This window comes from Treponema sp. OMZ 857 (assembly GCF_024181085.1).
Classification (GTDB): domain Bacteria; phylum Spirochaetota; class Spirochaetia; order Treponematales; family Treponemataceae; genus Treponema.
Genome location: NZ_CP051147.1, coordinates 2,765,879 through 2,823,549 on the forward strand (window position 1 = coordinate 2,765,879; position 57,671 = coordinate 2,823,549).

The following is a 57,671-nucleotide window of genomic DNA, read 5'->3' on the forward strand; positions in this document are numbered from 1 at the left end:
ATCAGCAAAAAAGAAAGCAGGGTAAAATATAAAAACAGCTTTTTCATGGTTATCTTCCTTTAGTATCGAGATATATACACATACTTATTTGTTGAAGAGGCTTTAATTTTAATCGATATTTCTTCTTTGGTAAAAAATTTTTTACCATCGGCATTTAGCTGTATTTGATAAAAAAAAGACTTTCCATCCTCTGTTTTACATTCCCTGCACTTTTCTTCTTTTCCCGATGCAGATTCCGCTGATGATATAGTAAACTCTTCTCCTAATAAAATAATATCATCGGTATCAAGTTTGTTAAAACATTTTATAGCTTTTTCACCTTTTGATAGCGCAATTTGTTTAACAATAGATCCGTTCTCCGACAATAAAAATTTACGATCAGCTTCGCTAATATCACCATTTTTGTATATTCCATCAAGTATTTTTAAATTATTACATACATCGTTTTTAATGATATAATCATAATTAGGGGCTTTATCTGTTATAACAGCTTTATTGCTGTTTTCTGTACAGCTAATGATATTTTTAGGGCTAACAGTCCAAAAAAGGACATATTGTTTCCAAGGAATAGTTTCAGATACTCCGTTGGCAATGGAGTACTCTTCGATTTTATAGTCTTGTCCGATTTTAAATGTTACCGTATGGCTAGAGTCATTCTGAACGGTGAATACGCCGCTCTCTTTTTTCCCACACCCCGCCAGCGCCAAGACCAGCAGCAATAAAACAGCAATCTTTTTCATAGGGAACTCCTTTCAGTACGATTAGTATACTATAAGCGGTCTGAAAAGACAATACGAGATGATCGGCGGCTTTTATTTTGGGGATAGATGAAAGCCTCTAAGCGAAAAACTCCTAAAAGCAGTGATGAATGAGCAAAAAGTTAGCTTTGCTTTTTTTCTTTTAACAAAGCTATAACATTGATTGGAGGAAAAGAAATAGGCCTTAAACCAGCTCTAACCGTTGTAGTTGTTACTAACTCACGAATATAGGGAAGCATTAATGCAGGTGCATTGATTTCTGCAAATTGTTTAAGATTCATATTTTCTTTTCCCTCAATCGATGAAAATATCCCCATCATAGAACATTCTAATGAAAACTTTTTTTCGTTATCGCTAACTTTACAAACTAATTCATAAGACAGCTGTTTTTGATCATCAGACATGGAGATGTTCGAGGCAAAATCAATATTTATGTCAGAACCTATATTCTTAGGGTTACGTCGAAATTTCATTTCTTTAAGAAAAATAGTATCGAAACTAATTCCGGGCTGTTTTGTTTTATCCATAATTAAGCGACCCTCAAGCCTTTATTATCAAAATAATGATAACGATATAATATATTACTATCTTGATCATTGGTAAAATTGTCCCAATATATAAATTCATTATTATGATTAAATATGCTTATGGTAAAAGATACAGTTGATAAAATCGGATCTGTATCATCAGTAAAAAAATTTAATGCCTTAGATAATATAACCTGATCGATAATTTCTTTTGTATTCATAGAATCAAGAACTTTATCTAATTTATCTAATAATTCTAAGGTATTCTGTTTATTCATGTTAAATCACTCCTTAGCTGCCTATCGGAAATAGCTTTATAATTCTTTACAAGAATTATACCTTCAGTTTTCATAGTCATCGGCGTTCCTTTCAAAAATGCATGTTCTGGTCTATTTTTATTCTCTGCTGTTCCATAAACACAATCAAAAACGCTTAAATCTTTTTCAAAAAAATGAAACAACGCATCTAGCTTTATTCCTAGTTGTATATAATCGTGTTTTACTTGCATCTTTTTTGATAACTCATTGCGTATTTTGCTATACAATCTTTCCAATTTATTTAAAACATCTACATCAGTTACATCCAATACATTTTTTGAATGTACTTTAGCAGAAACAATAAGAGAATCCCCTCCCTCTTTTTTCTTTGTATTCTTCCACCAGATTGCTTGCTTATAATTCATCCAAAAATACATACCACGTCCCAGAAAATCTGTATCTGAAGAAACTATAAGATACTCTTTATCATCTATAAAACGCTCACATTCATTTTTATAGTTTGCATGAAAACCAACGGTGTTTAATTCTTCCATAATTAACTACTGTATCGTTCGTAGCCCCCTTATATCTTTGCCTTACACATAAAAACACCACCACATATATAACGTATTTCATAACTTTTCGGCACATATACCGAAAAATAGCTGTCTTTAGCTTTTTCACTACAATCAACCACTATTAGCATACAATAGCTGCTTTCTCGCTATATAATAAAGATGTGAAATAGTTAGCTTTCTAACCTAACTTACGTGCTAAATAGTTACAATATTTCTATTAACTCATTGGTATTGAGTAAACTCTTCCTATCCAAAAGAGAAGAGTATGCGCAGAAAATATATAAAAATCGGTTGTTGCTTCTCTACTGATAATAATAAAATGCTTATTTCTTATTGTCAATACTTATTTTTAGTTTTTTCACTATGATTTATTAAGAAATCTCTCTATATAATCCCATTTATATGATCTGAACCTAAAGCTATGACTACCATTACAAAACACTCGTTCTATGCGATCTTTAAAGAATCCCTCCCCTGTTGCCGAAAATGGCCATAAGCAGAAATCTTATCAGTTGAGGAGGCATCTTTTTATGAAACGCATAGGACAACCATGGTGTATCTTTCCGCGAAATAAAGCCAATGGGATTCTCTATTTCCAATTAAAAGATAAAGAAACCGGCGAATATATGACCGCAAAAAGTACCGGCACGAAGGATAGAAATGAAGCGATCCGTTTTGCCAGTCGGTGCTGGGCAGAATATGACCGTACCGGTACAGTGCGGTATAGTGCCTACAATAACATTGCAGCAACGGATGAAGGGGCTTATGTTATCGACGCGGACATAAAGGCGTATACTCAAACTGCCATTGATACGATTGTGCAAGGCGTACAGGGTGCTGTTTGTCATAACAATTCCGTACAGCCATACTCTGTATCAGCCGCAGAGTGCGAAGATGCTCCTAATGAGATTAAACCGATTTTAGACCAGCTATCAACGCTCACCTTTTATGAGTATATCCTACTTTACTGGAACTATGATGAAAGCCCGTTTATTAAGGGCAAGATACGAACAGGCGCAACACCGCCGAATCCTGAGCGGTTTTACCATCATACAACTTGTATTAAAAAATATGAAAAGTATTTTCCTTCTTGCTTGCTTACCGAAATAACCGGCACGAAAATTGATACAATGCTCGGTACAATTAAAGGGACAGGTAAGCTGAAAGAAAGCACCATGCACAAATACTACTCTATCTGTATTCAAGCCCTTCGTTTTGCGTATCGCAATAACCTCATTGCGCGCGATATTTCACAGCAGATAACGAAAGAATCAAAGGCTACGCGAAAAAAAGCTAAAAAAGAAGCAGAAAAAGCTACTTTTACAAAAGAGGAAATCCGGCAACTTTTCAATGGTGAGTGTAATCCGTTCGGCTCCCAAATAAATTGGCTTATCAATGAAGTGCTGTTTAAAACCGGTTGCCGCATTGGAGAAGTACAAGCCCTTCAGATGCAAGATTTTATCAAAAATGCAGACGGATACGCACTCAAGGTTGACAAGAACTATTGCAGAACTGGCAAACGGCTTAAATGTACGAAAACAGAACGAAGCGATATTGTTCCTCTTCCCGCCGACCTTGCAGAAAAATTACTCACACACCTTGAAAGCAATCCGTTTCAAGATGATTCTAAGGCGTTTATATTTAGCTCCCCACGCGATGCGCATAAGCCGTTCTGCTATGAAAGTTTTAACGATGATTTTAATAGAACAATGAGACGATTAGGAATGAAGCGAACGAATTTGACAATACACAGCTATAGGCATACGTTTGCTACCTTTTTACGGCTTGCCGGCTTTTCAGAAGAAGAGCTCAAGTTTTTAACACGACACGACTGCATAGCAGAGGTACGGCACTATGCCGATCACTACACGCCTGAAATGGAGCAACTCAAATACAGGGCAGTCGGTGCGCTCGATAAAATCATAGCGTAAGCGACTACGAGACAGCGATCTTAAAACCATATTTTTCGCATTTTGAACGGCACTTTATACGCCTAACAGGAAAGCTGTATACAAATGACCCGCAAAAACATGCTAAAAATCCTAAAAATCAAAAAAAATCATCGAAAACAAACAAAAAAAATAAGAACGTGCTTGACAAGAATACGTTCATAGCTTACTATAAAAATAGTTAGAGCTACACAGTTTTTTTGACAGATAAAGTGTAAGATAACTAATTAAAAATATGTACTAAGAACGCCATAAAATGAGCGTTTTACCCTATCTTTTAGTGTTTTTTCCTGATACAGAGTTATTTTTGAGCTGCAAGTTTGCATGGCAAACTTGTTTCTGCATGGAACCACCGCCATCCATAGCGGTTCTGATTGTGAGGTTTTCTTCTCTAAAATCATCATACGGAATACCAGCGATAATCGACTGCATCCGCTCCATAAAGCTATTCACATCACCCTTGCGGATGTCTTGCACAAACCGCCCTATCCATACCCCTGTTTGACCGAACGGCACGTCAGAGTATGCGGGTAAAAGATTATGTAAAAAACCATAGCGAACCTCATCGTTCGGGAAGCCCAGCTGATAGAGTCTTAAATCGCTGATATATTTCTTTATCGTTAAGTACCCTGCTTGAAATAGAATCGGCAGGGTATCTTGCGCTATTGCCCGATACGTTTGCAGCCCATCTTCATCAAGTTGCACATTGCCGTCCAAGTCGGGGATATAATAATGCGCTTCTTTTAAGTAATTGACCAAAAAAGTCGGTGTCCCCGTGCTAAACCAATAGCTTTTGAGCTCTTTATCGTCAAAGGCGTTGAGAAGACTATAAGGATTATACATTCCCTCCCCGGCAGGATGGAACAGGTAGCCGTCGTACCACTGTTTTAAGGCAGCAAGCGTCTGCGGATAGTTAAGCGTTTGTTTTTCCGCAAGCGCTTTTATTTCAGGTTGAAAATTTGCTTCAAGCTCTTTTTGACTAATGCCACAAATACCGGCGTAGGTTTCATTGAGGCTGATATCTTTGAGATTATTCAAATCGCTGAAAATGCTGATTTTGCTAAACTTTGTTACTCCGGTTAAAAAGGCAAACCGGATATATTCATCACAGGTTTTTATCACCGAATAAAATGCTTTGAGCGTATTGCGGTAGTGTTCATTCAGCGCTTCATTTATTCCCATCGTTTGCAGAAGCGGCTTATCGTATTCGTCTACAAGAATAACGACCTGCTTGCCGGTTTGCTGATATGCAGCTTGTATCAGAGATGTAAACCGCTTAGCATGAGTGCGACCGTTCTTTTGTAGATTGTATTTCGGCTCTTCGGTATCTAAAAAATAACTAAGAGTTTCATCTAAAGCTCCGCTCAGTTCATATTGTCCGGTATTAAAATCCAGATACAGCACCGGATATGCTTGCCATGGGGTTCGGTTTTCTTGTGCCACTTGCTCCTCTTCCGATTTTTCAAGATACAAACCCTTGAACAACTCTTTTTGTCCAAGGAAATATGCTGCTACTGTTGAAAGGAAAAGGCTCTTACCAATTATTTTTTTAAGCAGGTAAAAAGTACGAAAAGAAAGAGTGCGGCGGTGGGGAAGATGAGGAACATCATAGGATGTAAAAAGGTTGCAGTTTTACATACCCATTACTCCGCACGAATAAAAAATATGCTACAATCGTTTTATAATATGTCAACTCTTTCTCATTCTGACGCTAATAGTTATAATGGAGCATCTTCGATCAATATCCTTGAGTTTTTATGGGTGCCCAAAGTGAGGTTTTCAATGAAAAAGATTATATTTGTAGATATTCCTATGAAAAAAATGAATGACACTACAGATACCCAATGTTATGCAGGAACAGGAAATGCCGATTGCCGCTACACCGGTAAGGTGGTTTTTCCTGTCAATGCCGTACTTGCGGAAAAATTGCAGAAAGGAGATCAGGTAAAAGCGGTACTCCTCACAACCATTACCGGTAAAGATCATTCAATAGAAAACGCTGAACTTTTTCAGCAGGAACTAAATTCGATTAATGCTGCTATCGGTGCGCATATCGAATATGAGCGGCTTGCAACGGATTTTGTTGAATCAAAAGCAAGCCATGAAGCACGGCTCCGTAAAATGCTGCCGCTTATGGAAGAAGGCGCTGAACTCTATGCGGATATTACATTCGGACAAAAAACAATCCCCATGGTTTTAATGTGTGCCTTTCATTTTGCGGAAAAGTTTTTTGATGCAGATGTAAAAAAAATCATATACGGCAAAGTTGAGTTTATCAAACATGCCGACGGAATAGCCTATCCTGAAAATCCTGAACTGTATGATGTTACGCCGCTCTATTATTTAAATAATCTCATGGGGACAATGGAAGCTCCAAACGGAACGGAAGCATTAAAAGCCTTGGATGCCTTTTTTGCGCTGTAATTGTTGCAGTGTTTTGCAGGGCAAAGAGGAAGACCGGAGATGGACATGGAAAAACAACAGCAGGAAGCAAAGATTATCAGAATCGCAGCGGAACTGTTTCCGTTTGTTCAACAGAAGAATACTGCCTGTATGGAGTTTCTTACTTTGCGGGCTAAGCTGACAGATGCCGTATGGCGTTGGGCTTTGCTGACATTCAATCCGGAAAAAATTGAAAATGCCACGCTTGAAATAATGGAATGTGTAAACCGCAGTGTGCTCAGCTATGAAGGATCTGCCGAACACTATATTCACTATCTTGCACGCTCTTTAAAACAAGAAATAAACCGCGCAAATATAAAATTGCATACTTTTCACTCTGAAATCATTCCGCTGCCGGAGAACAAACGGCGAAAATGGAATCGGCTGTGCGCTGCTGCTGCACATTATGGGAAAGATATAGAACGTGTTGAAACGCAAGTATGGCTTGCAAAGCAAACCGGTTATACAGTGAATGAAATAGCTCCGCTCATAGAGTGGAAGGCTCAGACTACTATGCAATCGGAACATATCGATTCCGAGAACGGCAATGGATATTCTTTGTTTGATTCTGCGACAGTATGTATTCAAAACGGTTACAAAACAGCAGATGCCTTTTTAATAGAACAGGACCATATTGAGCACTGCCTCCGGCTCATTGATGCAGCCTTTACAGCATCGCAAGACCGCACAAAGCCGTATCTTTCCGCATTGCTGACCCATCGGGTATTATGCGAACTTGATGCGGCAAAAACAGACAGCGCTGTAATAGCTGAAGTCCTGCACAATACACGTTTTGCAGATACGGAACACGGACGCACGCTCATCCGGCTGTTTTTTGAAGCGGAAAACCTCCCCACGCAAGAAGATATTGCCGCACAGTTCGGCAAAGATAAAACCGATGCAAGCAGAACAATAAGCAGTTTTATTAAAAAACTGCAAAAAATCTGTCAACTGGCAGAATAAATGACTATAGTAACCATAGGAGGCTGAAAACACAATGAGTTGTACAAAAGACGAAGTAATAGCAAAAATTATTGCCGTAGTAAAAAACTTTGACGGTAAAAGGAATCCCTCTGTAATTATGCAAAAATTAGGCTGGAATAAAGACACCGTCAATGATATGTGTAGTTTATTCAATGTCAGTAAATTCAGCGACATTTTATCTCAGATACCGCAGATAAAAATGGAAAAAACGAATACGGTACTACATATGTACAGCTTGTACAGAATACCGAACACACACAATTAAATGCCAAGCAGGAGGAACCACAGATGGCAGAAACAATAAAACATCACGATAGGATATCAGTGCTTAAAAATGCGCTCAGCGAAGGTCTATACGAAAAAGACGAAGCGCTGCGCCTTGCACTTTTAGCAGCAATTGCAGAGGAAAGTATTTTCTTTTTGGGTGCTCCCGGGTGTGCCAAGAGTATGCTTGCACGGCGTATTGCCAAGGCATTTAAAACAGACGGCGATGGAAGTGTTCAGTATTTTGAAACACTCTTAAATCAATTTTCTACACCGGAAGATGTGTTCGGCAATATTTCTCTGAAAGGCTTGAACGGCGAAGGTGAAAGCGGCAAAGAAGAATACCGCCGTCTCACAGAGAACATGCTGCCGGAGGCGGATGTTGCCTTTATCGATGAAATTTGGAAGGCAAGCCCTGCAATTCTCAACACACTTCTTACCATCATAAACGAGCGGAAATTTCATAACGGCAGTAAAGTACAGGACGTACCTCTAAAAGCCTTACTTGCTGCGTCAAACGAACTGCCTGCAAAAAACCGCGGACTTGAAGCGCTGTATGACCGGTTTATCCTCCGTTTACCCATAGGGTTTATTCAAAACGAAGATAGCTTTTTTGATATGGTAGAAAGTTCGTCCTCTGAATTTGAACTTTCCGATGAGATTAAAAAATTGCAGATTTCCAACAAGGACTTAGAGAGCTGGAAAACACAGATCGACGCAGTGCAGCTTTCAGAAGAAGCACGATCGGTTATTTCCGCAATCCGTAAAGAACTGACGGCGCAAAATGAGACATTGAGCGAAGAAGAAAAAGCTGCCGGTGAAGCGTTTACAATCGGCGACCGCCGCTGGAAAAAAATAGTGCGCATCTTAAAAACCTCCGCATTCTTAAACGACCGTACAGAAGTAGATTTAATGGACTGTCAGCTGATTGAATACTGCATCTGGGGTACCGAAAAACAGCAGAAAAAAGCACGCCAAATCGTAGAGACGTGCATTCAACAAAACGGACTGGATTGCAACACGGCAATAGATGACATTAAGGATGGGATTAAAGAGTTTGAAAAAATTATAATGGAACGCTTTTATACTCACCAAGAAAGTAAACCTGTTGAATATAAAATGAAAGATGGTTTTATGGCATATAAGATTGTAAAACCTTGTAGGATACATAGCTATAATGATATTATGCCGCACTATCTTTGTGCAGAATATGAGCACTCAGGCCATAACCGCTCTGGGGCATATTATGATCAGAATTGCAATTTTTTAGGTGATTATGATTTTTATTTTCGAGCTAGTAGTTTTAAGATAGATGGTAATACTGCACATTGGATAGATGGCTGTAGGGGCAACTCTTATTCGGCCGAAATAGAGTGCACATCTGATGAAATAATTAAAAATCCTACTGTCTTTAAGACCCCTGATTTATTGGAGCTTCGCCGTACGAAAACAGATTCTGAGAATTATCTACCGATTAAAAATACTATCGATTCTGAAATCAAAAAACTCGATGCGTTTATACAATCAAAATCAGAAATCTACAAGGCGAATGTATTTGCAGATACGGTATACTTTGACATTATTATGGCTGCAGTTATAGAGGCTAAAAAAGAATTACAAGATGCTCAAGTAAATCTTGACAAGCAACGTGCTCGTTATCAGTAATACCGATATATGTTGCAAGATATGTTATTACACACATCCCGTGAAGCCCTTACCGCATTGCAGCAAAAGTATTCCGGCGGCATGCCCGATGTCTACCGGCTTTCCGATGAACAGAAAGCATGGCTTGAGCTGAAAATACAGACGCTTGCAGAAGGGCTTCGACTGCCGCAGCCGGTTATGGAATTGCACAAAATCCGCAACCGGCTTGCGCATGCAACGGCAGATATTCCCGATAAGGAATTGCAAAAGATGGTTTCATTTGTATTTGACAATATGGAAGAGATTAGAGCTTTAATAGAAACAGGATGCACTGATGACGAGAAAAGATAGAAACTCAAGGAAATATAGCAGGAAAGCATTGCGCCCTATTGAAGAAATGAGTGAAAAATACCCTTCCGGTATTTCCGATGTTACAGCAATCAATGAAGAAGCGCGTGCATGGCTGCAAATAAAAATGCAGCAGCTACGGGAATGCTTAACAAAAGTATGGTTTTCTTCAAAGCCTTATTGGTGGGAACCGCTCCGTCTAACACGGAATAGAACCGCACACCAAACGGAAGATTTAAGCGATAATGCATTTTCCAACCTGTGTAGTACACTATTTTCCAACATCGGTAACATAAAACAAAATTTAAACGCAAATATTCAACGCTATAAGCAGCAATCAAAGAAAAAGCGAAAGTTTGAAAATAATGCTGCCCCTGAATCTGCATTTGGTTCAACTCGGGAACGGAAACAGTTGGTTGATGCGATCGAAGATGCCATACAGCCTGTTGAGCCGGAAGACATCCCCATTGCTTTTCCGCAGAATACATTTGCGCAGGTTGCACAGCATACGCTTTCCGAAATTCTGAATACGCAAGATGTACAAAAGTATATGCAAAGTCATGCAGGACTTTCCGAAAATATTCAGACCGACCTTTTGGAATGGCTGCAAAAGACACACGGCACATTGGAAAAAGAAAATCCGTTTTTCGATGAAGCAATCTTTGTTGCACAGCAGAAAAAGCAGTCTGCAGAAGAAATTGCAGCCGATCTTTCTGCGGAAAAGTCAAAAATACAGTATCACTATAAACGCCTTCCGTCAGTTAGCGATTCAAAACGCGGAACTATTCAGGAAAGTACGCTGGACTTTGATTTTTACCGCAAAGCATTTGCCGAGCAAAAACACATCACCGATAGTGCAGCAGACGATACCGCGAAAACAGTCCCAGCAGAGGAAGCACAAACGTCTCCGGAAGCAAGTATACGGGTAGACGATATGCAAGCAGAAAACACTCCCGGAAAAAATGAGCAAGTAAATACTACCCATGCAAAAACCGTAATACAGAAAACGAAAAATAATGAAAAAAATACGCTTCAATGGGAATCGCCGGAAAAACTTGAAGCGCTGCGCAGAAACTTTATTGCCGATATGGAAAAAAATCTCATCGAACGCAAAACAAAGTGGGAGCAGGAGCGGATCGATACTATGCGAAAGCAGTTTTTGGAAGAGCTGTATAAAAAAATACAAAACTTTATGCGGCTTGAAAAACTACTTACGCCGTTCACTAAAAATTTCGGAAGGCTCTGGGATTTATCCAAGCATCCCTTTGAAACAAGCGGGTTTGAAATTCTTGATACCTTTGCCAAGCTTCTGGAACAAGATGAATCGCTGCAGGAACTTGCCGACCTGCTCGGCAGGCAAAGCCGCACACAAGCGGTGTTTGAAAAAGAACTGCGGGATAAAATCGTTATAACAACGGAGTGGCACCCGCAACCTGCATACCGCGGAGAGATAAACGGACTTAAGTATTCAAACGATATTGCAGCGGCTCTTCCTTGTGAACTTGCTCTATTGAAAAATCCTGCGGCAAAAAAACTCTTTCAGCTGAAATTTGCGCAAAAACAACTTCTGTCATTTGAGTATCAAAATGAGCAAGAGGAATTAAAAGAAAGTATCGAGCAAGAAGAGGTAACGATGGAAAAGCAAGAACCCAAGGGACCGATTATCATCTGTGTTGACACGAGCGGCTCTATGCACGGCACTCCGGAGAATATTGCAAAAACAGTATCATTTGCACTGGCAAAGATTGCGGCGGAACAGGAACGGCTCTGCTATATCATCTCGTTTTCCACGGATATTGAAACACTTGAAGTAAAACCGAATGAGGATATGGAATTGACAAATGCGGACGGAGGCAACTACCTGCAAAAACTGGTACGTTTTTTGCGTATGTCGTTTAACGGCGGAACCGATGCAGAACCTGCGCTGCGGAAAGCGCTTAACATGCTCGCAGGCAGCGATACTGCAACCGGATATAAAAATGCCGATGTACTGATGATCTCGGACTTTGTAATGGCAAATCTTTCAGATGATCTTGTTACGGCTATCGAACAGGAACAAGAAAAGAACACCGGCTTTTACAGCCTTGTTATCGGAGCAAGCGGCAACAAAAATACCATCGCCTATTTTAATCACAACTGGCTGTACGACACCAATGATACCCGCGCGTCCCGGCATCTTGTTGAACAGCTGCATGAACTGAAAACACGAAAATAACAAGCCTCTTGTTACGCCGACAACACGAACACTATATCTATGCAGCGCCGCGGTTTTATAGCTTTCGGACAGACCCACACCCATCCTTATCTATCATTAAAGGCTATGCTATAATAAATCTAAGGAAACCCTCTAAAACCGGAAGTTTTTAGAGGCTCCCATCTCCACATCCTTCAAAAGTACGTGAGCAGAGAACATGATAGATATTTGCAAAGATTTAAACGAACATCAAAAACTGGCGGTAAAAACGGATGAAAATGCCGTTGTGGCGGCGGGCGCCGGTTCGGGAAAGACGAAGGTTCTGGCAAGTCGCTATGTGTACCTGATTACCGAAAAAAACTATTTGGTTGAAAATATTCTTGCCCTCACCTTTACGGACAAGGCGGCGGCGGAAATGCACCGGCGTATCTATCGGGAGCTGCAAAAGATGTATGCGGGAACCGATGATGCAGTACAGCGGAGCCGTGCCGGCGCTGCATTGGATTCTTTTTTTAAGGCGCAAATTATGACTATCGATGCATTCTGTCATAAGATTGCCGTAACCGCATGCCGGCGCTTCGGTATCAGTCCCGATTTCACTATCGATCTTACCGAATCGAAACGGCTCGCCTATAACCTTTCGCTGGATTTTTTCCTTGAACACCGCGCGGACACAAACCTGCAATATCTGCTCGGCGATAAACCGATTACCGATTTTATCAACGACTTCTTTGTCAAAATATTAAACGATTACGTTACAGTCTCCCGCCCGATTGATTTTTCTGAGGCCTTGCAGCATCAGCTGGCCGCTGCCGAACCATTATTTACCGGCTATTGCAAACAAGCCGAACGCATTCTCGGAGATATTGCCGCTCATCTTGAAGGAAACGATAACTACATCAGCGCAGTAAAAGAAGCATACACGCAACTCCCCGAATTCCCGCTTACACTAAACGATCCGCAGTTACCGTTCTTTCTTGAACGGCTGAAAGCGATTTGCAGCGTCAAAAAAACGATGGGTTCAAAAAAGGATGAGGACGTAAAAGCGTGCAAGGCGCTCTGCGGTGAACTGATTGAAAGCTCCGGCCGCTTGCAAAGTCTGTATCATTTTTATGCACACAAAGAGCAAATGCAAAAGATATACGCGCTTTGCAGTGTGTTGCAGGAACGCTTCATTGCCGAAAAAAAGCGGAGGAGCATACTGCATTTCGGCGACATTGCGCAGCTCGCTGTTGACGCGCTCATCACCGATCCCGACTTGCGGCTTTTTTACAAAAAACAAACCCATCGGATTATGATCGATGAATTTCAGGATAATAATAGCCTGCAGCGCGATCTCTTGTTCCTGCTTGCGGAAAAAGAAGAACGTACCGACCAATCGATACCCACGCCGGACGAGCTGGTGCCGGATAAACTTTTCTTTGTCGGGGACGAAAAACAATCGATCTATGCGTTTCGGGGCGCCGATGTTTCGGTGTTCCGTACGCTGTCGCAGGATTTACGGCAAGGCGGCGGCTCCGCTTCGATTAACCTGCAAACAAATTACCGCACTGAACCTGAACTGCTCAACTTTTTTAACAGTGTATTTATGCGGGTCTTTTATTCGGAAACCAATCAGCCCCTTATCGGCACCGTGCCTGCGTTTGAAGCGGAATTTATCCCCATTCTCAGCAGGGAGGCGGTTCCCCATTTAGCGCCTCAGACGGATATCTTCTTTATCGACAAAAAACGCTTTCCGAAGGGCGCCGACACCGATACCGCCTTCCTCAAACCGATTGAATGCGAGGCGTATACGCTTGCGCAAAAAATAGCCGCGCTCCATGACGAACACTACCTTGTATACGATGACGCCTCACAGTCTACCCGTCCCTGTACATGGTCGGATTTTGCCGTGCTGCTGCGCGCGTCGACGCATCAAGCAGTCTACGAGCGGTTTTTCCGTGCATTTAAAATCCCGTACATTTCCGTACAGCAAAAAGGATTGTTCCACGACGCGCCGCTCAACGATATCTGCGCCTTGCTCCGCTTAGCGGTGTATCCGCATGACAGAGCCGTGTATGCCCAAGTACTCCGCTCACCATTTGTCCGCCTCAGCGACCGCTCTTTTACCCAATTGATGCTGCACAGCCTTGAGCATGCATCCCAACCTTTTGCTCCCTCCGCTGCGGAAGAATTGGATGCGGAAGACCGGCAGTATTTCTTAAATGCTTGCGCTCTTTTTGAGCGGCTTCAAGGCTCTATCAAAAAAAAGAGTAATGCCGAATTGATTACCGCACTGTGGTATGACGAAGGGTACCGATACATATTGCTTACGGAGCCGCGCTACCACCGCTATCTGGAACTATATGATTACCTGTTTGCGCTTGCGGTAAAAGCGGATGCCGCGGGGCAGAGTCTTTCGGCTTTTATCGACACACTGATTTCGTACATTCATGCGGAAGAGCGGGTTGAAGATATGGAAATTCCGCTCGAACACGGTGGCGACGCGGTTAAAATTATGACGGTGCATAAGAGCAAGGGGTTGGAGTTCCCGATTGTCTGTATTCCCGACTGCGGCAATGCGGGAAAGTCTGAAAAGAAAGAAGGCCTGGTCTTTTTGCACAAGGATTTAGGGCCGGTTATCCATTTACCGCCGGAAACAAAAAACGACCCTTCCGCCAATATCTTTTTTGAGGAACTGCGGCAGGAAGCGAATGCCAAACATCTTGCCGAAACAAAGCGGCTTCTCTACGTCGCCGTTACGCGGGCTAAGGTTCGGCTGCTGATGAGCGGAGTGCAGGAAACCGGCGGCGATATTGAGGAACTACCGGAATCGCCCCGCGTTTTGGAGGAAATCCGCCAACAGCTTGTACAACCTCAGAAGGAAGAAAATAACCGAAGTTTTTTTCAGCTCTTATTACCGGCGCTATCCGGCGATATCAACTGCGTGCATTTTACGGAAGTGTTACCGCTCCCCGCCTCGGCAGTACAGCACACCGCGGAAGACCGGCAGCGCTTTAATCTTGATGAAACCCGTGCTCTATACCGGCAGGCTGCGGAAAAAAACTTTCCGCTTGCAGAACCGCGCGTCATACCGGCAACTCAATTCGAAAAAGACCGGCAGTGGCTTCGGTTAAGCGAAGCGCCGCTTGCAATGTTTCCAAATCAGGAATTACAAGATATGGAATATTCACAAACGATGGCACAATCTAAAACTATGAAACATACCGAATTAAATGAACATATCGAGCAGGGCGACAATACCGGTGAAAAGGACGGCGATGAGCTTTCCTCCACCGAGTTCGGAACCTTGGTTCATAAGGCGATGGAAGCCCGCTTTTTAGACCGCCCGTGTACACTGCCTGCAAAGTACGCCCGGGAAGTGGAAAAACTGTGCACCGCTTTCCTTTCTTCTTCGCTGGGACAAAAGGCGATAGAGGCCTCATTCAGAAAAACCGAATACGGCTTTTTAACCCTCTACGAAGGAAAGCTCGTCATAGGGCAAATCGATTTGCTTTTTGAATACGAAGATACCGCGTATATCATCGATTATAAAACCGACCAAAAAATCTATCCTGAACAACATCGAAGGCAGCTTTTAATCTACAAAGCTGCCGTAGAAAATTTCTATAAAATGGAAGGGTTCGGTCAAGACACCGGCGGACAACAGTCCCCCAAATCGGTTAAAGCCTATATTTTCTATCTCCGCAGCAAGACCGCTGTAGAAGTAGTGTAAGGAGTCGACAATCATATTGCTCCGGCTCTTGCCGCCTTTTCTGCCGTATCACTGCAAGGATCCTCCGCTACTCCAGGGATTCCGCATTATAAATCGTGTCAAAAAAAATAGTAGCCCCCATGGTATAAATAATGGTAAAATGTTCTTGGAGTGGAACAATGACATTACAAGAAGCATTTGAAAACATTAAAGACGAAAGAATCGACAGATGCAAGAAACACAATCTCATCGATATATTAATGCTTATGTTTATGGGAGTATTGTGCGGCTATAAAAGTATAGAACAAATACAGTTTTATGCGACATTAAGCGAGCAAACCCTCAAAAAATATCTGAAACTGGAAAATGGCATCCCCAGCAGCGATACGATTCTGCGAGTGCTTGCAAGGATTGATGCAAAGCAGCTTGAAAAAGTATTCATAGAATATGCACGAGAGACATTTGGCAAGCATATTGCAGAAAATGAAGTGGTCGCGATTGATGGAAAAACTATCCGGCGCTCTGAATATGTATCGACAGGCGAAAATAAAAAACCGCATAAAGCTGCTCATGTTGTTTCGGCTTGGGCGCATTCTCTGGGTGTGTGCTTCGGGCAGGTGAAAACAGAAGAAAAATCAAATGAAATTACCGCCATTCCTGAACTTCTGGATCTGTTAGACTTAAAAGGCATGATTATTACTATAGATGCGATGGGCTGTCAGAAAAAAATCGTTGAGAAAATAGCAGAAAAGGAAGCGGAGTATGTTATTTCTCTGAAAGGAAATCAGCAATCGATACACCGGGATGTAAAAGAGTTCTTTGAGCACCCTTGTGATGGTGCGTATTGTCAGTGTTACCATATTCAGCGAGGAGAATATACCATTGAAATTGGACACGGGCGAATTGAAAAACGCACCTGTTATCTTTGCGGGAATATTGATTGGCTTTCAGAAAAAGATGAATGGAAGAATCTCAATGGAGTTGGAATGCTCGTGTGCGAAAGAACGGTAAAGAAGACTGGGAAGAAATCCGTTGAACAAAGATATTTCTTGACCTCACTGACAGATGTGCACAAGGCCGCATTTGCGATGAGGGCTCATTGGGGGATAGAAAATAACCTGCATTGGGTTCTCGATGCGATTCTCGATGAGGATTATTGTCTTGTACGGAAAGACAATGCGGCAGCAAACTTAAGCGTCTTACGAAAAATTGTCTTGAATATTCTCAAACAGGTTGACTTCTCGGATATCATAAGCACAAAGAAAATGCCGCTTCTCCATAAGCAACATCTGTGCAACAAACGAGAAGATTGCCTTGATAGAGTATTGCTCTCGTTATAATGCGGAATCCCTGGGCATGGTATGAGCTGTATGAAAGTAATATTGCGTGGTTAAGTAGTAATCACAAGTTTTGGGAAGGCTGCGATGAGTCGGCAAACTCCGAGCTTAATAAGATATTTTGCAATAAAAAAACCGGACGATATACAGAATACTTATTCGGGAAACTGCACAACTGCCACGGTGATCCGATGAACTCCCGTCTCTTTTCTCCGGTCGCGGGGCCTTTTTCCGTTTCTAAAATCAACATCATGATCGGTATAATCAGCTTACAGTTTTTTATCCTCGCCTTTTTCTTTCATCTTTACCGGCTTTGTAAAATGTGTCTCACCGCCTCTTTACATCCTATGATGTTCCTCATTTTCCCCGCCGCCGCTCTCTTTCTTTTCGTACTTTTTACCTGCTTAAAAAAACAACTGGGTTCCTCTTATTTGGCAAACGAATAGCCGTCTTTGATGCGGTTAAATTGCAGAAAGCATTGAACCCTGCTATACTATCGTTATGAACATTACACGCAAACTACCGGTCGGCATACAAAGTTTTGAAAAACTGCGCAAGGACGGGTATCTCTATATTGATAAGACCCCATTTCTCTGGCAGCTTGTTCAAGTGTCGAGTCCTTATTTCTTGAGCCGTCCGCGGAGGTTTGGCAAGAGTCTTTTCCTTTCAACGTTGGCAGCATATTTCCGCGGGCAAAAAGAGCTATTCAAAGATTTATATCTTGAAAAAGCCGAAGAGGAGCAAGCTGCACAAGAAAACCGAGCTGCGTGGCTGGAATATCCTGTGTTGTATCTGGATTTTAATACGGAAAATTACAATGATGAAAAAAGTATGCACACTATTCTGCACACTCATTTAGTCCAGTGGGAAAAGCAATACGAATCAGATACCTCAGAGCAAACGTTTTCGAGCCGATTTAAGGGGATAATCCAACGGGCATATCAAAAGACCGGCAAGCAGGTAGTCATTCTCGTAGACGAATACGACAAGCCGCTTCTGCAAACGATGGGGGTAAATGAAGCGCTGAATGAGCAGTACCGTAATACACTGAAAGCCTTTTACTCGGTGATTAAAACCTGTGATGAATATATCCGCTTTGCCTTTTTAACCGGGGTAACAAAGTTCAGCAAGATCAGCATTTTCAGCGATTTGAATAACCTCCGCGATATATCGATGGAGAAACAGTATGCCGGTCTCTGCGGCATCTCACAAACAGAACTTGAAACGAACTTTCAGCCTGACATACAAGTGCTTGCCGATGAGCAAGACCTTACGTATCAAGAGGCATTAGTAGCCTTAAAGCAGTGGTACGACGGCTATATGTTCCATCCTGCAGGAGAAGGAATGTACAATCCCTTTAGCCTTTTGAGCGCCTTTGTCAAAAAAGAGATTAGCGGTTACTGGTTCGGTACGGGAACGCCGACTTTTTTGGTTAACTTCTTAAAAGAAGCGCACTATTATATCCCCGATCTGGATGGTAATGTTGAGCTTGATGAAGAAGGCTTGCAAACCTATCGGGCGGTAGCACAAGATGCGTTGCCGATTCTGTTTCAAGCGGGATATTTAACGATCAAGGAATATATCAGCGATCTGAAGCTGTACCGGCTTGGCTTTCCGAATAATGAAGTACGGTACGGTTTTTTGCGTAATCTGTTACCGGCATACTCTGATGTACCGTTCGGTCAAACAGGGGTATGGGTAGGACGGTTTATACAGGACATCCGCAAGGGCAATGTGGATGAGTTTATGGAGCGGATGCAAGCGATTATCGCAAGTATTCCGTATGATGATTTCCCGAAGGATAGGCTGAAACTGCGGGAACAGAACTATCAGACAGCAGTGTATCTTGTCTTTGCGCTGATGGGACAGTTTGTACAGACGGAAGTACACTGCGCTACCGGACGTGCGGATGCCGTGGTTATTACTGCTGATGCTGTGTATATCTTCGAGTTTAAGCTCTCCGTGAATGGTAGTGCTGAAGATGCCTTCAACCAGATAAAAACGAACGGCTATGCCGCAAAGTACATGGCGAGTGGGAAGAAAATAGTGCTCATTGGAAGTTCTTTTGACGAAGATACACGCACGATTAAAGACTGGCAAACCGAAGTTTTAGACAAGTAAATTGCAACTATCGAGGACTGTTTTTTGTTAAGCGACAACGCAGATGCCCGCCTATTTGTCAAAGTCTAAAGCTCCCGTATAAAGTTGATAATACATACCCTTTTTGGCAATAAGGCTTTCGTGCGTGCCGCGTTCGATAATTTCGCCGTGATCCAAGACCATGATAACGTCGGAGTTCATGATGGTGGAAAGGCGGTGGGCGATGACGAAAACGGTTCTGCCTTCCATCAGCCTATCCATACCTTTTTGGATGAGCGCTTCGGTTCTTGTGTCGATTGAAGAGGTTGCTTCATCCAATATCATAACGGGCGGATCGGAGACTGCGGCGCGGGCAATGGATAAGAGCTGCCGCTGTCCTTGCGAAAGGGAGTTTTTGCTGCCTTCAATAACCGTGTCATACCCGTGGGGCAGCATCGTAATAAAGTTGTGCGCATTGGCAAGTTTTGCCGCTGCGATACACTGTTCGTCGGTTGCATCCAAGTTGCCGAATCGAATGTTTTCCATAATAGTGCCGGTAAATAAATTCACCTCTTGCAATACGATACCGAGCGAACGCCGCAGGTCTTCTTTCTTAATGCTGGTAATCGGTATGCCGTCGTAGGTAATAGTCCCGCTGTTAATATCGTAGAAGCGGTTGATCAAATTGGTAATCGTTGTTTTACCCGCACCTGTCGCTCCGACAAATGCCACCTTTTGCCCGCGCTCCGCAAAGAGGTTTATATCCTTCAGCACGTTTTTCTCAAGGCTATAACCGAAATCGACATGTTCAAAAATCACCTTGCCCGTCAGCCGGGTTAAAGAAACCGCACCGTCTTCACGTATTTCCTTCCACGCCCATATACCCGTGTGTTCCGCCGCTTCGGACAAGGAGCCTGCTTCTTCCCGTGCGTTGACAAGCGTAACGGTACCGGCATCTTCCTCCGGCGCTTCATCCATCAGCGCAAAAATCCGCGAGGCTCCTGCAACGGCATTGATTACCGAATTGAGCTGATTGGATAGCTGAGAAATGGGATTGGTAAAGCTCCGCGACAGCGTTAAAAATGAAGCGATGGTGCCGAGCGTCAGCGTGTTGATACCGGCGATAGTCGGATTGGGGATTTTTGCAATGGCAAACCATGCACCGACAAGCGCGACAATCACATACTGAAAATATCCCAGCGCATTCATAAAGGGCATGATGATATTTGCATACGCATTTGCTTTTGCAGCACTCTCCTGCCATGCGGCATTCTTTTCTTTAAATTCAGCTTTTACCGCTTCTTCCCGGCAGAACACTTTAATCACTTTCTGTCCATTTATCATCTCTTCAACATAGCCGTTGAGCTGTCCGAGTGTGTCTTGCTGCCGCACAAAATAGAAGCCGCTCTTTTTTGCGATGAGCTTAATCACTTTCAAAATAGAAAAAATGGAAGCAACAACGATGACCGTTAGGTACACACTCTGATACAGCATTGCAAAGAACACGGCGATAATCGTACACACGGAAGAAACAAACTGCGGCATTGACTGTGTAATCATCTGCCGGAGTGTGTCGGTGTCGTTGGTGTAGCGGCTCATAATATCACCGTGCGTGTGCGTGTCGAAATACCGAATCGGCAGGCGCTGCATCTTTGCGAACATCTCATCGCGGATCCGCTTGAGCGTCCGCTGCGCCACATTGATCATCAAACGGCTGTAAATCCATGAACAGAGGACACCGGTGCCGTACACCGCCGCCATAACGATGAGCACCCGTAGCAGTTCGGTAAACACCGGAGTACTTTGCGCAAGCAGCGGCAGAATATACTGATCAATCAATACTTGCAGGAAGAGAGAGGCGGCGGCGGTTGCGCCTGCGCTTAATAAAATACAGACCGTCACAACCGCAAGGATGCCCCTGTACTGTTTCTGATAGGAAAGAAGCCGTTTGACGGTCGGCATAGAAAGTTTCATTTCCGGTTTTGCGGTTAGGTTTGTTGCCGGTTTTGCACCGTGAGCAGGTTTCATATTATGCATCGGAACCTCCGATTTTTGTCACACTGTTGAGCAGTGTACCTCCGTGTACACTGCTCAACGTCGAGTTTTTCTGACGAAAAACTCGCTGCTGCATGGAACCACTGCCCTCCGTGGCGGTTCTGATAGTCATTATGTCGTCAGTTCCTTTTTGTTGCGTTTCAAAGACTTCTTTATAGATGGCGCTTGTATGCAGCAATTCATCATGTGTGCCAACCGCAGTAATTGCCCCGTTATCGAATACGAGGATTTTATCTGCGTGCTGTACGGAAGAAATCCGCTGCGCAATAATGATCTTTGTTGTGTCCGGCAGGAAGTCTTTAAATGACTTTTGAATCAGTGCGTCCGTTTTGGTGTCTACCGCACTGGTTGAATCATCAAGGATTAAAATCTTAGTTTTTTTGAGCAGCGCCCGCGCAATACAGAGCCGCTGTTTTTGTCCGCCGGAAACATTGGCGCCTCCCTGCTCGATATGGGAGTTATACCCATCCGGCATTGCTTCGACAAATTCGGCAGCGCAGGCAAGGCGGCACGCTTCGGCAATGTCGGCATCGCTTGCATGTTCATTCCCCCACTGCAAATTACTCTTTACCGTACCGGCAAACAATTCATTTTTCTGCAAGACCATTGCTACCGCATCCCGCAGCGTTTTTACATCGTAGTCTTTTACGTTTACACCGCCCACGCTGACCGAACCGGAGGTAACATCGTACAAGCGGGGAATGAGCTGCACAAAAGAAGTTTTGGAAGAACCTGTGCCGCCGATAATCCCCACCGTTTCTCCAGACCGGATAACAAGGTTCGCATTGTCGATTACTTTTTTATCGGCATCCGCAGTATACATAAAATCGGCATTGCTAAAGCGTATCTCCCCGTTTTTCACCTCCATCACGGGATGCTCAGGATTGGTGATGTCCGGCTGCTCATTCAAAATTTCTGCAATACGGTCTGCGGAAGAACGGGAAATGGTGATCATCACAAAAACCATCGAAAACATCATCAAGCTCATCATAATTTGAGAGGCATACGAAAACAGCGCCATCAGCGATCCGGTGGTGAGCCCCTGTGCAGCATTGTTCCCGCTCGCAACAATCTCCTTTGCACCGAACCACGAAATCAAAATCATACAGGTATAAATACACAGCTGTGCCATCGGCATCATCAGCGTAATGTACCGCTCCCCTTTTGAAAAGCCCTTGTAAATCGATTCGGAAATATTTTCAAACTTGGTAATTTCGTACTGCTGCCGGTTAAAGGATTTTACAGCCCGGACACCGCGTATGTTTTCCTGCACCACATTGTTGAGCGTATCGTAGGTTTTAAAAACAGTTCTGAATATCGGATGCACCTTCCGGATAATAAGAAAGATACCGAGCCCCAGCAGCGGAATCATACCGAGAAAGATGAGGGAAATGTTCGTACTGATTCTAAACGATGCAATCATCGCAAAGATCATCATTCCGGGTGCGCGCACGGCAAGTTTTACCAGCATCTGATAGGAATTGAGCACGTTTGTTACATCGGTGGTAAGCCTCGTTATGATGGAAGAAGGTGAAAATTTATCGATGTTGGAAAAAGAAAAAGTCTGCACGTTGTCGTACATATCCTGCCGCAGATTTGCCGCAAAACCCGCCGATGCCTTTGCCGCAGTAACCGACGAAAACACGCCCGTCAGTAATTGAATAAGCGCAAAGACCAAAAGCGCCGCCCCGTACTTGAACACCGTTTGCATAGCTCCGGCTTCAATTCCAAAATCAATGAGATACGCCATACAGGAGGGGATGATAATTTCAAACACCACCTCCGTAATGGTTAGCAGCACTGCGATAACGGATGTCCGTTTATATTCCCGCAGGCTTTTTGATAAAGTCTTCAGCATGATGACTTATCGTAGCACAGTCTAAAAAAAATGAATACGGCGAGTTGGAATATAAATTAAAATGCTGCTATATCACTCCCGCTTTCTCAAAATGCTTTTTTAATATCCGCATAGAAATCCACGCTCCCGCGAAACTTGTTATAACTGTCAATGCAACCATAGAACCATACATCTGCCATGAACCCACAACCTGCAAATACTGTTGTAAAGCTTCATCCGTTAAATGTAAAATCTCCTTTCTTTGCACAAAGTATTCTCCATGCGAAAGATACATGGGCAGGGTGAACAAGGCTGTCTGCAATGTGGAGCCCAGCATATAGGACAGAATAATTGCTTTTTTATCCTTGTACTTCATCGTTGACGCAAGAGTCTCCGCAATGAACCAGCCGATAATTGAAAGGCCGACGCCTATTCCGTTTGCCGCCATAAATCCCGGTAAAACGATAATTGTCCCCATAATAAAAAAGACGCCCGTTTTTCTTACCTTTGATACCGCCAGCATAAATGCTATCGATACAAAAAACAGCGTAATCGGGATATTGGCTATCGTGCCGAAAAGCGTTAATGCAGCGAGTGCTCCCGTAATAAAGAAAATTAATAGTGCAACCGCAGCGAAGATTCCGATAAAAATAAAATCCCGCGCATTCAATTTGTTTGTCTTTGTTTCCATAGTTTATATTCTCCTATAAAAAGTCAACAGTAAAACTGTAAGTACGATACCGTACCCACAGCAATAGCCGTATATAATCCGTATACAAAATCCGTTTTCGTAAATTTGAGCGGATAGATATTTGTTCTGTTTTTATAATTTTCAATTCCTCTCAGCAAAACCGATGTGGAAAGTTCCTCAGCTATGCGAAGACTTCTAAATAAAATCGGAACAATTATAAGTTCAAAAGAACGAATGGGATGAATTAAAAAGCGTAGGCCCGAAATAGAAATTCCTCTTATTTTTAAACTGTCTTTTAAACAGCCGTAATCTTCTTTTAAGGACGGGAGATACCTAAATACAACGATTAAGGGAATTGCTATTATGTTTGGAAATTTCATCGTCTGCATAGCCGATATAATAGAGGGCATGGAAGTTTTCTTTTTCAAGAATATAATCATCATAACCGCAATAACGAATTTTTGAATAAAATAACTTAAAGATACAATCATGAGAGCAATTGTCGAATTCGGAATATAATGAATATAAAACATCGACACGGCAATGATACTATACATTCCGCTGTATAAAACGGATTCACGGTAAGCACGTACATCCCATAAATAGAAATTACAAATAATAAGTAAAACATGTGAGGGGATGGGCTTATTGACGGCAAGACCAAACGAGATAAAAATAAATACAATGCCGAGTACCGTCCTCGGATCCGCTTTTCTTTTTGTATTCACTTCACATTTCCTCTTTTTTACTTAAAAGCTCCCAGAGCATTTTCTTGGTATCATTATTTAAATTAAAATCAGCGTGAACCATTCCGCTTTTTAAATAAATAATTCTGTTACAGACAGACAGTAAAAATTCATAATCATGCGATATTACAAATATAAGCCTACCTGCATTTGCCGCAGTGAGAATACTTTTAGAAACCAAATCCATAGAATGTTTATCCAAGCCGCTTGTCGGTTCATCCAAAAAAAGTATCTTACAGTTATTGCAAAAAGCCGCTGCAATGGTAAGCCTTTGCTTTTGACCTCTTGAGAGGGCAAGCGGATGCCGTTCTTTTAAATCAAGAATTTCAAAATCCGATAAAACGGTTTCTTTTTCCATACCGTTCAAACCACCGCCTTTTTTTCCTATATCTAATTCATCCGCTACGGTATTACCGAAAAGTTGAAAGTCTGAGTCCTGCATGACAAAATACATACTTCCCGCCCTTTTCTTATAGCTCCGCTTTTCTCCTTTAATTAAAACGCTTCCGCTTTTTTCTTTTAATAAGCCTGTACACAATTTAGCGAGAGTTGTTTTACCCGCTCCGTTTTCACCGATAATGCCGATAACTTCTTTTTCATAAGCTCTTATCGATATGTCTTTAAGCACATCCGTTTTTTCCTGTTTTGAATGTGAATATGAAATGTTTTTTATTTCAAACAATGGGGTGGTTTTATCGATAATACTTTTAGAATGAACCGTATCGAGATTTCCCAAATATATGGGGCGAATATTTTTATTGTTTTTTTGCAGCTCAAGAAATTCATCTTTTGAGTATTCGCCCGTAATTCTTCCCTTATCCATAACGAGCATACGGCTACATAAGGCCGAAAGATAAAATAATCGATGCTCAAAAACGATAATGGTTTTTCCTTCTTCTTTTAAGCTCCGTAATATGTTTTCCAAATCAAAGATGGAATGAATATCCAGATTAGCCGTAGGTTCATCGAACAAAAAAATGTCAGGCGACATCGCATAGCATGACGCGATAGCCAGTTTTTGTTTTTCACCGCTTGAAAGTTTAAAGATACTCTTCTCTTTTAGATGATTTATTCCAAGCAGTTTCAAACTTTTGTCTACCCTTTTCAGTATTTCTTCCCTGTTCAAAAACATATTGCTGCAGCCGAAAGCCGCTTCACTAAAAGGATCGGTCATAAAAAACTGACTTCGCGGGTCTTGGAATACACAGCCTACCATGCACCCTATTTGTGAAAGCTCCATAGTGCGTATATCTTTTCCGTTTAGATGAGCTTCGCCCGTTAATACTCCGTCATAGTAATGCGAGATAAGGCCGTTGATAACAGAGCCGAGTGTGCTCTTCCCGCTTCCGCTTTTTCCGGTAATGACAACAAATTCTCCTTTTTTTATTTCGAGGTTTATATTGTCGAGAATGAGAAGACCTGTCCTTGTTTTATACGAAATATCTTTTAGCGAGAGCACATTCCGCTCCCGTATTGTGCTTTCCAAAGCCGAGCATAGTAAGCGTCCTTTTCCAAAAGTTCATCGTGTTTTCCTTTTTCGATAAGACAGCCTTTTTGAAACACAAGGATTTGATCTGCCTTTTGAATAGTCCTCAAATGATGAGCGATCACAAGAACCGTTCTGTTTTTTGCAAGTTCTGTAATGGCATCCTGTATTAAAGACTCATTTACGGGATCGACATTACTGGTCATTTCATCGAGGATTAAAATCGGAGCGTCTTTTAAAAATGCTCGTGCAATGGAAATTCGCTGTCTTTGCCCGCCGGATAAGAGACCTCCGTTTTCACCTATATCCGTTTCATAGCCTTTCGGCAAGCTCATAATAAAATCGTGAATCTTTGCCTTTTTTGCAGCTTCGATGATTTCTTCTTTCGTTGCCCCTTTTTTACCTACTCGGATATTTTCCTCGATGGTGTTATCGAAAAGCTGCACATTTTGCATAACAATGCTGATACGATCTAAAAGTTCATCGTAGGGGATATCCCGAATATCGGTACCGCCGAGCGTAATACTTCCGCCTTGCACATCGTAAAAGCGCAACAGCAAATTCGTAACCGTCGTCTTACCGCTTCCCGATTCTCCTACAAGCGCGGTCATCGTTTTTTCCGGAACGGAAAAAGTTACTCCATTCATTTTGAACTCATCTTCTTCATAAGAAAATGCTACATCTTTAAAAACAATATCGTTTTGTGCACGAGTAACTCCGTCTGTTTTATCGGCTATTACCTCGGCATGAAGAATTTTTCCCAAGCGGTGATAGCTGTCTACGGCAGACACATAATACATATAGTGTGTTTCCATCGCTGCAAAAGGTTTATAAAATTCTTTTGAAATGACTGCGATAATCATAAAGCTGAGCACATCAATGCTTCCGCGTAATGCGGCAAGACCGGAATAAATAAAAAGAACAAAATACCCTGCATCGATTAAAAACGAAAAGACCGAAAGCTGTCTTGCCTTAAAACGGGAAGCAGCCTTACTTGTTTCTCCGAATTTTTTTGTCTTTTCAAAAAGTTCATTATCCAGACTTTTATTATGCGAAAAGCTTTTGAGCACCGGAATACCGCGTACATATTCAACAAATAAACTCACCATATCGGCAAGGGCGGAATTATTGTTATGTTCCGTTTTTTGTGCTCCTTTAATTGTGTAAAAAAGATAGGCAAGCGAAAGCGGAATCGACGCGGCCATAACAAGGGCTGCACTAAGGTTGATAAAGCAAAGACCTATAAATACCGCAAAAGCAATGAGAAAATCACCGAACATCCGCGGCCACATATGACCGACTACCATGGACATATTGTCCACATCTTTATGAAGAATTGTATTTAATTCTCCCAGCCGTTCATTCGTATAAAAGCCCAAACTAAACAGCTTTAATTTTACAATCATCCGCTCCCGTATTTGCTGCACCACATCAAAGCCGGCTCCATGCTTTTTTAAGTCGGCAATCATATTGCAAAGCCCCTTAAAAATGACCAAGCCTATCAGCGTTGCAAAAGCCACATAGAGCCCCTGCACATCAGTCCCGGCAGCAATCTTAAACAACATCGAAAACACCGTAAGTAACATCCCCACGGAACTCAACCCATACAAAGTAAAAAACAGAGAAGAAATACATACATCGATTTTTCCCCGCTTACTCAAAAATGCAAATAATTCTTTATACATAAACGTCTCCTTTACCCCACTCGCCAGTTGTCTACTTTTTTTTGGGATTCGACCATTTCTTTATAAAAGGTGCATCGCGAAATCAATTCTTCATGTGTGCCGGAATCCAGTATGCGGCCTTTATCCATAACGATTATTTTGTCTGCGTTTTGTACGGTGTTCAGGTGATGCGCAATCGTGATGACCGTTTTATTTTTTCTTAATTCTTCGATCGCCTCGTTTATGAGTTTTTCGTTTTCGCTGTCTACGGCAGCCATCGCTTCATCTAAAATAAGAATTGGGGCATTTTTAAGAATCATCCGGGCAATGGATATTCTTTGCTTTTCTCCTCCCGAAAGTTTTATTCCCATCTCTCCGACCCTTGTGTTGTAGCCGTGAGGCAGGGCGGAAATAAAATCATGACATCGTGCTTTTTGAGCGGCTTCTATCACTTCCGATTCGGAAGCACCCGCCTTACCGATTGCGATATTTTCAAAGATGCTCATATTAAAAAGAATTACTTCCTGCTGAACACTTCCGATAAGAGCGGAAATGCTGTCCGTATCATAGTGTGAAATATCTTTGCCCGAAATTGTGAGCACACCTGAATCAACATCCCAAAAACCCATGATAAGATTCGCAAGCGTGCTTTTACCGCAACCGCTCGGCCCGACAAGCGCATTTAAAGTGTTTTCTTTACACTGTACAGTAATATCTTTTAACGCAAAGCCATCTTTTTCATACTTAAAATATACGTTCTTACATTCTATATCCCCCGTTTTCAGTTTTTCGCTGATCTTTTCTTTTGCAAGAGGCGTACAGAGAATCACCGCTATGCTTTTGAGCTTTTCAGTAAACACGATGGAAAAATGATGGAGCGTTGCGGTTTTACTTATTGCTGACACAAACACCGAAGATAAGATAACGGACAGTATAAACTGAGCGGTAGAAATATTGTTATGTAAGAGCAGTATACTTCCTAACATCATAACCGATACCGCACCGGCTTCCATAAAAATATCTATAAGCACCATCGGTCCCGTAACGGCACCCATACTCTTTTTTACATCTTGCACATAAGAGCGTGCAGAATCCAAAGTCCTACCGCTAAAACACTCTTCTTTTGCAAAGGCCTTTATGACGGCAATGTTTTTTACATATTCCATCATGTCTTCCCTCATTTGCATTTCTCGTTCAAAATATATTTGAAATTTTTTTTGCATGGTCTTTGCAGATAATTGTTGTACAAGGAACATGAGCGGTACCCCTGCAATCATTATTAATGCGAGCCGGTAATCTATAAAAAGCATTGCAATAAAAACCAGAACAGGAAGAAGTGTTGCCGCCATAATTTCCGGAAGACCGTGCGCCAGATATATTTCAATCTGTTCTACATCGTGTTCAACAATGCTTGTAAGCTCGCCGGTAGTATGCTTTTTAAAAAAGCCTAAATTCAATTTTTTGAGGTGTTCAATTATGGCAAGCCGTAATTCCGTCAATGTACTAAAAGCCCTGTCATGAGCTGTCTTTACGGCAAGATAATTACAACACGCCTTCAGCATAAACGAGATGAAAACACCTCCGGCAATCATTTTAAAATATTCACTTTCTGCTTTTCCCGAAAATAGGCTGCTTATCACCAGTACCAATAAAACCTGCGGTATTAAGTCAAACACTATTTTAAGTGCAAGCAGCACATTGGACAAAAAGGTTTTACCCGTTACCTGTTTTTTCAATTCCTTTTCAGTCATATCTACTCCTCTCTACATCTATAATGCGCATATATATTCGTTTATCTTTAAAACCGAATAATATTGAATATTTATTCAATATTGATAGATAAAATAAGGAGCGGTTGAACGCTCCTAAAATAAATTTCCTTCTATACTACTCTAACTAATTACAGCTTACAATGATTCAACTCCATTAAAATAGCACTGATTAAGAACAAAGAGCATATCTTCTGCCCATTTTTCATTTTTATAGTGCCGTGCAATTTCCATTAGATTTTCCACATAATTATTTGCCAAAATATGAGCAAGCATTGGATCGTGCTTGGTTTTTGAATATCTCTTTAAACCATCTTTTATATGCTGTTCCAATCGTTTAACCCACATATCTTTTGCATTCTCATGTTTCGTTCCCGAGCTTTTGTCGATCAAAATGATGAGTTTTATTCTACTCTTTAATAGTTTGGGAAGTTGAGATGCTCCGCCTCGATTAAATCTTTCATAAGGACTTCCGGCTTCCATCTTTTCTTCATCTTCCATCATCGTAATGATGTTATCCAACACACCTTCAACTACTTCATCAAACAAACCTTCTTTATTTTTGAAGTAGGTATAAATAAGCGCAACGGGAACATCAGCCTGTTCTGCAATATCCGCCAGCTTGGCGCTTCTATAATCTTGTTCATAAAATATTTTTTCCGCAGCCGTCAGAATCCTAGTTTTGACCTCTTCTTTTAATACCTGCATACCGCCTGTACGCTCGAAACGTCCTCCTTTCTATTCTATCAATACTGAATTATAATTTAATATTAAAAGGAAGTCCGATATTTGTCAAGTGAGGCTGACACTCTTGAAAATATATGGCGGGTAGGAACGTAGAATTAGCCAAATACATTTGCCCTAGTATTCGTCCGCGGTGAGCAGTGTCAACTCATCGCGCATGGAACGCCAGCTTTCGTAGCGGTCGGGATGGATATGCCCTGCGTCCAGTTCTTCCAAGATACGGCAGCCGCGCTCGTGAATGTGTGAGCAGGAAAGCCCGAAGGCACATTGTATTGCTGCGGCCTCCATTTCGGGAAAGTAGAAGATGACTTCTTCCGGTTTAATGCCCCAGAGTGCAAAGTGTCTGATACCGGGGGTGTCGATGATGTTGAACGGCAGCCGCATTCCGTCGTGAGCGGTAAAGGTCATCGATAAAAAAACGCCCTGCGTTGTCGTATGGATACCGCGGTCGTACTTAAACGAAATGTCGGCGGTTTTAAGCGCAAGGCTGGGGTCAAGGCTGTTCAGCAAACTCGACTTCCCGACGCCCGACTGTCCGGTAACGGCACAGGTTTTACCCGAAAGGAGACGTGCGAGCGGTTCAAGTCCTTCACCCGTCTTTGCGGAGACCTCGCATACCTGTATCCCGATGCGCTGCCAATCCCGTATCCGTTCCCGCACCGGTTCCGAAATGCCCAAATCGATTTTGTTCACGATGATAAGTGCGGGGATACCTTCCGCGGCGGCTTGAACCAATGTGCGGTCGGTAAAGCGCGGACGGAAGGGGGGATTGGCAGGGGTGGTAACGCAGAGCAGCAAGTCGATGTTTGCCGCTAAGAGTTGCGGACTACGCGTTTTCTGATTCCAGCGGATAAAACCGTTGCGCCGCGGTACAAGCGCCGTAATTTGCCCCTGATCGGGATGGATGGTGTCGTATTCAATATCGACCGTATCGCCCGGCGCTAAGGGGTTGTAATACCCGCGACTTTCTTTCAGTTTTTTTCCCTTAATGGAACAACGCACTACGTTGCCTTCGGGTGTGCGTACTGCAAAAAAATTATTTGCGCCGCTTAATACCAGCCCCTGCATTATAGCGCTCCCTTCCAATTGAGGTCGAAAAGTTCACAGTAACCGCGGTACAGCCGGTCGATACGCTCGGTGATTTCGCCGGTAACATAGCAACTGCTGCGTGATGCTTCCCCACCGGACGGCGGAGGCAGTACATCCAATGCATGGGAAACGACTCCGGGCAAGGAATCGACAACCTTTATTTCCGGAGCGGCGCATTCGGTAAAGGTGTCTGCAAGATGTAAAAAGTGAGTGCACGCCAGTACAATCGTATCGACACCGGCATCTCTAAACTGCCGGATTGCAGGCATTACTGCTTTTCGTTTTTCTTCATCCGGGGCGGTAATCAGTCCATTCTCAATTTTGGCAACCAGTTCCGCATCCGCCCGTCTTTCGATAGTACAATCGGCGGCAAATGATTCAATTAGTTTATCAAGATACGGGTCGTTGATTGTCCGCGCCGTGGCGATAATCCCGATTCGCTTATTAACGCTGACTTCCGCCGCGACCTTTACCGCCGGTACGGTACCGACAAAGGGAATGGAAAAATGTTTGCGCAGCGCATCGAGCGCCGCAGTTGACATCGTATTGCACACCACGATAACCATTGCGGGATCCAAGCGGTTTATTATTTTTTCCGTAACACCGAGGGCATACTTAATCACGTCCTCACGCGTTTTTTCTCCGTAGGGAAAATGCTCCAAATCCGCAACATACGCAGCCGATACTTGCGGCACTTTTTTATGAAAATACCGGAAGTACGGCAAGCCGCCTATCCCCGAATCTAAAAAAACATACTTTTTGTGCATTTAATGTAACACCTCGTAAAATAAATTCATAATGCGAAATTCATGATTTTACAATTAAGGATTATAAATTATGCATTATTCTTGAGCAAGGTGCATAGAATACAACGGATGCTCCTGTTATAATAAATGCCGTGAAAAATTTTGTTCGGCTCTTTTCGTATTTAAAAGGATTCCGTCTCTTGTACTTTCTTGCGCTTATGTTTGCACTGCTTGCTCAGATTGCCGCAGCCCTGCAACCGGGCTTAATCAAAATCACCGTTGATTCGGTGTTGGGTAATGAACCGCTGACGCATACAGCCCTTGAACGGCTCGTTGCGCTGTTCGGAGCAGCTGCAAAGGGAACAAACGGGCTGTTTATTATGGCAGCTCTCATTCTTGCATTTGCGCTCTGCCGCAGTATATTGACGTTTTTGCAGATGAATACGGCAAATGCGGCAACCGAACGGATTATCCAAAATGTACGGAACCGGCTGTATAATCATATCCAGCTCTTGCCATACACATATCACGCAAATGCAAAAACAGGTAATCTGATCCAGCGCTGTACCTCCGATGTGGACACCATCCGTATCGCATTGTATTCTCAAATTCCCGAAACGGTCGGCTCGGTGTTTTTAATTATATACACTGTCTTTTTGATGATGCAGTCGAACATTAAGTTAGCACTCATCTCATGTGCAGCGGTTCCGGTTGCGGCAGCTTTTTCCGCTCTCTTCTTTTATGTGATTGAAAAACAGTTTAAAGCCTCAACCGAACAGGAAGCGGCAATGACAGCAGTTCTTCAGGAAAGCCTTACCGGTATCAGAGTGATCAGGGCATTCACTCGTCAGCAATACGAGATGGAAAAATTCAAAACAGTCAGCGAAGCGTATATGCGGCGGAATTTGATATTGATACGCTGCTTTGCATTTTTTTGGTCTGGGGCTGATTTTTTATCGTACACCCAGATTTTTACCGTTATCCTCTACGGAAGTTTTTTAGCATACCGCGGCGAAATTTCAGTGGGAATGTTGATAGCGTTTATCTCGTACATCAGTATGCTGATACAACCGGTGCGGCAGCTTGGACGGATTCTCGGTAATATCGGCAAGTCCTGTGTATCGATTGGTCGTATTGAAGAAATATTCCGCGAGGAACCTGAGGAGCTTTTCCCCACACAGGCAAAACCGGAGATTAAGGGCAACATCATTTTTGATTCCGTGTCGTTTGCATACCCCGAAGCGGAGAACACACCGGTACTGGATACTGTATCGTTCAGCATCAAACAGGGACAAACGGCGGCAATTTTAGGGCCGACCGGTTCGGGGAAAAGCTCGCTGGTGCATCTGCTTGACCGGCTCTACGACTATATCTCCGGTTCAATCACAATAGACGGCATCGAATTACGTTCGATAGACAAGGGCTGGATACGGTCGCAGATAGGACTGATTTTGCAGGAACCGTTTCTTTACGCTAAAACAATTATGGAAAATATTAAACTTGCCGCCCCCGATACGAACGATGCTGCCGCACAGCGATATGCCCGCATCGCAGCCTTGGACGGAGAGATTCATTATTTTGCAGACGGTTACGCTACCCTTGTCGGAGAACGCGGCGTGTCTCTTTCCGGCGGACAGAAGCAGCGGCTGGCGATTGCACGAACACTGATAAAGGATGCACCTATTTTGATCTTTGACGATTCACTTTCCGCAGTTGATATGGAAACCGATGCGGCAATCAGAGTTGCCCTCAAAAATGAAAACAAACATAAAACGGTGATTATCATTTCGCACCGCATTGCTACTGTAAAAGATGCAGATATTATTATCGTTTTGGAAAAGGGAAAGATTACCCAGCAGGGCACACACCGCGAACTCATCGAAAAAGACGGCTTATACAAGCGTATTTATGATATTCAGAGTGCGGAGTAAAACGAATACATGAAAAAAGTAATAATGATAATGCTGTCGTTCGCGCTGCTTTCCCTCGTATGGGCACAAGATGCAGTACTCGCTGTACTGAAAGAAAAATATCCGTCTGCAAAAGAAATCAAAATAAGCGACTCATACGATTCCTACGGTTTATGGATGATTACAGATGAACCTCATTGGTCAAGCTGGGCAGTTCTATATAACTCGGCATCAAAGACAATAACTGAGCTTACAATCGATGAGATGTCGGTGTATTCGGCAAAAATAATACGAACGAAAAATAATACCATCATAGAAATTATCGGGCAAACGCACATGGGAAACGGCTCCGTCTACCTCTTCACATTTGAAAAGGAACTGCTATTCCGGCATTATATTCTTGATTCGCATTATGATAGTATGGAGTATGCCGAATTTCATAAAATAGAACAGTTCAAGAATATTCCATATCGGATCGGAGAAGAATTCAGCCGCATTTTTAAAGATAATGTATTGAAGATCGATTATTCACAATTTGATACCGGTAAAATACGGATTTACGGTACCGTTTTGTATATATCTGAATTGGATAACAAGACAACGGTTCTTGCACAATTTGATATAGAAAGGATTTATCGGTATAACAGTCGTTTGCGCCGATATGAATTAAGCAAAAGAACCGGTGAGTTTTATGAAAGTAAGAATACGCAGGGAATGTCATTTTAGAAAGGTATTTATATATCGGCAGTATATTCGATAGCCCCCTGTATTCTTGATCCGCTAAAATTATATTGACACTATCAATAAATCTATCTACAATAAAGATAAAAGGAGTTACTACTATGGCACAGACAAACATAAATATCCGTATGGACGAGAACCTAAAAAAGCAGTTTGAAGCTTTTTGTTCCGACATTGGCATGACCATGACAACCGCATTTTGCGTATTTGCAAAAACGGCGGTCAGGAAACAAAAAATACCGTTTGAAATATCAACGGATCCGTTTTACAGTGAAAGCAACATAGCGCATTTACGTCGTGGCATTGCAGCATTGAATGCTGGGAAAGGCGTAGAGCATGAGCTTATCGAGGCGGATGAATGAAAAAAAATATGGTTTGATGAAGCTTGGGAAGATTATGAATATTGGCAACTACAAAATAAAAAAACAATAAAGCGTATCAATATGCTGCTTAAAGATATTGAACGGGGAAGCTTTGACGGTATAGGTAAACCGGAGCCGCTAAAGGGCGAATTGAGCGGGTTTTGGAGTCGCCGTATTGATGACGTGAATAGGCTTGTGTACCGAGTGAGTAAAAATACTTTAGAAATCCTTTCCTGCCGCGGACATTACGAGAATTAATTGAATTTTTTGAAAAGCCCCAATAGCATTGTAACGACAAGGTACTATTATGGAACAAGATCAAGAAAACGATTACAACCAAAAGTTTAACGGCGGAGTTTGGAAGCGGATTGTAAAAGAGTTTGCGTTCTTTAAATTGCTCTTTATTTTAGGTTTCATTTTTTCGGGGCTTGAAGGAATCTGCGCAATTGCACAACCTAAAATCACCAACTATGTTATCGACGTTTTTGTAAAAGATCGGAATTTACAGAATTTTATTCCGGTCGTTGTGCTGACCAGTGTCTTCATTGTGTTCGCAGTTCTCGTTACGTTTTTCTATATTATGACAATCGGCACGGTCGAAGTAAAAATGTGCAATCGCTTACGGATCCGCTGCTTTAATCACTTGCAAAGTCTTTCTCTTTCATTTTACGATGCCAATTCGGTCGGCTCTCTTATGTCGCGTATCACCTCGGATATCAATAAATTATCGGAGCTGGTGGCGTGGGGCGTATCCGATTTACTGTGGGGCTTTTTTATGCTGTTCGCGCTCATCTTTACGATGTTCCACGACAATATCAAACTCGCCCTTATTGTATTAACGACCTTCCCGCTGATTATTGCATTAAGCATTTATCTACGCGCAAAGATATTAAAAGCGCAGCGGAGAGTACGGGCGGTAAATGCACAGCTGACGGCGGCATATAACGAAGATATTCAAGGCGCAAAGACGACCAAGACACTCGTGCGAGAGGAGTTGAACGCGAAAGAGTTTTTCTCCAAAACAGAGAATATGAAGGCTGCTTCGATACGTGGAATTTTGCTTTCTTCTATTTTGATGCCTGCGGTACAGATTATCGGATCGTTAGGTACGGGGCTGGTTGTCTTCTACGGCGGAAGTGCTGTTATCTCGCAGGCGATTAGTTTGGGACTGCTTGTTGCATTTCTCTCGTATGTTACTCAGTTCAACGCTCCGCTTGCAGGAGCATCCGCGCTGTTTGCGGAATTGATATCGGCACAAGCAGCGGCGGAACGGATTTTTGCGCTGCTTGAAGAAAAGCCTGATATTCAGGATACGGAAGCGGTTATCAAAAAATACGGCACCGCACTCAACCCGACGGAAGTGCAGCGTCCTGCCATAAAAGGAACCGTACAATTTGAGCACGTATCATTTTGGTATAAGGAAAGCGAACCTGTTTTAACTGATTTTAATTTGACGGTGCAGGCCGGCGAAACGCTCGCGTTAGTCGGGTCTACCGGAGCGGGAAAGTCCACTATCGTAAATTTATTTTGCCGATTTTATGAACCGAAGCAGGGACGTATCTTAATTGACAACATCGATTACACCGAAATGCCGGAAACATGGATACACGAAAACCTCGGCTATGTATTACAATCACCGCATTTATTTTCGGGCACAATCGAAGAGAACATCCGCTACGGCAAGCTTGATGCAACGGAAGAAGAAATTATCGCGGCGGCAAAGCTTGTTGACGCTCACGAATTTATTTTCGCGATGCCGAACGGTTACCAAACGCAGGTAGGCGAAGGCGGTGGCTTACTTTCAACGGGGCAAAAGCAGCTCATCTCGTTTGCGCGTACGCTTGTGCGGAATCCGCGCCTGTTTGTGTTGGACGAGGCCACTTCTTCCGTCGATACGGAAACGGAACAAAAAATTCAAAAAGCGATTGCCGCCGTGTTGAAAAACAGAACCTCATTTGTAGTCGCGCACCGCCTTTCCACTATCCGCAATGCCGATAAAATCATCGTTATCGAAAAAGGCAGAATGATAGAAGCAGGCACGCACGAAGAACTGCTGCAGAAAAAAGGACACTATTATCAGCTCTATTCAATGCAGTTCCTACAGGAAGAAGAAGGAATGCCGCGGACCGACAGAGACAGAGCGTGATTGTTCTGTGTGCAAGGCATAAGCCCCTTGTACTCTGTGCAGTGTTGTATTGCTTTTTTGTAAACCCTTACGCAATGGTTAAGTTCTTTACCCACCGCTCTTTTTTTAATTGATGACCGGCGATGAGCAACTTAAAAAAATCACTCAGTTTTGCAAGGCCGAACATTGCGACGGGAGAAAGCGCAGTAAAGTAAGTAAAGATAATCATCACCGGTAGGAATACGATTGAGTTGACGCTGATATCCACCCATGCGCCAAGTTGCGCATCGCCGCCGGCGCGGGAAATTGCGAGCTGCGTGTTAAGATATGACCACAACGGCATATAAAGCGCGATGACCCATATAAGATTCCGCGTGATGATATGCGAAGCAGGCGAAAGCCGGATAAACACAATCGGAATGATAAAAACGGTGAGAGCTTCACAAATGCCGACAAAAATACCGAAGATAAAAAAGCCGGAAAGGAACCACCACGCTTGCTTGCGGGCTTCGTCCAATTTATTCTGGCCGAGCGAACTGCCGACAATAATACGTACGCAGGTAAAAATCACCGGAAAGATTAAAAAGAAAATATTTGCAATCGTCCAACCGGCAGCCATGCCCGCAACCACTTCCGCCCCGCCGCGGCTATTATACAGCGCCGCAACAATCGTTTCGGTTCCCACCCACGAAATATCGGAGGCAAATACCAGCCCGAGTTTTTTAACCATTTGCATAAATAGCGGCCAATGCACCTTCCACAGCGCGGTAATCCGCACGTAGAACGCAGGCTTTTTGACATGCACATAGATAAGCAAGAGAGCAACTTCGGCACAGCGGGCTATCAGCGTCGCATACGCAGCGCCCTTTACCTCCAGCCGCGGCGCCCCGAAATGGCCGTAAATCAAAATGTAGTTTCCGCAGGTGTTTATCAACGTAGAGATAATCGCGCTGTACATAATGATCTTTACCTTGCCGATGTCGCGTAGAGAAGAGGTAATCGCGGTGGAAAAGGCAATAGGAATAAAGGTAAGAAGGATAATATGCAGGTACCGCTGTCCCTCGGCTACGATTTCAGGTGCTTGTTGATTTCCGTGTACCAAAAAACCGAGGATATATCCCGAAAAGAAGGATGAGAAAACCGTAAAGAGCACGGCACAGACCAACATCATAATCTGTTTGAACCGGTATGTCTGCTGCATTCCTTCGGTGTCTTTTGCACCGTTAAACTGGGACATAAACATGCCGCCCGTTTCGGAAAATGTCCCGACTGTTACCAAAAAGAGAAAGGTAAATTGATTGGTGATATTGACCGCGCTCATTTTGATGTCGCCCAACCCGCCGACCATAAAGTTATCAATCAGCGAAACGAGGCTCTGTACAAAGGTTTGAATCATTACCGGTATGGCAAATCCGAGCGCCTGCCGGTAAAAATGGAGCGGTCCCAACGAAAATCTTTTTAATTGCATTTTCTGCCCTATAGGTCATCCTTTAACGCGGAAGATTTTGCGTAAGCAGTAGACTTTGCTTCAAAGAAATCCGTTTTGATGAGGTTTGCGTTGCTGTATTGGCTTACCCAGCTCATGGAGGCGGGTTCTTCACGGTGCCCTTCGTACAATGGTTCAAAACCGAGGTTCTCGCAGCGGAGGTTGCCGAGGTACTGAATGTAATCGGTAACCATGCCGCGGGTCAGGCCGGGAATGTCGTCGCCGATAACATAATGCCCCCACGCAATTTCCTGCTCGCAGCCTTCGCGGATCATGCTGCGGAACAGCTCGTTGTTTTCCGGTGTGAATAGCTGCGGTTCTTCTTTTTGCAGCTCATGGATAATCGAGCGGAACAGCCACAGGTGCGTATTTTCGTCACGGTTGATGTAGCGGATTTCCTGCACGGAGCCGGGCATCTTGTTATTCCGTCCGAGGTTATAAAAGAACATAAAACCGGAATAAAAATACACCCCTTCCAAAATGTAATTGGCGATCGCTACCTTCAACAAAGCCAGCGCACTCTTATCATCCTGAAACTCATTGTATAAGTCTCCGATAAACTTATTTCGCTTGAGTAGATGCGCATCATCCTTCCACTGATAAAGGATGGCTGTCCGCTCGTCGGGAGAGCAGATGGTGTCGAGCATGTAGCTGTAGCTCTGTGAATGCACCGCTTCCTGAAATGCCTGAATCGTAAGGCAGAGGTTTACTTCGTTTGCGGTAATATACTGCCCGACGTTCGGCAGGTTAGCCGTCTGAATGCTGTCCAAAAAAATGAGGAATGATAAGATTTTATCGTAGGCTGTTTTTTCCGCAGGGCTGAGCTTACGATAATCCTGAACATCGGTGTTCATATTGATTTCTTCCGGTATCCAGAAGTTGTTCATGGCTTGCCGGTACCATTCGCTTGCCCACGTATACTTCATATTGTTAAAGTCGTTGAGGTTTGTGGTATTGCCGCCTATCATTTTCCGTAAATGGACTTCGATATCACCTGTTTCGTTAAAAAGCTTTTTACGGGAAAGCACCGTTTTATTGTCTATCATAAAAATACTCCTTGTATCGCTTTAAAATATATCGGATTGCTATTTTATAAAAGGGGAAATCGCTGTTAAATCATTATTAATTGGATTGTTCTGTAAATTGATCGGTATCAAATTCCAACAGGTAGTTGCTAAATACATTGATAACGGTTGTGTTTTCGTAAACGGTTACCCGCGGCGCCTGTAGGTCGTAAAGATGGATATGCCCATGTAAAAAATAGCGCGGTTTAAACTTCTTTATAAACCATAAAAAGCATTTAAACCCTATATGGCACGGATCGGGACGGTCATGAATGCCGAAAGGCGCCGCATGGGCGACAAAAACATCTAAATATCGTCCGTAACGCAGCTTGTTGTAAATGAGGCGCGGTACCAGTGCAAGCAACTGCATCTTCATTTGATGTTCGGTGTACTGCCCGATATCGCTGTTATACCGGATACTTCCTGAAACCCCTGCAAAAAGTACATTGCCTTCTCGGCGTGTGGTAAAGCCGAGATACGTTGAACCATACCCTTCGGGCCGGATTTCGGCAATGGATTGCAAAGAGGCGTCCGCTCTAAGATTTTTATGATAGTACGGCAATGCACTGAGATTATGATTCCCAAACACAAAAAAAAGCGGTTTGTTCAACGATGAAACGATAAATTCCAAATACTCCATCGGTAAATCCCCGGCAGAAATCACAAGATCGACATCTTTGTACCGCTCTTTGATATTGACACTGTAAATGAGCGGATCGATTTGATCGGAAATGCAGAGGATCTTCATGCTATATGCCTTTTATCGTTTTTAGAATTGACTCCAGTTTGTCTTTATCGATTAGTTCAAACGGCCGGTTTTCTGCAAAACTTAATGCAGCCCGTGAAAAACCGCTTGAGGTGATGACGACAACTCGTACCAACCCTTGAGCTTTCATCTGTTCGTGTAACGAACGTAAAAAAGAATCACCGATGATGTCGCTATCTCGCGAATAGATAAAGAGTTTGGGCTGCTTCCGTACGTTCATCCATTTTTCGGAATTATCTTCCAATGCAATAATAGCACATCCCTGTTTGATCTCTTTTTGAGACTGAACCAAAAGCGCAAAGGCTTGTTCCGTAACTGTTTTACAGAGTTTGAGGAATGCCTCCGTGCTGACGGTAAGGTATTCTTTCATTAAATCATTTGAACGGAGGTCTCGATACTGGTTGAGCTTGTCTGTAACATCCTTGTAGCTCGGCATTACGGTGTGGATTGCTTCCCACTGCTCAATAGCGCGGTCAAGGTCTCTCATTTTTTCGTAACATGCCGCAGCCGCATAGCGGAGACGCAATGTATCGGGATTCGAATTTTTTGCAGTTGTGAGTTTTAGTGCGCGATCGAACTCGAAAGCAGCTTTTTCAAGACTGTTTGCATCAAGATAGCATAAGCCGCGTTCGGTAAAACACTTTTGCCGAAGATCCGCATTGCGGGCTGCCTTTTCAAATGAAGCCAGTGCTTGTGCATATTCTTTTGATTCACGGAGCAGCCGCCCTTGATAATATAACGCAGTCGTATTATCCGGTTCCAGCTTCAAGGCAGTAGCAATTTCTTGTTTTGCCTCGTTCATCATCTTACTGCGGAACAGGAGCAGTCCAAGAGCTGCATGGGCGGCGGCATGTTTTGAATTAAGATTAATCGCCTGCCGATAATGAAAGATAGCCTGTTCCGTTTTATTAAGCTGTTCAAAAAGCTGTCCGATTGCGTAATAATATTCCGCATTTTGAGGGTCAAGTTTTATCAGCAGTGCATATTCTGCGAGCGCTTCCATATGCTGTTGAAAACGTTCATATAGTTGTGCCGTTAAATTTCGGAATTCTTTTTCTTCGGCTTTTGATTCAAATACGGCCTTGCTGATGGTTTTAAACTCCATTAAAGCAAGTTCGGCGCGGCCGTCAGCCAAATAAGCTTTTCCAAGGAGATAGTGGGCTTTTGTATCACGCGGGTTTTTTGCTATAATGGCTTTTGCCCGTTTAATTGCTGTCGCATACTTGCCGGCATTCATATATTTTTCTATTACAGCTGTTTTTTTCGGTGAAATAATCGAACGTATCAGTAAAAAAGCTAATAATAGAACGAAAAAAGCAAGGACACCAATGAAACTAATAAGGTACAAAGACATAATTTTATGGTATAATTTTTGAGAGGTAATGTCAATGAAGCGTATTTGCCGTATATCGGCTCGACAATTGATTTCGATTGTTATTTATCTAATAATAGTTGCACCGGGCTTTACAGAAGATGCTTTAACGCAAGGCAAAAAATTTCTACTGAATAATCAGCCGGATAAGGCTGTACCGCTTTTCTATAAGGCAATGACAGACGGAAAGGGCGACTCTAAAATCAACTTGTATTTGGGGGTGTGCTACATCAGCCTCGGTAAATATGCGGAAGCCGAACAGCAGCTGTTGGCAGGTAAAAGTAAAGATGCGGCTGGCTCATATCTCTACTCATATAATCTGGGAAATGTTTACTTTTTGCAAAGCCGGTTTACAGAGGCGGAAGAAGCTTATACCGCGGCCTTGGCAGCGCGCCGCGCCTATCCGCCGGCTGTATTGAATAGAGCGAATACCTATATTAAATTGGAACAATATCCGCAAGCATTGGAAGATTATAAATTTTATTTAAATCTCGACCCCGCTACTTCCCAAAGACAGGCGATTCAGCGTATGGTATCGCTTCTAGAATCGGAACACCGTGAAGCGGAAATGATTCGAATGCAAGAAGAAGCACGGAGGTTGGCGGAAGAAGCCGAACGAAAAGCCGCAGAAGATCGGTATAAAAAACTGCAAGATGAAATAAATGCGAGTTTACAATCAGTAGATAATGCTTCTTCTCTTTCTGTCGGTTCGGATGAAACGTTAGACTATTCGGAGGATTATAATCTTGAATGATTTACACAAATATTTAATCGGAACAGCAGCAGGTATTGTACTATGTCTTTTAATTTGGGGCGGGTACTCTCTTATTTTCGGTGGGAAAGGGACAAATAACGTACCGATTTCAACAAATGAACTGAATGGCGGCGCTATTGGAACCGCTTCCGGGCAATCTTCCGATATTTTAGGAAATAACGGTTTCTTCGCAGCCGAAAATGACAGTAATGAACTTACGCAAGAGCAACAGGAGCGGCTTTTAGCTGCACAAGCTGCAAATGAAAGTCTTGCTAAAAAGTATGGTACCCAAGACGGAAGTAACCTACAAAATCAGCAAAGTTTATTGGATAGCCAAACGGATGGAACAGGGAGTGCCTATCCGGGAGTGTTCGGTTATGATGCGCTTGCGCTTAACCGCGGAACACAGGAACAGGAAACAGCGCGGGCAATCGGAAATCAAAAACTTGAAGAAGACCGTAATAAAGTACGCGGCTATATTGTGCAAGGAAAAAGTGCCGCTCAAAAAAATCAGCTGGACAATGCGCTTACCGCTTTTGAACACGCAGATGAAGCGATGCCTGATGACAAAGATTTTGAAGCCGCATCGTATCATGATATGGCATCATCCCTCTTTCTATTATCGAAAACAACGTCCGATACTCAGACTGCTCAAAAAGCCCGGGATGAAGCTGAACGGTATATAAAGAAATCGCTTGCAGCCCGCAATAATACGGATGCCCGCGAACTCTATAGTAATATTATAGCTGAATATCAAAAAGCGGCGGAAGCAAAGCGTCAGCAGGCGCTGTTAGCCCAACAGCAAGCGGCAGAACGCGCACGTAAAGAAGATCAAGCAGAGCAGCAGCGGAGACAGGTTGTAGAACTGATCGGACAAGGGAAAAACGCCGTAAACAAACGGCAGTTGAATAGTGCCACATCGGCATTCGATAGAGCGGCTGCCTCAATGCCGGACAATAAACAGTTTGCAAGCGATTCATACACGGAGATGGCTGATGCAATGCTCAATCTTGCACAGCACCTCTCAAATCCAAACGATGTGCAGACATCGCTGAATAAGGCCGAAAACTACATTAAAGCAGCGCTTGCTGCACAGAACAGCTCCAGTGCCCGTAATCTTTACGCTAAAATACTTGATGTCCGCAAAGAGCAGGAGCGGCTTACACAGGCAAAGGTCGAAGCCCAGCGTAAACAGCAGGAACAGGCTGCCCAAGCCGCGGCACAGAAAAAAGCCGAGGAACAACGGAAAGAACAGGAGCGGCTTGCACAGGCAAGAGCCGAAGCCCAGCGTAAGCAGCAAGAACAGGCTGCCCAAGCCGCGGCGCAGAAAAAGGCCGAGGAACAACGCAAACAGCAGGAGCGGCTTGCGCAGGCAAAGGCTGAAGCCCAGCGTAAGCAGCAAGAACAGGCTGCCCAAGCCGCGGCGCAGAAGAAAGCCGAGGAACAACGCAAAGAGCAGGAGCGGCTTGCACAGGCAAAGGCCGAAGCCCAGCGTAAACAGCAAGAACAGGCTGCCCAAGCCGAGGCGCAGCGTAAGCAGCAGGAACAGCCGAAAACAGCGGCACACAAGCAGGTAGAAAATCTGATAGCGCAAGGAATAACCGCAGCACAACGCAAACAGCTGAATAACGCTATTCTTGCTTTAGACAGAGCAAGCCGCTTCATGCCCAAGGATGATGATTTTGCTGAAGAGTCTTATCGCAAAATGGCTGATGCAATGTTTAACTTGGCGGAAAATTCGACGGACAAGCAGACAAAATCGGGTGCTTTGAAAAAAGCCGATGAGTATATTAAAAAAGGACTTGCTTCAAAAAATACTTCCGAATCACAAGCGTTGGCTGCAAAAATTACCGACGCGCAATCGGCACTGCAAGCGCAAGCAAATTCTGCTGCAAAATCGCAGACTGCACAGCAAACGCATCAGGCCGCGCCGCAAAAAAATACCGACGCAAATAATGCAAACGCGCAAGCGGCAGCACAAGCCCGCGCTGCAGCCCAAGCGGAGGCTGCACAAAAAGCACAAGCAGAATTGCTGGCTAAAAAACATGAAGTAGATGCACTGGTGCAACAAGGCAAAAAATCCGCAGCAAGCGGCAATTTTGCCGCAGCGCAAAGCGCTTTCAGTAAAGCCGCGGCGCAAATACCGTCAGGAGATGCTGCTTTTGCGGCAGAACAATACAGGGAGATGGTCGATGCCATGCAGTCGCTTGCCAAGACCTCTCCTGCCCATAAAGACCAAGCGTTAAAAGATGCCGCCGACTATATTAAGAAATCGATAGCTTCTAAAAATGATGATGCCAAGGCTCACTATGTATATGCTCAAATTGCAGATGCCCAAAACAATGGATCGCTTGCAGTGCAGGAATTGGAAGCCGCTCGCCGGCTCGATCCGCAGAATGCTCAATATAATTATGAGTTGGGTAGAAAGTATTTTGCACAGAAAAAATACCCGCAAGCGCGCACTGCGTTTGAACAAGCCGTAAAATCCAATCCGCAATTTGAAGCGGCTTTTTTCAACCTCGGTATGACGCACAAGATTATGAACGCAAATGATGCCGCTCTTACGGCCTTTTCAAAAGCCGCAGCGTTAAAGCCGGATTACGTCAGGGCATGGATCGAAATGGCCCGTATGCAGGATAAAAAGCGCAATTACGGTGAGGCAATTAACAACTACCGAAAAGCGTTGTCATTGGAACCTTCGAACACCTCAGCATTAAAAGAGATGGCGCAAGTGTATTCAAAACAAAAAGATGCTCAACAAGCGGAACGCTATTTTAAAGAAGCGTTAACGCTCGGTGATGCCGATCCGGTAACATATTATAACCTTGCTGCGGTACAACTTGAACTCGGCAAGACGGCAGAAGCGTTACAAAATGCACAAAAAGCCTTAGCAGTTAACGATAAAGACGCCCGCTTTTTATACACGTATGGATTAGCACTTGAAAAAAACAACCGGCTGCGCGAAGCTGAAGATTACTATACCCGTGCGGTTACAGCTGACGGGAACTATAGCAAGCCACGTATCAACCTTGGACGGATTCAGCTTGAAGCCGGTCATCTCGACAGTGCTGAACAGCATCTCTTGGCCGCATATCGGGAGGAGCCTTCAAACTTTGAAGTGAATATGAATTTAGGAAAGCTCTACGGGCTAAAAAATCAGTACGGTAAAGCTATCGATTATTATACAAATGCGATAAAAATTATGCCGAAAGATATCGATGCCCGTCAAAATCTTGCAGCTGTCTACTTATCAGCAGGATTAAAAGAAAATGCACGCGATACCTATCGGGATATTATCAAAATAAATCCGCAAGCATGGGATAGTTACTATGAGCTTGGAAAAGTGTATATTAGTTTAGATAACAAAGCGGAGGCAAAGGCTATTTTTGAGCAGTTGCTTAAGCAAAAACCGAATTACCGCTATGCAGCAGAAGTGAGAAAGTTATTGGTTAATCTCTAAGAAATAGTATCTTTAAGGCGAGGACAACGATTATGGCATCAGGAGAAAAGAAACGGTTATTAAATCTTCCTATTAAGTTGGTTTTAACACAGGAAGGTTCAACTTTCTTTATTAAGCAAAATAAGAAACTGCTGCGGTTTACTCTGGCGGGGAATGTTGAAGAGTATGGAATCTCTCTGGATTCTTTTGTGCCCGATAACATTCAACGCCTTATCCTCGCAAACTATATTTCAAAGATTGAAATTTCGCAGTCGGAACTGGTTGCTTCACGCCAAGAAATTATGGACTTATCAAAATTGATTGTATTCTCCCTGTTATACCGGCAGTACGATATGTTCATATTCAAACAGATTTTGGCTTCGCCGGTAATAAAGAAATGGAACAGGCTCAATCCTGCAAATATTATTGATGAAAAAACACACATCAATCAACAATATCTGGCAGCGATTTTAAAGAAAAATGAAGACCTCATTTACAAAACAAAAAAAGAAATTCTTGCTCCGTTGTCTGCCTTTATCAGTAAAGAAGATCTTTCTCCCGCAGATAAAAATATGAAACTTTTTCTGAGTGAAAAATTCCTGAATAATCTGCGGCCTTTTATCTGGTTTATCATTACGAAATTTAAAGCAGCCCCGAATTTTGACCTTATTATACGGACAATCCGTACCAGCCTTACCGAATATATCGATAAAACTAAGATAGCCGAATATATCTCGCTGGTGTTGATGGAGCTTATTTTAAGTGCTGAAAATATAAATATGCGGAATGAGGCAAAGCAGCTATTCCCTAATATCGAAGATCCTCAAGATGCACTTTTCGATCCGAAAGTCCGCCAATTACTTATTGCCGAACTCAAACGGAAGGAAGTAAAGGTCTTTGTCTCATGGAAAATCGGAGGCGGTAGTACCACTTCGATCGGTACACAGGGTAAGATGCAAATTTCAGTGTATAACAAAGCTGATTCTTCAGAAGCGATAAAAGCAAGTATAAACGACATGAAAAAAGCGGATATTAATAAAAATTCGCTCATCGACTTTTACCGTGCATTACCGGAAGGATCGGATATATGCAGTCTTGGTATGTATTATATTTCGTACCTTATAGAACAATGCGAAAGCAGAAATGTTCACTTTGAATCTAGCGCGAGTAAATCCGCTTCCGATTTAACGGTTGTCAATCTTTCTTTTATGTTCTAGGCCGATGAAGCACCTGTCTTTTATCTGTCTGTTATCAGCTGTTTTACTGTACGCTTCATGTTCATTTAATACGCCGACTGTTGTACTGGTAAAAAAACAGCGGATATATAGCTATAATCAACAGGGGGCTTTAACGGAGCGGTTGGCCGTTTTTATGTTGCTTGAAGACGGTGACGGCAGAAATGATTATAAAGACTTGACGCTGCGTGAAGATACTACCGGTCTTGAATGGGCGCTCCATCGGGAAACCACCGTTTTTTTACAGGAAACAGGATATTCCAAGAATGCACAATGGGTCGGTTCAAATAAGTTTAAGTATCCCCGCCGTTTTTTTCCTGCGGGACAATATACGCTGAGCGCGTCCGACTTGGGCGGAAATAAAACGGAGACAACCTTTTCACTGCAAGCGCCGCAGATAATCACTTTTTTACCATTTGAATTTACACTGGAAACCGAGCAATGGACGCTGAACATTACCGATAGCAGTGCGTGTTCATATTTTTCATTGATTATGTTGAGTGCTGATTTACAACCTCTTACCGTATATCAACTGCAAACGAACGGCACTGACCGGCAAAACGGCGCGCTTACAACGTTTGAGAATAAACCTACGGATGCACGGTATATCCAGTGCTTTGGAGAAAATACAGATCAATCCATCGGCTTTCTCAGTGCACCGCTCCCGTTGCCTTAGCCGGAATAAAACAGTTTAGATACCGGTATGAAGGAAGTCTATAAGCTGACTGTGTTTATAGGCTGCCATGTTAATCCGCCAATGCTTTAACCGGATCCAGCCGCGCGGCTTTAACCGCCGGTCGCAAACCGAAGAAAATACCGATGGTTATGGACACGGCAAATGCAATAACCGAACCGCTAATATTCGGGGAAAAGACCATCGTGAAATTGTCGGACTGAAAGACGGTTTGTACCAAAAGCATGCTAAGCCCTCCGCCAAGCAGCATACCGAATATGCCTCCCGTCAAACTCAACGTCGCGGACTCCACCAAGAACTGATTGCGTATTACCGCTTCGCTTGCGCCGAGCGCCTTGCGGATGCCGATTTCTTTTTTCCGCTCCGTTACGGTAACCAGCATAATATTCATAATGTTGATACCGCCGACCAGAAGTGACATAACTGCAATCACGGTAAGTACGACGCTGACCAGCCCGATTTGCGAATTGATTTGATTCATCAGATCTTTTTCCGAAAACGTCCATAAGGCGTTCTCTGTTTTGGCAAACGAATCGGAAAATGCCTTTATCTGCGTCGTTGCTTCGTCAATATATGCCGGATCGTAAATCTGCACCGAAGCGAGATCAGAATCATTTTTGCCGATACCCATATCCTCTGCAACAAATGACCGCGGCACCATAAAAGAACCGATACTGGAAAACCGATTGCGCGGCTTTACAACACCGCATACCTCAAACGAAAATGGAATAAACTGGCGTCCCTGATTATACGGAACGGTAAGCGTAACTCTTTTCCCGATAGCGTTTCCTTCGGGGAATAGCACCTTTGCTTCATCTTCAACCAGAATAATTTTATGCCGGCGATTCGCAAAATCATCAAGACTAAAACTTTTTCCATAAGACCATTCGTACCCGTTTGCCTCAAGTGCGCCGTATTCGATGCCTACTATCCGCTGATTTTTCAGATAAAACGAATTATGCGAAACCGTTGCGTTGAAAAAGCCTGAATAAAATACGTTTTTTACGTACGGTACATTTTTTTCCAATGCTTCACGGTATTTTTCGCTCAATTTGATATGATGTTTTTGTTTATCAAAATCCCACCGAGGCTCAATTTGAATCATATTCATCGCATCAAGGTTAAATAATTTCGCCATACTTGTCTGCATAGAGCTGCCGATATTGCTGATAACCGTCACAACGGTAACGCCGATTGCAATTCCTAAAAGGGACAGTACCGTCCGCAATTTTTTGCTGCGGAAATTGCCGAACGCATTGATAAAATCTTCTAACATAGCTGATCCTCAGGGTAAACGCATCAGTCTGATTTTTTATATCCCCGCGGAAAAATTGATACTATTCGACCAGAGTTGAACCTCTTCGCGGTTCAAATGGTCTCACAGTCTCAATTTTTCCGCGATTTATATCTACTCGGCCTGATGCGTTTACCCCTCTTTTCTAAAAATAGTGCAAAATTTTATTCAAAATTTTGCACAAAAGGAATATTAAATTAAGCCACACAAATAGTGTGCCTTAATTTAATTCCGAGTTTGCCGTTCGGCAAACATCGTAGATTATATGTACACTTATTCTTCCAACGCCTTGACGGGATCGAGTTTGCCGGCCTGCCATGCGGGGTACAGCCCGAAGAAAATACCTGCGCCTGCAGAAATCAAAAACGCCATCAACGCGCCCCGCATATTGAACGATAACACAACGTCGCTTCCGCCTGAAAACTGAGATAAAATCGGCGTAACGGCGACAAGACTGATTAAAAAACCTGCTGCAAGACCGATACCGCCGCCGACAATACTGATGGCTGCCGATTCCGTTAAGAACTGCGAAAGGATAGCCCCCGTCGTAGCGCCGATTGCTTTACGGATGCCGATTTCCTGCCGCCGCTCCGCAACCGTTACGAGCATGATATTCATAATACCGACACCGCCTATCAACAGCGAAAGCCCTGCAATACCGGACAGCACGGCGGCAATCATCGCAAGACTGCTCTGAACCTGTTTTTGCATCGACTGCGCCGACCATATCCGTACCGCATTTTTACTGTTTGCATATTCGTCGGAGGCTGCTTTAATCGCCTCTTCAACAGCTTCGATATCCATTATGGTATCGTACAATTCAACATCAACCGAGTCAGCTTCCTTTCGGCCGAATTGCAGCCTTATAAATGAATGCGGTATCAATACAAACCGCTGCATCTGCCCTACCGTCGTCTGTTTTGTTTTGAGCACGCCGATAACCGTACACGTAAAAAGGAGCGGCGCAGCATTTCCATTGTCCACCGACAGCGTCAGCGTTTTACCTACGGCGCTTCCTTCCGGAAATAAACCTTTTGCAATATCTTCCCCGATAATAACCTTCTGCGCGCCTGTCATAAAATCGGAAGCGGTAAAAAGCGTGCCGTATTCAAGATGCCATTTCTGCGCTTCCATGTATCCGTATTCTATGCCGTAGCATTCTTTAGATCCGGCATTCAGGCGGCCGCGCATCACCGAAGCGTTAAACGTATCAAATCCGAACACACGCTTTATCTGAGGCACCCGTTTTCTCAGCATATCGGCATAGCGGTCGTTAAAGGTAATGGCAGAATTCCGCCACGACGAAGGCCACACGGCAACTATCGAACTGCTTAAATCTTTAAACACTAAAGCAACGCTTGCTTCCAGCGAACGACTCAAATTCATTGTAATAACAACCGAGCATACTCCGATCATAATCCCTAAAAGCGAAAGAAGTGTGCGCATTTTATTGTGCCGGAAGTTCTGCAAGGCTGAAAGGATATCTTCAAACATGAGAGCCGTCCGCAGTGTCTGATGTATGCTTTTCTATATCTGTCCCGACAGTCGTATCCGTTGTACATACTTTCATCTCCGGCACCGCCGTGTCGGAGATGATTTTCCCGTCTTTAAGGTGGATGGAGCGCGGTGCCATTGCACCGATGTCAGGATCGTGAGTGACGATGATAACCGCCGTGCCTTGCCGGTTTATATCGAAAAAAAGGTCGAGTACAGATTGTCCCGTTTCGGAATCCAGCGCTCCGGTCGGCTCGTCGGCAAGAATCAGTTTAGGCCGGGTTACAAGGGCGCGGGCAATAGCGACACGCTGTTTTTGTCCGCCCGACAGCTCGCTCGGGCGGTGCTTGAGGCGGTTGCTCAATCCTACTTTCTCCAGTTCTTCGGCGGCAAGTTTCTTCCGTTCGGAGGCAGGCAGCCCCTGATACCGGAGCGGCAGCATCACGTTTTCAAGAATGGTAAGCGTGGGCAGGAGAAAATACTGCTGAAAGACAAACCCGATCGTTCTATTCCGCAAAAATGCCAAATCTTTTTCGGTCATTTCGGCAGTGTTTTCTCCGTCAACATAGATTGCCCCTGCCGTCGGGCGGTCAAGGCAGCCGATCATATTCATACACGTCGTTTTACCTGACCCGGATGGCCCCATAAGCGAAACAAAGCTCCCTTCCGGTATATCGAACGAGACGCTGCGCAAGGCATGTACTTCGTTTTCTCCCATAAAAAAGGTTTTTACCACCGAATCAAGGGAGACAATCATCCCTGGTTTCACTGCTCGTCTCCTAGAAATCTCTGCCGTTGTTCGGCTTTGCTTGATTTTTCAGCACATCGTTTTCTTGCACGCCGGAGAGAATCTTCACAAAGCCTTTAATATACGGTTCAACAGTTACCGCAATTTCCTGTGTGGTATTGCCATCGATTTTATCGACAAACGGCTTCCCCTCCACATAACGGATGGCATCTTGCTCTACAATGAGCGCTTCGGAGTCGGCGCCGGTTACGATGGTTCCATTAAAAGAATAACCGGGAAGAATTTTTTCCGGTGGATTATCCAGCCGGATGAGCGTATCGACAACCGTCCGCCCAAGGCTGGTCAGCCGCGCTATTGCCGGATAGGAGATAACCTCCGCCTGTACTTTAATATCCGGTTCGGCGGGGAATGTCATATCAACCTTTTGTCCGACTGCAAGGCGGGATGCATCGCTTTCGGCAATTTCGACCGTGGCTTTAAGAAAACTCCGGTCAATCAACGTACCGAAGGTATCTTTTGCCTTGGCGTATTGTCCTTGCGAAATCGTGAAAGCCGCAACAATGCCGTCAAATTTTGCATACACTTTGCGGTCAGCGAGCTGTTTTTCCAGAAGCCGCAATTCCTGTTCCATCAAGCTCAACTTTTGAGAGGAACCGTTTATTTGTTCTTGTTTTATTACAAATGACTGCCGGGCAACATCATAGCTTTGTTTATCGGTATCAAGCGCAAACAAGAGTGCGCCTTTTTTTACTCTGTCGCCTTCTTTTACCAGAACCTGTTCGATAAACCCCTCGCCGGGCGCTTCTAAAATCTGCGTCTGCGCGGCTTCGATATAACCGGACACCTCAATTTGATTGTGTTCGATTTCCTTTTTTACCGTTAAAGGTGGTAAATCACCTGTTTTTGTGCTTTTAGGCTTCATAAAAATATACCAGCCGCCTACTAACGCCGCTATGCATACAATAACAATAATTCTCGTTTTCCGCGATTTTCGCTGCCGTGTCGTCAGCGGCTTTTTATTGATACTCATCGTGTCCTCCAATTATATTTTTTAATCTCCCAATATCCGGAACGGTTATTCCCAGCTCTTTTGATATATCCTTGTTCTTTTAATGTTGCAATTGTACGTTCGACCGTCCGGGTCGTTACCTCAAGTTTTTCACTGATTTCTTTTTGCGTGCTCTTGGGGTATTGTATCAGAAAATGCAATACTCTTTGGATCACAGTATCATCAGTAGAAGCACCGACAGCGGTATTCATGTCGGTATTCATGTCGGTATTCATGTCGGTATTCATGTCGGTATTCATGCGATATTCATACCGTTTATCATAGAATCTCTGCGGCTTCTCCCATACGACACCGGCATGTATCTCTTTTTTACAGCATTCAAACATCACCATAATATCTTCCGGGTGTACAGTGTACTTGGGTATAGGAGTGTCGTGTTCAATACATGCCTCACAGATTTTTTCGATACCGCGCCCCCATGTTTCTATTAAACCGGCTCTGAAAAAACCATTCGCAATATTCGGATTAAATGGTTTTGAACGATGCTTACTCATCAACGTATCGACTGTCCAGCCTGCAGGCAGGATACAGTCGTTGGAAATATATAATTTATCTTTATATACGCTAATCTGGATAGGAATCTGAGTTGCATAATTTTTATGCACAATCGCATTATACACCGCCTCCCTAATTGCGGCTTTAGGGAACGGATATGTTTCAATACGGGTAACACCTTCATACGTGATATCAGCTGTCAAATATTTTGTAAACAATAAATCGATTACTTTTTCCGCTTGACTAATCAATGACCCGTGAATTTCATCCATATATGCAATATCGGTATTTGATTTAAAATAACCGACTTTGATATACGCGCCATTAATCCATTTTTCAGGGTCTTGATAGAACAACATCATACCAGCTCTTAAAACATGCCCGTCTTTGACAAGACCTAAATGATCCAATAACTGGGCATCGGTTATCTGTAAATCTTTCTCGTCCATCCTTTTACTCAGGAGTGCTTGATTACGAAAAAGAGCAAAACTGTCGTGCCAAAAATCCTTCATATCAAGGTTTTCCATCGGAACGCTATCCCAGGTAAGTCCCGTACGCTCAAACAGAAATTGCGTAAGAGCAGCGCCTTTGAGCAACTGTTTTGTACTGCCGCTGCGATAATGATATTCCCCTTTATAATTAACCGGATATGAACTCGGAGAAACACTGATCTCTAAATACTCTTTAGTATGGCTGGTATGTAAATTTACATCGACAATGATGCCTAATACGTCTCGTACTTTATTGGGAATATCCGTCAGCAGTTTTTTTGCATTTTTTAGGCCGACCGTCTCACCCTTATCATCTTTACCGATATATATTTTGCCTCCTTGCGCATTTGCAAAGCCGCATATCCATTTGAGGTACTCTTCCTTCCATTCAGCTTTCCATTCTACATTCTGCTGCTCTTTATGCTTTTCCGTTTTCATAATTCTTTGCCTTATAAGAACCTCTCATTAGAGGCTGTCCTTAGATTTATTCCTGATAGTATTGCATTATCGCTTTTCAAACAGCAGCGCCGTATCGATATTGAAAATCATAACGGCTGTTTTAGCCTTTGCATAGCGGACTTCCGCTTTTTTATACTCAAGTTCTGCTTGCAGGCTTTCAACCTTGCTGATAACACCATTGCGGTACCATTGGGCATGGTCATCGGCATTTTGCTTATAGATGCTTAATTCATCCGCTGTTGCCGTTTGCTGCCATATCATCTGCTCCTTCGCTGTTTTATTGGTATGGAGCTGTTTTTGATACTCTTCCTTTGCATCTTCAATTTTAAGCCGCTCAATCGCATCTTCAAGCTCTGCATTTTTTTTATCGAGTTTCCGATACTGAATTGAAAAAGGATTCCAGCTGAATGACAGTTTAATTGCCGTGTTTTTAGGATCGGAAAGCGGAACCTCGACGCCGGTGTACGCCTTCCCTCCGGGGAATTGCATACTCAATCCGCCTAAGACGGAATGCTCATTTTTTGCGGAGGCGTTGCCGATTTTCGTATTACGCAATTTATAACCGGCATCTGCCCCGATGGAAAACGGAGACAGCTCAATATCCCGTTTAGCCGCATTTTGAGTATGCTGCTGTTCCGCTTCAACAAGTTTTTTATAAGCAGTTTGAGGATACTGTTCAATATCCGTGGCCTTTTGTATGGGGATGGAATCCCATAGCGACGTTAAAAACGTTTGAGGTGCCTCATCGGTTGAAAGTCCGCAGCTTTCCGCAAAAACATGGTATGACGCCGAAAAGTTAAAATCCGCATTCTGGTGTTCCCGTTTTGCACCCAACCGCTCTAAATTGGCCGTACGCATTTTTGTAGAACTGTCGGCATAGCCTTGTGCCTTTGTTTGATTATATTGAATCTCAGCTTTTACTTCGCTCAGTTCTTTATCAAGCAGTGTTGTATAATCGTCCAAAAGCTGCTGAATATCTTGAAGGAACTGCTTTTCAGCAAGCGCCAAACCTTCTTCTTTTGCCCGCCGCGCTTGATCTGCCGCGGATTGCGCAAGGTTAAGCGTATATTTTTTTGCTTCTGCATTTTTGGAATAGATATCGGTAGACACAGAAACCTCGGCGCCGGTTTCTTGCCGCTGCCCTACTTTACTGTACGGTACGCTCAGTTTTATGCCTGTATTATTGTACGAAGGTAATGCGATATTTGCATACGGTTCGGTTGTAATACCTCGTTTATTCGCATCCGTATTAAGAACAAGCTGCGTATTTCCGCTGCCGACTTCCATTGTTACTAACGATTCGGTTTTTGCTTTTTCTGCTTTATTGGCTGCAATATCCGCCTGCATTTGCAGCTGCCGGTAATGGCTGTCGTGTTCAACACGGTACTGCAAGAGTTTTTGATACACTGAATCTTGAGCCACCCCTGTTTCCGTTTGAGCAAAAAGGGCAATGGCCGCGGATAAACATATCGTTATACAAGCAATCTTTTTCATAGAGGCGAATAACTCCTTGCAGCAGTTTTTATAATTTTTGGGAAAATATCTCGGCAATAGCCTCGATAAGGCGCTTGTCAGCATCGGTAAAATGATCGTACTTGGGTGCATCGAGATCAATTACACCGAATAAAATACCATTGTGAATAATCGGTACAACTAATTCGCTTTTGCTTGCTGCATCACAGGCAATATGCCCTGGAAAAGCGTGTACATCGGGTACCATGATCGTTTTTCGACTGACTGCACAATGACCGCAGACGCCTTTTCCATGACTAATTCGATAGCAAGCCGGTCGGCCTTGAAATGGCCCCAGTACCAATTCATCACCTTTCATTTGATAAAAACCCGCCCAGTTTAAACCGGAGATATTTTCCATAATAAAAGCGCTGGTATTTGCCATTACCGCGATAATATCGGCTTCGCTTTCGATTAATGAGTGATATTGAGCTAATTTTTCTTTCATTGGGTTGCTCCTACTTTTATCTTTAACCAAGGGAAACCGTTTTTAATACGGTTAGCAGTGTTTCTTTGGATAGTATAATACTATTTATAATATAATATATTGTCAAGTATAATATTCAAGCATTTAAAGCCGTTTCATCAGCACAAATTGGTGCATTTGCTCGAAAATCGCTGTTGCTTCCAGTTGACATTTTTCGGGTTCTATGCTCATAATAAGAATATGTTACCGTACGCTTACGTTGAGGCAGCCCTTGCTCGTCATGCCGCCCCCTGTCTGGCAGGAATTAAGCCGGCGAATCTCGTGTCGTTTCCAAGTGCCGATATTCAATGGTGCGATGCTTATAATGCAATGCTAAATGACCAAGGAATATATTTTACTCCGATTTGCGTATGCGAAGATCGTGCTCAAGTATTAGTATATCGGAAGGATTTGCTTGCTCATTTTTGCTGCCAGCCGAAAGTGTTTGCAGCGCTACGGTATTTCGGGTATCAGCCGGAATGCGGGCTTGATGCAATTATTATACGATTAAAAGAGCGGATGTCTGGTTTTATAGGAACACGGAGCAGAGAGCAAGGAAAAAACTTTCCGCATGAAATCGGGCTTTTTTTAGGCTATCCTGCAGATGATGTAATGCAGTATGTAAAAACAGGAGGCCGAAATTGTCTGTTTTGCGGGTATTGGAAAGTATACAGCAATCCCGAACAGGCATTACAAGTGTTTCATCAATATACGGAATGTAAAGAGCGTTTTGCTTTACAGATAAAGAGCGGCATGACTATCTTTGAGATAGTTTGTGTTGCCTAACAGTAGAATAATACTTATATTATTCTCATCACACTTTATAAGGAGTTTTCTATGGCAAAAGTTGCAGTAGTATTTTGGAGCGGAACCGGTCATACCGAAAAAATGGCTCATTGTATTATGGACGGACTGAAAGCAGGCGGAGCAGAGGCGGAATTATTCACTGTTTCGCAGTTCAGTGCGGACAAATTAGATAGTTATGACAAAATCGCCTTCGGCTGCCCTGCGATGGGGTCTGAGGAACTTGAACCGGATGAATTTGAACCGTTCTTTGCTTCTATCGAAAATAAGCTTTCAGGACGCAAAATCGCGCTGTTCGGGTCTTACGAATGGGCGGATGGCGAATGGATGCAGACTTGGGTAGAACGGGCAAAGCGCGATGGAGCCGATGTGTTTGAAGAAGGACTCATTGCTTATGACGATCCCGATGAAGAGGCACAGAAAAAGTGCAAGGAATTCGGCGAACGCTTTGCGAAATAACCGTACAATGCGGTAATAGACGGCACAAAGAACTTTTCTTTGTGCCGTTTTTTATTTCATAATATAGGTTTTAAGCGGAGGAAAGCCGTTAAACTCCACAGATGCATAACTTGCCGTATATGCACCGGCACTCAGAAAGTAGACCCTATCCCCCGGTTTAAGATTAATTGGAAGTTGGTATTTATGCTTTTCATACATAATATCCATACTATCACAGGTCGGTCCTGCAAGAATCACCTCACCGCGTCTACTGCAATTTGAATCCTTTGAGGTTATGATAGGATACTTAATACTTTCGTTCAGTGTTTCCACTAATCCGTTAAAAACGCCGGCATCAACATAGACCCAACGCTGCAAAGCTGTATTGTTCTTTCGCGAAACGGTGATAACTTCGGTAACAAGAACGCCAGCGTCGCCAACCATAGACCGTCCCGGTTCAAGGATGATACGGGGACGTTCATCGCCGAAATCGTCGTCAAGATATCGGTTAATTTCGCTTGCATATTCGGAAAGCTCATTGGTCGGCACAACATACGAAGCAGGAAATCCG

General features: G+C 43.3%; 49 protein-coding genes and 1 pseudogene (2 of these 50 running past the window's edge). 22 read left to right on the top strand and 28 right to left on the bottom strand.

Going from position 1 to position 57,671, the window contains the following annotated elements:
- The 5 genes from E4N66_RS12650 to E4N66_RS12670 all read right to left on the bottom strand — a co-directional run.
- Positions 1 to 47, bottom strand: partial view of a hypothetical protein gene (locus tag E4N66_RS12650; RefSeq protein ID WP_253728343.1) — the 5' portion only. Its footprint begins 577 nt before the window's first position; the window shows 47 of its 624 coding nt (coding positions 1–47); the start codon lies at positions 45 to 47; its stop codon lies beyond the left edge, outside the window.
- 12 nt (positions 48 to 59) lie between these two features.
- Entirely contained in the window at positions 60 to 740 is a 681-nt protein-coding gene (locus E4N66_RS12655; RefSeq protein ID WP_253728344.1) for a hypothetical protein, read from the bottom strand.
- A 140-nt stretch (positions 741 to 880) separates the two neighbouring features.
- Positions 881 to 1,285 carry a protein-export chaperone SecB gene (locus E4N66_RS12660; protein WP_253728346.1) on the bottom strand — a complete coding sequence of 135 codons (405 nt, stop codon included), beginning with the start codon at positions 1,283 to 1,285 and terminating at the stop codon, positions 881 to 883.
- Positions 1,286 to 1,287: 2 nt separating this feature from the next.
- Positions 1,288 to 1,563, bottom strand: coding sequence for a hypothetical protein (locus tag E4N66_RS12665; RefSeq protein ID WP_253728348.1), 276 nt, complete (start codon positions 1,561 to 1,563; stop codon positions 1,288 to 1,290).
- Entirely contained in the window at positions 1,560 to 2,096 is a 537-nt protein-coding gene (locus E4N66_RS12670; protein ID WP_253728350.1) for a hypothetical protein, read from the bottom strand. The genes E4N66_RS12665 and E4N66_RS12670 overlap by 4 nt, the downstream gene beginning before the upstream one ends.
- Before the next feature lie 554 nt (positions 2,097 to 2,650).
- Here E4N66_RS12670 and E4N66_RS12675 point away from each other — a divergent pair.
- Complete coding sequence (locus E4N66_RS12675; protein ID WP_253728352.1) at positions 2,651 to 4,051, top strand: tyrosine-type recombinase/integrase; 1,401 nt, start codon at positions 2,651 to 2,653, stop codon at positions 4,049 to 4,051.
- A 387-nt stretch (positions 4,052 to 4,438) separates the two neighbouring features.
- On the opposite strand, the pseudogene E4N66_RS12680 reads toward E4N66_RS12675, so the two are convergent.
- A pseudogene (locus tag E4N66_RS12680) lies at positions 4,439 to 5,626 on the bottom strand (AAA family ATPase); the annotation flags it as partial.
- 225 nt (positions 5,627 to 5,851) lie between these two features.
- Between E4N66_RS12680 and E4N66_RS12685 the strand changes: the two are divergent.
- The 10 genes from E4N66_RS12685 (at position 5,852) to E4N66_RS12730 (ending at position 19,097) form a co-directional block, all read left to right on the top strand.
- Positions 5,852 to 6,493: a TM1812 family CRISPR-associated protein gene (locus tag E4N66_RS12685; protein ID WP_253728353.1), complete on the top strand. Its 642-nt coding sequence runs from the start codon at positions 5,852 to 5,854 to the stop codon at positions 6,491 to 6,493.
- Positions 6,494 to 6,538: 45 nt separating this feature from the next.
- Complete coding sequence (locus tag E4N66_RS12690; protein ID WP_253728354.1) at positions 6,539 to 7,474, top strand: hypothetical protein; 936 nt, start codon at positions 6,539 to 6,541, stop codon at positions 7,472 to 7,474.
- A gap of 34 nt (positions 7,475 to 7,508) precedes the next feature.
- Complete coding sequence (locus E4N66_RS12695; protein WP_253728356.1) at positions 7,509 to 7,760, top strand: hypothetical protein; 252 nt, start codon at positions 7,509 to 7,511, stop codon at positions 7,758 to 7,760.
- Between the two features lie 23 nt (positions 7,761 to 7,783).
- Positions 7,784 to 9,424 (top strand): AAA family ATPase, encoded by a 1,641-nt coding sequence (locus E4N66_RS12700; RefSeq protein ID WP_253728357.1) that lies wholly within the window; start codon positions 7,784 to 7,786, stop codon positions 9,422 to 9,424.
- A gap of 9 nt (positions 9,425 to 9,433) precedes the next feature.
- Positions 9,434 to 9,754, top strand: a complete 321-nt coding sequence (locus E4N66_RS12705) for a hypothetical protein (protein WP_253728358.1) — start codon at positions 9,434 to 9,436, stop codon at positions 9,752 to 9,754.
- Positions 9,738 to 11,966, top strand: coding sequence for a VWA domain-containing protein (locus E4N66_RS12710; protein WP_253728359.1), 2,229 nt, complete (start codon positions 9,738 to 9,740; stop codon positions 11,964 to 11,966). The genes E4N66_RS12705 and E4N66_RS12710 overlap by 17 nt, the downstream gene beginning before the upstream one ends.
- Positions 11,967 to 12,162: 196 nt before the next feature.
- Positions 12,163 to 15,660, top strand: coding sequence for a UvrD-helicase domain-containing protein (locus E4N66_RS12715; protein WP_253728360.1), 3,498 nt, complete (start codon positions 12,163 to 12,165; stop codon positions 15,658 to 15,660).
- 158 nt (positions 15,661 to 15,818) lie between these two features.
- The gene (locus E4N66_RS12720; protein WP_253728362.1) at positions 15,819 to 16,979 is read left to right on the top strand and encodes an ISAs1 family transposase; all 1,161 of its coding nucleotides are present in this window, start codon (positions 15,819 to 15,821) and stop codon (positions 16,977 to 16,979) included.
- Positions 16,979 to 17,422: a hypothetical protein gene (locus tag E4N66_RS12725; protein WP_253728363.1), complete on the top strand. Its 444-nt coding sequence runs from the start codon at positions 16,979 to 16,981 to the stop codon at positions 17,420 to 17,422. Before E4N66_RS12720 ends, E4N66_RS12725 begins: the two co-directional genes overlap by 1 nt.
- Before the next feature lie 55 nt (positions 17,423 to 17,477).
- A complete protein-coding gene (locus E4N66_RS12730) occupies positions 17,478 to 19,097 on the top strand; it encodes an ATP-binding protein (RefSeq protein WP_253728364.1) in 1,620 nt (539 codons plus the stop codon).
- 51 nt (positions 19,098 to 19,148) lie between these two features.
- Here E4N66_RS12730 and E4N66_RS12735 read toward each other — a convergent pair whose 3' ends face one another.
- The 10 genes from E4N66_RS12735 to murI form a co-directional block, all read right to left on the bottom strand.
- Entirely contained in the window at positions 19,149 to 21,092 is a 1,944-nt protein-coding gene (locus tag E4N66_RS12735) for an ABC transporter ATP-binding protein (protein ID WP_253728366.1), read from the bottom strand.
- Positions 21,085 to 22,968, bottom strand: a complete 1,884-nt coding sequence (locus E4N66_RS12740; RefSeq protein ID WP_253728368.1) for an ABC transporter ATP-binding protein — start codon at positions 22,966 to 22,968, stop codon at positions 21,085 to 21,087. The genes E4N66_RS12735 and E4N66_RS12740 overlap by 8 nt, the downstream gene beginning before the upstream one ends.
- A gap of 67 nt (positions 22,969 to 23,035) precedes the next feature.
- The gene (locus E4N66_RS12745) at positions 23,036 to 23,638 is read right to left on the bottom strand and encodes an MptD family putative ECF transporter S component (RefSeq protein ID WP_253728369.1); all 603 of its coding nucleotides are present in this window, start codon (positions 23,636 to 23,638) and stop codon (positions 23,036 to 23,038) included.
- Positions 23,639 to 23,661: 23 nt separating this feature from the next.
- Positions 23,662 to 24,366: an energy-coupling factor transporter transmembrane component T family protein gene (locus E4N66_RS12750; RefSeq protein ID WP_253728370.1), complete on the bottom strand. Its 705-nt coding sequence runs from the start codon at positions 24,364 to 24,366 to the stop codon at positions 23,662 to 23,664.
- Position 24,367: 1 nt separating this feature from the next.
- Positions 24,368 to 25,843: an ABC transporter ATP-binding protein gene (locus E4N66_RS12755; protein WP_253728371.1), complete on the bottom strand. Its 1,476-nt coding sequence runs from the start codon at positions 25,841 to 25,843 to the stop codon at positions 24,368 to 24,370.
- Positions 25,831 to 27,555 (bottom strand): ABC transporter ATP-binding protein, encoded by a 1,725-nt coding sequence (locus tag E4N66_RS12760; protein ID WP_253728372.1) that lies wholly within the window; start codon positions 27,553 to 27,555, stop codon positions 25,831 to 25,833. Before E4N66_RS12760 ends, E4N66_RS12755 begins: the two co-directional genes overlap by 13 nt.
- 11 nt (positions 27,556 to 27,566) lie before the next feature.
- Positions 27,567 to 29,285: an ABC transporter ATP-binding protein gene (locus tag E4N66_RS12765; RefSeq protein WP_253728374.1), complete on the bottom strand. Its 1,719-nt coding sequence runs from the start codon at positions 29,283 to 29,285 to the stop codon at positions 27,567 to 27,569.
- 156 nt (positions 29,286 to 29,441) lie between these two features.
- A complete protein-coding gene (locus E4N66_RS12770; RefSeq protein ID WP_253728375.1) occupies positions 29,442 to 30,011 on the bottom strand; it encodes a TetR/AcrR family transcriptional regulator in 570 nt (189 codons plus the stop codon).
- Between the two features lie 153 nt (positions 30,012 to 30,164).
- Complete coding sequence (rsgA, locus tag E4N66_RS12775; protein WP_253728376.1) at positions 30,165 to 31,115, bottom strand: ribosome small subunit-dependent GTPase A; 951 nt, start codon at positions 31,113 to 31,115, stop codon at positions 30,165 to 30,167.
- On the bottom strand, positions 31,115 to 31,903 hold the full coding sequence (gene murI / locus E4N66_RS12780) for a glutamate racemase (protein WP_253728377.1): 789 nt from the start codon (positions 31,901 to 31,903) through the stop codon (positions 31,115 to 31,117). The genes rsgA and murI overlap by 1 nt, the downstream gene beginning before the upstream one ends.
- A 131-nt stretch (positions 31,904 to 32,034) precedes the next feature.
- On the opposite strand from murI, the gene E4N66_RS12785 reads away from it, so the two are divergent.
- From E4N66_RS12785 to E4N66_RS12805, 5 genes are all read left to right on the top strand, one after another.
- On the top strand, positions 32,035 to 33,813 hold the full coding sequence (locus tag E4N66_RS12785) for an ABC transporter ATP-binding protein (RefSeq protein ID WP_253728378.1): 1,779 nt from the start codon (positions 32,035 to 32,037) through the stop codon (positions 33,811 to 33,813).
- 9 nt (positions 33,814 to 33,822) lie between these two features.
- Positions 33,823 to 34,518 carry a hypothetical protein gene (locus tag E4N66_RS12790; RefSeq protein WP_253728379.1) on the top strand — a complete coding sequence of 232 codons (696 nt, stop codon included), beginning with the start codon at positions 33,823 to 33,825 and terminating at the stop codon, positions 34,516 to 34,518.
- Between the two features lie 116 nt (positions 34,519 to 34,634).
- Entirely contained in the window at positions 34,635 to 34,895 is a 261-nt protein-coding gene (locus E4N66_RS12795) for a type II toxin-antitoxin system RelB/DinJ family antitoxin (protein ID WP_253728381.1), read from the top strand.
- Positions 34,896 to 34,901: 6 nt separating this feature from the next.
- Positions 34,902 to 35,153, top strand: coding sequence for a Txe/YoeB family addiction module toxin (locus tag E4N66_RS12800; protein ID WP_253729457.1), 252 nt, complete (start codon positions 34,902 to 34,904; stop codon positions 35,151 to 35,153).
- Between the two features lie 49 nt (positions 35,154 to 35,202).
- A complete protein-coding gene (locus E4N66_RS12805) occupies positions 35,203 to 37,041 on the top strand; it encodes an ABC transporter ATP-binding protein (RefSeq protein ID WP_253728383.1) in 1,839 nt (612 codons plus the stop codon).
- A gap of 67 nt (positions 37,042 to 37,108) precedes the next feature.
- Here E4N66_RS12805 and E4N66_RS12810 read toward each other — a convergent pair whose 3' ends face one another.
- The 4 genes from E4N66_RS12810 to E4N66_RS12825 form a co-directional block, all read right to left on the bottom strand.
- Entirely contained in the window at positions 37,109 to 38,488 is a 1,380-nt protein-coding gene (locus E4N66_RS12810) for an MATE family efflux transporter (protein WP_253728384.1), read from the bottom strand.
- Between the two features lie 8 nt (positions 38,489 to 38,496).
- Complete coding sequence (locus E4N66_RS12815; protein ID WP_044014309.1) at positions 38,497 to 39,552, bottom strand: ribonucleotide-diphosphate reductase subunit beta; 1,056 nt, start codon at positions 39,550 to 39,552, stop codon at positions 38,497 to 38,499.
- Between the two features lie 76 nt (positions 39,553 to 39,628).
- A complete protein-coding gene (locus tag E4N66_RS12820; protein WP_044014307.1) occupies positions 39,629 to 40,318 on the bottom strand; it encodes a metallophosphoesterase in 690 nt (229 codons plus the stop codon).
- A 1-nt stretch (position 40,319) separates the two neighbouring features.
- The gene (locus E4N66_RS12825) at positions 40,320 to 41,573 is read right to left on the bottom strand and encodes a tetratricopeptide repeat protein (protein ID WP_235619784.1); all 1,254 of its coding nucleotides are present in this window, start codon (positions 41,571 to 41,573) and stop codon (positions 40,320 to 40,322) included.
- 151 nt (positions 41,574 to 41,724) lie between these two features.
- Between E4N66_RS12825 and E4N66_RS12830 the strand changes: the two genes are divergently transcribed.
- From E4N66_RS12830 to E4N66_RS12845, 4 genes are read left to right on the top strand one after another with little or no spacing between them, the layout of a single operon-like run.
- A complete protein-coding gene (locus E4N66_RS12830) occupies positions 41,725 to 42,462 on the top strand; it encodes a tetratricopeptide repeat protein (RefSeq protein ID WP_044014303.1) in 738 nt (245 codons plus the stop codon).
- The gene (locus E4N66_RS12835; protein ID WP_253728386.1) at positions 42,455 to 45,922 is read left to right on the top strand and encodes a tetratricopeptide repeat protein; all 3,468 of its coding nucleotides are present in this window, start codon (positions 42,455 to 42,457) and stop codon (positions 45,920 to 45,922) included. Before E4N66_RS12830 ends, E4N66_RS12835 begins: the two co-directional genes overlap by 8 nt.
- A gap of 32 nt (positions 45,923 to 45,954) precedes the next feature.
- Positions 45,955 to 47,118 (top strand): DUF8084 family protein, encoded by a 1,164-nt coding sequence (locus tag E4N66_RS12840; RefSeq protein WP_044014299.1) that lies wholly within the window; start codon positions 45,955 to 45,957, stop codon positions 47,116 to 47,118.
- A gap of 4 nt (positions 47,119 to 47,122) precedes the next feature.
- Positions 47,123 to 47,812 (top strand): hypothetical protein, encoded by a 690-nt coding sequence (locus tag E4N66_RS12845; protein ID WP_253728387.1) that lies wholly within the window; start codon positions 47,123 to 47,125, stop codon positions 47,810 to 47,812.
- A 70-nt stretch (positions 47,813 to 47,882) separates the two neighbouring features.
- On the opposite strand, the gene E4N66_RS12850 is transcribed toward E4N66_RS12845, so the two are convergent.
- From E4N66_RS12850 to E4N66_RS12880, 7 genes are all read right to left on the bottom strand, one after another.
- Positions 47,883 to 49,106 carry an ABC transporter permease gene (locus E4N66_RS12850; RefSeq protein ID WP_253728388.1) on the bottom strand — a complete coding sequence of 408 codons (1,224 nt, stop codon included), beginning with the start codon at positions 49,104 to 49,106 and terminating at the stop codon, positions 47,883 to 47,885.
- 291 nt (positions 49,107 to 49,397) lie between these two features.
- A complete protein-coding gene (locus tag E4N66_RS12855; protein ID WP_253728389.1) occupies positions 49,398 to 50,618 on the bottom strand; it encodes an ABC transporter permease in 1,221 nt (406 codons plus the stop codon).
- The gene (locus tag E4N66_RS12860; protein WP_253729458.1) at positions 50,611 to 51,375 is read right to left on the bottom strand and encodes an ABC transporter ATP-binding protein; all 765 of its coding nucleotides are present in this window, start codon (positions 51,373 to 51,375) and stop codon (positions 50,611 to 50,613) included. The genes E4N66_RS12855 and E4N66_RS12860 overlap by 8 nt, the downstream gene beginning before the upstream one ends.
- A 22-nt stretch (positions 51,376 to 51,397) precedes the next feature.
- Positions 51,398 to 52,396, bottom strand: a complete 999-nt coding sequence (locus E4N66_RS12865) for an efflux RND transporter periplasmic adaptor subunit (RefSeq protein WP_253728390.1) — start codon at positions 52,394 to 52,396, stop codon at positions 51,398 to 51,400.
- Positions 52,393 to 53,859 (bottom strand): ATP-binding protein, encoded by a 1,467-nt coding sequence (locus E4N66_RS12870; protein WP_253728391.1) that lies wholly within the window; start codon positions 53,857 to 53,859, stop codon positions 52,393 to 52,395. The genes E4N66_RS12865 and E4N66_RS12870 overlap by 4 nt, the downstream gene beginning before the upstream one ends.
- A 66-nt stretch (positions 53,860 to 53,925) precedes the next feature.
- Positions 53,926 to 55,374, bottom strand: coding sequence for a TolC family protein (locus E4N66_RS12875; RefSeq protein ID WP_253728392.1), 1,449 nt, complete (start codon positions 55,372 to 55,374; stop codon positions 53,926 to 53,928).
- Positions 55,375 to 55,402: 28 nt separating this feature from the next.
- Positions 55,403 to 55,840: a GAF domain-containing protein gene (locus E4N66_RS12880; protein ID WP_253728393.1), complete on the bottom strand. Its 438-nt coding sequence runs from the start codon at positions 55,838 to 55,840 to the stop codon at positions 55,403 to 55,405.
- A 219-nt stretch (positions 55,841 to 56,059) separates the two neighbouring features.
- Here E4N66_RS12880 and E4N66_RS12885 point away from each other — a divergent pair, with 219 nt between their 5' ends.
- Both E4N66_RS12885 and E4N66_RS12890 read left to right on the top strand, forming a co-directional pair.
- Positions 56,060 to 56,644 (top strand): DUF3793 family protein, encoded by a 585-nt coding sequence (locus E4N66_RS12885; protein ID WP_253728394.1) that lies wholly within the window; start codon positions 56,060 to 56,062, stop codon positions 56,642 to 56,644.
- A 51-nt stretch (positions 56,645 to 56,695) separates the two neighbouring features.
- Positions 56,696 to 57,121, top strand: a complete 426-nt coding sequence (locus E4N66_RS12890) for a flavodoxin (protein WP_044014283.1) — start codon at positions 56,696 to 56,698, stop codon at positions 57,119 to 57,121.
- A gap of 51 nt (positions 57,122 to 57,172) precedes the next feature.
- On the opposite strand, the gene E4N66_RS12895 is transcribed toward E4N66_RS12890, so the two are convergent.
- Positions 57,173 to 57,671: the end of a type III PLP-dependent enzyme gene (locus tag E4N66_RS12895; RefSeq protein WP_253728395.1), read on the bottom strand. 671 nt of this gene lie beyond the right edge of the window; the window shows 499 of its 1,170 coding nt (coding positions 672–1,170); its start codon lies beyond the right edge, outside the window; the stop codon is at positions 57,173 to 57,175.

Coding starts and splice junctions, on each gene's coding strand:
- E4N66_RS12655 (WP_253728344.1), bottom strand. CDS start 740: ATGAAAAAGATTGCTGTTTTATTGCTGCTGGTCTTGGCGCTGGCGGGG.
- E4N66_RS12660 (WP_253728346.1), bottom strand. CDS start 1,285: ATGGATAAAACAAAACAGCCCGGAATTAGTTTCGATACTATTTTTCTT.
- E4N66_RS12665 (WP_253728348.1), bottom strand. CDS start 1,563: ATGAATAAACAGAATACCTTAGAATTATTAGATAAATTAGATAAAGTT.
- E4N66_RS12670 (WP_253728350.1), bottom strand. CDS start 2,096: ATGGAAGAATTAAACACCGTTGGTTTTCATGCAAACTATAAAAATGAA.
- E4N66_RS12675 (WP_253728352.1), top strand. CDS start 2,651: ATGAAACGCATAGGACAACCATGGTGTATCTTTCCGCGAAATAAAGCC.
- E4N66_RS12685 (WP_253728353.1), top strand. CDS start 5,852: ATGAAAAAGATTATATTTGTAGATATTCCTATGAAAAAAATGAATGAC.
- E4N66_RS12690 (WP_253728354.1), top strand. CDS start 6,539: ATGGAAAAACAACAGCAGGAAGCAAAGATTATCAGAATCGCAGCGGAA.
- E4N66_RS12695 (WP_253728356.1), top strand. CDS start 7,509: ATGAGTTGTACAAAAGACGAAGTAATAGCAAAAATTATTGCCGTAGTA.
- E4N66_RS12700 (WP_253728357.1), top strand. CDS start 7,784: ATGGCAGAAACAATAAAACATCACGATAGGATATCAGTGCTTAAAAAT.
- E4N66_RS12705 (WP_253728358.1), top strand. CDS start 9,434: ATGTTGCAAGATATGTTATTACACACATCCCGTGAAGCCCTTACCGCA.
- E4N66_RS12710 (WP_253728359.1), top strand. CDS start 9,738: ATGACGAGAAAAGATAGAAACTCAAGGAAATATAGCAGGAAAGCATTG.
- E4N66_RS12715 (WP_253728360.1), top strand. CDS start 12,163: ATGATAGATATTTGCAAAGATTTAAACGAACATCAAAAACTGGCGGTA.
- E4N66_RS12720 (WP_253728362.1), top strand. CDS start 15,819: ATGACATTACAAGAAGCATTTGAAAACATTAAAGACGAAAGAATCGAC.
- E4N66_RS12725 (WP_253728363.1), top strand. CDS start 16,979: ATGCGGAATCCCTGGGCATGGTATGAGCTGTATGAAAGTAATATTGCG.
- E4N66_RS12730 (WP_253728364.1), top strand. CDS start 17,478: ATGAACATTACACGCAAACTACCGGTCGGCATACAAAGTTTTGAAAAA.
- E4N66_RS12735 (WP_253728366.1), bottom strand. CDS start 21,092: ATGCATAATATGAAACCTGCTCACGGTGCAAAACCGGCAACAAACCTA.
- E4N66_RS12740 (WP_253728368.1), bottom strand. CDS start 22,968: ATGCTGAAGACTTTATCAAAAAGCCTGCGGGAATATAAACGGACATCC.
- E4N66_RS12745 (WP_253728369.1), bottom strand. CDS start 23,638: ATGGAAACAAAGACAAACAAATTGAATGCGCGGGATTTTATTTTTATC.
- E4N66_RS12760 (WP_253728372.1), bottom strand. CDS start 27,555: ATGTATAAAGAATTATTTGCATTTTTGAGTAAGCGGGGAAAAATCGAT.
- E4N66_RS12765 (WP_253728374.1), bottom strand. CDS start 29,285: ATGACTGAAAAGGAATTGAAAAAACAGGTAACGGGTAAAACCTTTTTG.
- E4N66_RS12770 (WP_253728375.1), bottom strand. CDS start 30,011: ATGCAGGTATTAAAAGAAGAGGTCAAAACTAGGATTCTGACGGCTGCG.
- rsgA (WP_253728376.1), bottom strand. CDS start 31,115: ATGCAGGGGCTGGTATTAAGCGGCGCAAATAATTTTTTTGCAGTACGC.
- murI (WP_253728377.1), bottom strand. CDS start 31,903: ATGCACAAAAAGTATGTTTTTTTAGATTCGGGGATAGGCGGCTTGCCG.
- E4N66_RS12790 (WP_253728379.1), top strand. CDS start 33,823: ATGAAAAAAGTAATAATGATAATGCTGTCGTTCGCGCTGCTTTCCCTC.
- E4N66_RS12795 (WP_253728381.1), top strand. CDS start 34,635: ATGGCACAGACAAACATAAATATCCGTATGGACGAGAACCTAAAAAAG.
- E4N66_RS12805 (WP_253728383.1), top strand. CDS start 35,203: ATGGAACAAGATCAAGAAAACGATTACAACCAAAAGTTTAACGGCGGA.
- E4N66_RS12810 (WP_253728384.1), bottom strand. CDS start 38,488: ATGCAATTAAAAAGATTTTCGTTGGGACCGCTCCATTTTTACCGGCAG.
- E4N66_RS12815 (WP_044014309.1), bottom strand. CDS start 39,552: ATGATAGACAATAAAACGGTGCTTTCCCGTAAAAAGCTTTTTAACGAA.
- E4N66_RS12820 (WP_044014307.1), bottom strand. CDS start 40,318: ATGAAGATCCTCTGCATTTCCGATCAAATCGATCCGCTCATTTACAGT.
- E4N66_RS12825 (WP_235619784.1), bottom strand. CDS start 41,573: ATGAATGCCGGCAAGTATGCGACAGCAATTAAACGGGCAAAAGCCATT.
- E4N66_RS12830 (WP_044014303.1), top strand. CDS start 41,725: ATGAAGCGTATTTGCCGTATATCGGCTCGACAATTGATTTCGATTGTT.
- E4N66_RS12840 (WP_044014299.1), top strand. CDS start 45,955: ATGGCATCAGGAGAAAAGAAACGGTTATTAAATCTTCCTATTAAGTTG.
- E4N66_RS12845 (WP_253728387.1), top strand. CDS start 47,123: ATGAAGCACCTGTCTTTTATCTGTCTGTTATCAGCTGTTTTACTGTAC.
- E4N66_RS12850 (WP_253728388.1), bottom strand. CDS start 49,106: ATGTTAGAAGATTTTATCAATGCGTTCGGCAATTTCCGCAGCAAAAAA.
- E4N66_RS12855 (WP_253728389.1), bottom strand. CDS start 50,618: ATGTTTGAAGATATCCTTTCAGCCTTGCAGAACTTCCGGCACAATAAA.
- E4N66_RS12860 (WP_253729458.1), bottom strand. CDS start 51,375: ATGATTGTCTCCCTTGATTCGGTGGTAAAAACCTTTTTTATGGGAGAA.
- E4N66_RS12865 (WP_253728390.1), bottom strand. CDS start 52,396: ATGAGTATCAATAAAAAGCCGCTGACGACACGGCAGCGAAAATCGCGG.
- E4N66_RS12870 (WP_253728391.1), bottom strand. CDS start 53,859: ATGAAAACGGAAAAGCATAAAGAGCAGCAGAATGTAGAATGGAAAGCT.
- E4N66_RS12875 (WP_253728392.1), bottom strand. CDS start 55,374: ATGAAAAAGATTGCTTGTATAACGATATGTTTATCCGCGGCCATTGCC.
- E4N66_RS12880 (WP_253728393.1), bottom strand. CDS start 55,840: ATGAAAGAAAAATTAGCTCAATATCACTCATTAATCGAAAGCGAAGCC.
- E4N66_RS12885 (WP_253728394.1), top strand. CDS start 56,060: ATGTTACCGTACGCTTACGTTGAGGCAGCCCTTGCTCGTCATGCCGCC.
- E4N66_RS12890 (WP_044014283.1), top strand. CDS start 56,696: ATGGCAAAAGTTGCAGTAGTATTTTGGAGCGGAACCGGTCATACCGAA.